Origin of the sequence: Ensifer sp. ENS11 (assembly GCF_014851895.1) — a bacterium.
Lineage (GTDB): Bacteria > Pseudomonadota > Alphaproteobacteria > Rhizobiales > Rhizobiaceae > Ensifer > Ensifer canadensis.
Map to the genome: position 1 here is coordinate 283,501 of NZ_JACVAN010000002.1, position 56,020 is coordinate 339,520.

General features: G+C 62.4%; 57 protein-coding genes (2 of these 57 running past the window's edge). 23 read left to right on the plus strand and 34 right to left on the minus strand.

Going from position 1 to position 56,020, the window contains the following annotated elements:
• Positions 1 to 311: the end of a replicative DNA helicase gene (locus IB264_RS05435; RefSeq protein ID WP_025426442.1), read on the plus strand. It extends 1,192 nt beyond the left edge of the window; only the last 311 of its 1,503 coding nucleotides appear in the window; its start codon lies beyond the left edge, outside the window; it ends in the stop codon at positions 309 to 311.
• Between the two features lie 18 nt (positions 312 to 329).
• On the opposite strand, the gene IB264_RS05440 is transcribed toward IB264_RS05435, so the two are convergent.
• The 3 genes from IB264_RS05440 to IB264_RS05450 form a co-directional block, all read right to left on the minus strand.
• A complete protein-coding gene (locus IB264_RS05440; protein WP_025426441.1) occupies positions 330 to 635 on the minus strand; it encodes an AzlD family protein in 306 nt (101 codons plus the stop codon).
• Positions 632 to 1,285 (minus strand): AzlC family ABC transporter permease, encoded by a 654-nt coding sequence (locus IB264_RS05445; protein ID WP_051509157.1) that lies wholly within the window; start codon positions 1,283 to 1,285, stop codon positions 632 to 634. The genes IB264_RS05440 and IB264_RS05445 overlap by 4 nt, the downstream gene beginning before the upstream one ends.
• 123 nt (positions 1,286 to 1,408) lie before the next feature.
• A complete protein-coding gene (locus IB264_RS05450; RefSeq protein ID WP_025426439.1) occupies positions 1,409 to 2,266 on the minus strand; it encodes an AraC family transcriptional regulator in 858 nt (285 codons plus the stop codon).
• Between the two features lie 154 nt (positions 2,267 to 2,420).
• Between IB264_RS05450 and alr the strand changes: the two genes are divergently transcribed.
• From alr to IB264_RS05475, 5 genes are all read left to right on the plus strand, one after another.
• Positions 2,421 to 3,560, plus strand: a complete 1,140-nt coding sequence (gene alr, locus IB264_RS05455; RefSeq protein ID WP_025426438.1) for an alanine racemase — start codon at positions 2,421 to 2,423, stop codon at positions 3,558 to 3,560.
• 158 nt (positions 3,561 to 3,718) lie between these two features.
• Positions 3,719 to 5,122 (plus strand): DNA repair protein RadA, encoded by a 1,404-nt coding sequence (gene radA / locus IB264_RS05460; RefSeq protein ID WP_025426437.1) that lies wholly within the window; start codon positions 3,719 to 3,721, stop codon positions 5,120 to 5,122.
• 134 nt (positions 5,123 to 5,256) lie between these two features.
• The gene (locus IB264_RS05465; protein ID WP_025426436.1) at positions 5,257 to 5,880 is read left to right on the plus strand and encodes a CvpA family protein; all 624 of its coding nucleotides are present in this window, start codon (positions 5,257 to 5,259) and stop codon (positions 5,878 to 5,880) included.
• 144 nt (positions 5,881 to 6,024) lie between these two features.
• A complete protein-coding gene (purF, locus tag IB264_RS05470) occupies positions 6,025 to 7,515 on the plus strand; it encodes an amidophosphoribosyltransferase (protein WP_025426435.1) in 1,491 nt (496 codons plus the stop codon).
• 12 nt (positions 7,516 to 7,527) lie between these two features.
• Positions 7,528 to 8,268: an SDR family NAD(P)-dependent oxidoreductase gene (locus IB264_RS05475; protein WP_025426434.1), complete on the plus strand. Its 741-nt coding sequence runs from the start codon at positions 7,528 to 7,530 to the stop codon at positions 8,266 to 8,268.
• A gap of 240 nt (positions 8,269 to 8,508) precedes the next feature.
• Here the strand turns inward: IB264_RS05475 and pssA are convergent, their stop codons facing one another.
• The 4 genes from pssA to IB264_RS05495 form a co-directional block, all read right to left on the minus strand.
• A complete protein-coding gene (gene pssA / locus IB264_RS05480) occupies positions 8,509 to 9,387 on the minus strand; it encodes a CDP-diacylglycerol--serine O-phosphatidyltransferase (protein WP_025426433.1) in 879 nt (292 codons plus the stop codon).
• Positions 9,388 to 9,396: 9 nt separating this feature from the next.
• The gene (locus IB264_RS05485) at positions 9,397 to 10,095 is read right to left on the minus strand and encodes a phosphatidylserine decarboxylase (protein WP_025426432.1); all 699 of its coding nucleotides are present in this window, start codon (positions 10,093 to 10,095) and stop codon (positions 9,397 to 9,399) included.
• A gap of 114 nt (positions 10,096 to 10,209) precedes the next feature.
• Entirely contained in the window at positions 10,210 to 12,102 is a 1,893-nt protein-coding gene (locus IB264_RS05490; RefSeq protein WP_025426431.1) for an ABC transporter ATP-binding protein/permease, read from the minus strand.
• A 219-nt stretch (positions 12,103 to 12,321) separates the two neighbouring features.
• Positions 12,322 to 14,088, minus strand: coding sequence for a LysM peptidoglycan-binding domain-containing protein (locus tag IB264_RS05495; RefSeq protein ID WP_025426430.1), 1,767 nt, complete (start codon positions 14,086 to 14,088; stop codon positions 12,322 to 12,324).
• 243 nt (positions 14,089 to 14,331) lie between these two features.
• Here IB264_RS05495 and IB264_RS05500 point away from each other — a divergent pair, with 243 nt between their 5' ends.
• Positions 14,332 to 14,952, plus strand: coding sequence for a TIGR00730 family Rossman fold protein (locus IB264_RS05500; protein ID WP_025426429.1), 621 nt, complete (start codon positions 14,332 to 14,334; stop codon positions 14,950 to 14,952).
• A 176-nt stretch (positions 14,953 to 15,128) separates the two neighbouring features.
• On the opposite strand, the gene rarD is transcribed toward IB264_RS05500, so the two are convergent.
• From rarD to cysS, 8 genes are all read right to left on the minus strand, one after another.
• Entirely contained in the window at positions 15,129 to 16,067 is a 939-nt protein-coding gene (gene rarD / locus IB264_RS05505; RefSeq protein ID WP_025426428.1) for an EamA family transporter RarD, read from the minus strand.
• 234 nt (positions 16,068 to 16,301) lie between these two features.
• Positions 16,302 to 17,918 carry a citramalate synthase gene (gene cimA / locus IB264_RS05510; protein WP_025426427.1) on the minus strand — a complete coding sequence of 539 codons (1,617 nt, stop codon included), beginning with the start codon at positions 17,916 to 17,918 and terminating at the stop codon, positions 16,302 to 16,304.
• A 26-nt stretch (positions 17,919 to 17,944) separates the two neighbouring features.
• Complete coding sequence (pip, locus tag IB264_RS05515; protein WP_025426426.1) at positions 17,945 to 18,907, minus strand: prolyl aminopeptidase; 963 nt, start codon at positions 18,905 to 18,907, stop codon at positions 17,945 to 17,947.
• 2 nt (positions 18,908 to 18,909) lie between these two features.
• Complete coding sequence (locus IB264_RS05520; protein WP_025426425.1) at positions 18,910 to 19,407, minus strand: GFA family protein; 498 nt, start codon at positions 19,405 to 19,407, stop codon at positions 18,910 to 18,912.
• Positions 19,404 to 19,880, minus strand: a complete 477-nt coding sequence (locus IB264_RS05525; RefSeq protein ID WP_025426424.1) for a GFA family protein — start codon at positions 19,878 to 19,880, stop codon at positions 19,404 to 19,406. The genes IB264_RS05520 and IB264_RS05525 overlap by 4 nt, the downstream gene beginning before the upstream one ends.
• Complete coding sequence (locus IB264_RS05530) at positions 19,877 to 20,368, minus strand: GFA family protein (protein ID WP_025426423.1); 492 nt, start codon at positions 20,366 to 20,368, stop codon at positions 19,877 to 19,879. The genes IB264_RS05525 and IB264_RS05530 overlap by 4 nt, the downstream gene beginning before the upstream one ends.
• Before the next feature lie 12 nt (positions 20,369 to 20,380).
• Entirely contained in the window at positions 20,381 to 20,761 is a 381-nt protein-coding gene (locus IB264_RS05535; protein ID WP_025426422.1) for a VOC family protein, read from the minus strand.
• 110 nt (positions 20,762 to 20,871) lie between these two features.
• Positions 20,872 to 22,263 (minus strand): cysteine--tRNA ligase, encoded by a 1,392-nt coding sequence (cysS, locus tag IB264_RS05540; protein ID WP_025426421.1) that lies wholly within the window; start codon positions 22,261 to 22,263, stop codon positions 20,872 to 20,874.
• Between the two features lie 522 nt (positions 22,264 to 22,785).
• Here cysS and IB264_RS05545 point away from each other — a divergent pair.
• The gene (locus IB264_RS05545) at positions 22,786 to 22,932 is read left to right on the plus strand and encodes a hypothetical protein (protein ID WP_162174732.1); all 147 of its coding nucleotides are present in this window, start codon (positions 22,786 to 22,788) and stop codon (positions 22,930 to 22,932) included.
• A gap of 13 nt (positions 22,933 to 22,945) precedes the next feature.
• Here the strand turns inward: IB264_RS05545 and IB264_RS05550 are convergent, their stop codons facing one another.
• Entirely contained in the window at positions 22,946 to 23,785 is an 840-nt protein-coding gene (locus IB264_RS05550) for an SOS response-associated peptidase family protein (protein WP_025426420.1), read from the minus strand.
• Between IB264_RS05550 and IB264_RS05555 the strand changes: the two genes are divergently transcribed.
• From IB264_RS05555 to IB264_RS05595, 9 genes are all read left to right on the plus strand, one after another.
• Complete coding sequence (locus IB264_RS05555) at positions 23,784 to 24,254, plus strand: NUDIX hydrolase (protein WP_025426419.1); 471 nt, start codon at positions 23,784 to 23,786, stop codon at positions 24,252 to 24,254. The genes IB264_RS05550 and IB264_RS05555 overlap by 2 nt on opposite strands.
• Positions 24,254 to 24,706 (plus strand): TIGR02301 family protein, encoded by a 453-nt coding sequence (locus IB264_RS05560; RefSeq protein WP_025426418.1) that lies wholly within the window; start codon positions 24,254 to 24,256, stop codon positions 24,704 to 24,706. Before IB264_RS05555 ends, IB264_RS05560 begins: the two co-directional genes overlap by 1 nt.
• Before the next feature lie 159 nt (positions 24,707 to 24,865).
• Entirely contained in the window at positions 24,866 to 25,135 is a 270-nt protein-coding gene (locus IB264_RS05565) for a hypothetical protein (protein ID WP_025426417.1), read from the plus strand.
• A gap of 16 nt (positions 25,136 to 25,151) precedes the next feature.
• Complete coding sequence (locus tag IB264_RS05570; RefSeq protein WP_025426416.1) at positions 25,152 to 25,922, plus strand: hypothetical protein; 771 nt, start codon at positions 25,152 to 25,154, stop codon at positions 25,920 to 25,922.
• Between the two features lie 341 nt (positions 25,923 to 26,263).
• Complete coding sequence (locus IB264_RS05575; RefSeq protein ID WP_025426415.1) at positions 26,264 to 27,109, plus strand: folate-binding protein YgfZ; 846 nt, start codon at positions 26,264 to 26,266, stop codon at positions 27,107 to 27,109.
• A complete protein-coding gene (locus tag IB264_RS05580) occupies positions 27,106 to 27,714 on the plus strand; it encodes a YfbR-like 5'-deoxynucleotidase (protein WP_025426414.1) in 609 nt (202 codons plus the stop codon). Before IB264_RS05575 ends, IB264_RS05580 begins: the two co-directional genes overlap by 4 nt.
• Position 27,715: 1 nt before the next feature.
• The gene (locus IB264_RS05585) at positions 27,716 to 28,255 is read left to right on the plus strand and encodes a tyrosine phosphatase family protein (protein ID WP_025426413.1); all 540 of its coding nucleotides are present in this window, start codon (positions 27,716 to 27,718) and stop codon (positions 28,253 to 28,255) included.
• 1 nt (position 28,256) lies between these two features.
• Entirely contained in the window at positions 28,257 to 29,237 is a 981-nt protein-coding gene (locus IB264_RS05590; protein WP_107028447.1) for an NAD regulator, read from the plus strand.
• Between the two features lie 256 nt (positions 29,238 to 29,493).
• On the plus strand, positions 29,494 to 29,736 hold the full coding sequence (locus IB264_RS05595) for a hypothetical protein (protein ID WP_025426411.1): 243 nt from the start codon (positions 29,494 to 29,496) through the stop codon (positions 29,734 to 29,736).
• A gap of 113 nt (positions 29,737 to 29,849) precedes the next feature.
• Here IB264_RS05595 and nadC read toward each other — a convergent pair whose 3' ends face one another.
• The 5 genes from nadC to IB264_RS05620 all read right to left on the minus strand — a co-directional run bounded on the left by nadC (position 29,850) and on the right by IB264_RS05620 (position 35,922).
• Positions 29,850 to 30,758, minus strand: coding sequence for a carboxylating nicotinate-nucleotide diphosphorylase (gene nadC, locus IB264_RS05600; protein ID WP_025426410.1), 909 nt, complete (start codon positions 30,756 to 30,758; stop codon positions 29,850 to 29,852).
• 49 nt (positions 30,759 to 30,807) lie between these two features.
• Entirely contained in the window at positions 30,808 to 32,406 is a 1,599-nt protein-coding gene (locus IB264_RS05605) for an L-aspartate oxidase (protein WP_025426409.1), read from the minus strand.
• 55 nt (positions 32,407 to 32,461) lie between these two features.
• Positions 32,462 to 33,541, minus strand: coding sequence for a quinolinate synthase NadA (gene nadA, locus IB264_RS05610; RefSeq protein ID WP_025426408.1), 1,080 nt, complete (start codon positions 33,539 to 33,541; stop codon positions 32,462 to 32,464).
• A gap of 169 nt (positions 33,542 to 33,710) precedes the next feature.
• A complete protein-coding gene (locus IB264_RS05615; protein ID WP_025426407.1) occupies positions 33,711 to 34,949 on the minus strand; it encodes an MFS transporter in 1,239 nt (412 codons plus the stop codon).
• Between the two features lie 106 nt (positions 34,950 to 35,055).
• A complete protein-coding gene (locus IB264_RS05620; RefSeq protein WP_025426406.1) occupies positions 35,056 to 35,922 on the minus strand; it encodes an AraC family transcriptional regulator in 867 nt (288 codons plus the stop codon).
• Between the two features lie 129 nt (positions 35,923 to 36,051).
• On the opposite strand from IB264_RS05620, the gene IB264_RS05625 reads away from it, so the two are divergent.
• Positions 36,052 to 36,975, plus strand: coding sequence for a phytanoyl-CoA dioxygenase family protein (locus tag IB264_RS05625; RefSeq protein WP_038576814.1), 924 nt, complete (start codon positions 36,052 to 36,054; stop codon positions 36,973 to 36,975).
• A 29-nt stretch (positions 36,976 to 37,004) separates the two neighbouring features.
• Here IB264_RS05625 and IB264_RS05630 read toward each other — a convergent pair whose 3' ends face one another.
• The 5 genes from IB264_RS05630 to recO form a co-directional block, all read right to left on the minus strand.
• Positions 37,005 to 37,853, minus strand: a complete 849-nt coding sequence (locus IB264_RS05630; RefSeq protein ID WP_025426404.1) for an MOSC domain-containing protein — start codon at positions 37,851 to 37,853, stop codon at positions 37,005 to 37,007.
• A 79-nt stretch (positions 37,854 to 37,932) separates the two neighbouring features.
• Positions 37,933 to 38,589, minus strand: a complete 657-nt coding sequence (locus IB264_RS05635) for an HD domain-containing protein (protein ID WP_025426403.1) — start codon at positions 38,587 to 38,589, stop codon at positions 37,933 to 37,935.
• 9 nt (positions 38,590 to 38,598) lie between these two features.
• The gene (locus IB264_RS05640) at positions 38,599 to 41,427 is read right to left on the minus strand and encodes a DUF2339 domain-containing protein (RefSeq protein WP_025426402.1); all 2,829 of its coding nucleotides are present in this window, start codon (positions 41,425 to 41,427) and stop codon (positions 38,599 to 38,601) included.
• A gap of 253 nt (positions 41,428 to 41,680) precedes the next feature.
• A complete protein-coding gene (locus IB264_RS05645; RefSeq protein WP_025426401.1) occupies positions 41,681 to 42,190 on the minus strand; it encodes a PaaI family thioesterase in 510 nt (169 codons plus the stop codon).
• A gap of 63 nt (positions 42,191 to 42,253) precedes the next feature.
• Complete coding sequence (recO, locus tag IB264_RS05650) at positions 42,254 to 43,000, minus strand: DNA repair protein RecO (protein WP_038576811.1); 747 nt, start codon at positions 42,998 to 43,000, stop codon at positions 42,254 to 42,256.
• A 236-nt stretch (positions 43,001 to 43,236) separates the two neighbouring features.
• Here recO and IB264_RS05655 point away from each other — a divergent pair, with 236 nt between their 5' ends.
• Entirely contained in the window at positions 43,237 to 43,974 is a 738-nt protein-coding gene (locus IB264_RS05655) for a L,D-transpeptidase (RefSeq protein ID WP_025426399.1), read from the plus strand.
• A gap of 16 nt (positions 43,975 to 43,990) precedes the next feature.
• Here IB264_RS05655 and IB264_RS05660 read toward each other — a convergent pair whose 3' ends face one another.
• Both IB264_RS05660 and IB264_RS05665 read right to left on the minus strand, forming a co-directional pair.
• Entirely contained in the window at positions 43,991 to 44,347 is a 357-nt protein-coding gene (locus tag IB264_RS05660) for a glyoxalase/bleomycin resistance/dioxygenase family protein (protein ID WP_025426398.1), read from the minus strand.
• A gap of 13 nt (positions 44,348 to 44,360) precedes the next feature.
• The gene (locus IB264_RS05665; RefSeq protein ID WP_025426397.1) at positions 44,361 to 44,843 is read right to left on the minus strand and encodes an SRPBCC domain-containing protein; all 483 of its coding nucleotides are present in this window, start codon (positions 44,841 to 44,843) and stop codon (positions 44,361 to 44,363) included.
• Between the two features lie 49 nt (positions 44,844 to 44,892).
• Between IB264_RS05665 and IB264_RS05670 the strand changes: the two genes are divergently transcribed.
• The 3 genes from IB264_RS05670 to rkpK all read left to right on the plus strand — a co-directional run bounded on the left by IB264_RS05670 (position 44,893) and on the right by rkpK (position 47,724).
• Positions 44,893 to 45,225, plus strand: coding sequence for a helix-turn-helix transcriptional regulator (locus IB264_RS05670; RefSeq protein ID WP_025426396.1), 333 nt, complete (start codon positions 44,893 to 44,895; stop codon positions 45,223 to 45,225).
• Between the two features lie 69 nt (positions 45,226 to 45,294).
• Positions 45,295 to 46,338 carry an NAD-dependent epimerase gene (locus tag IB264_RS05675; protein ID WP_057211454.1) on the plus strand — a complete coding sequence of 348 codons (1,044 nt, stop codon included), beginning with the start codon at positions 45,295 to 45,297 and terminating at the stop codon, positions 46,336 to 46,338.
• Positions 46,339 to 46,410: 72 nt separating this feature from the next.
• The gene (gene rkpK, locus IB264_RS05680) at positions 46,411 to 47,724 is read left to right on the plus strand and encodes a UDP-glucose 6-dehydrogenase (protein ID WP_025426394.1); all 1,314 of its coding nucleotides are present in this window, start codon (positions 46,411 to 46,413) and stop codon (positions 47,722 to 47,724) included.
• Positions 47,725 to 47,860: 136 nt separating this feature from the next.
• Here rkpK and IB264_RS05685 read toward each other — a convergent pair whose 3' ends face one another.
• From IB264_RS05685 to IB264_RS05700, 4 genes are all read right to left on the minus strand, one after another.
• Positions 47,861 to 48,178: a hypothetical protein gene (locus IB264_RS05685; protein WP_025426393.1), complete on the minus strand. Its 318-nt coding sequence runs from the start codon at positions 48,176 to 48,178 to the stop codon at positions 47,861 to 47,863.
• 209 nt (positions 48,179 to 48,387) lie between these two features.
• Positions 48,388 to 50,694 carry a Tex family protein gene (locus IB264_RS05690; RefSeq protein WP_025426392.1) on the minus strand — a complete coding sequence of 769 codons (2,307 nt, stop codon included), beginning with the start codon at positions 50,692 to 50,694 and terminating at the stop codon, positions 48,388 to 48,390.
• A gap of 172 nt (positions 50,695 to 50,866) precedes the next feature.
• The gene (locus IB264_RS05695; RefSeq protein ID WP_025426391.1) at positions 50,867 to 52,123 is read right to left on the minus strand and encodes a cyclopropane-fatty-acyl-phospholipid synthase family protein; all 1,257 of its coding nucleotides are present in this window, start codon (positions 52,121 to 52,123) and stop codon (positions 50,867 to 50,869) included.
• 332 nt (positions 52,124 to 52,455) lie between these two features.
• Positions 52,456 to 53,475 (minus strand): glutathione S-transferase family protein, encoded by a 1,020-nt coding sequence (locus tag IB264_RS05700; RefSeq protein ID WP_025426390.1) that lies wholly within the window; start codon positions 53,473 to 53,475, stop codon positions 52,456 to 52,458.
• A gap of 174 nt (positions 53,476 to 53,649) precedes the next feature.
• Between IB264_RS05700 and IB264_RS05705 the strand changes: the two genes are divergently transcribed.
• Positions 53,650 to 54,675, plus strand: a complete 1,026-nt coding sequence (locus IB264_RS05705; RefSeq protein WP_025426389.1) for a glycerophosphodiester phosphodiesterase family protein — start codon at positions 53,650 to 53,652, stop codon at positions 54,673 to 54,675.
• A 240-nt stretch (positions 54,676 to 54,915) separates the two neighbouring features.
• Here IB264_RS05705 and era read toward each other — a convergent pair whose 3' ends face one another.
• Both era and rnc read right to left on the minus strand, forming a co-directional pair.
• Positions 54,916 to 55,845, minus strand: a complete 930-nt coding sequence (gene era / locus IB264_RS05710; RefSeq protein ID WP_025426388.1) for a GTPase Era — start codon at positions 55,843 to 55,845, stop codon at positions 54,916 to 54,918.
• An 8-nt stretch (positions 55,846 to 55,853) separates the two neighbouring features.
• On the minus strand, positions 55,854 to 56,020 hold the 3' portion of the coding sequence (gene rnc / locus IB264_RS05715) for a ribonuclease III (protein ID WP_107028450.1). It continues 550 nt past the right edge of the window; only the last 167 of its 717 coding nucleotides appear in the window; the start codon falls outside the window, past its right edge — the gene reads right to left on this strand; it ends in the stop codon at positions 55,854 to 55,856.

The following is a 56,020-nucleotide window of genomic DNA, read 5'->3' on the forward strand; positions in this document are numbered from 1 at the left end:
AAAGCCGCGAAGACAAGCGCCCCCAGCTCTCCGACCTTCGCGAATCGGGCTCGATCGAGCAGGACGCCGACGTCGTGCTCTTCGTGTTCCGTGAGGAATACTACGTGAAGAACCTCGAGCCTCGCGACGAATTCGATCCGAAGTACGACGAGTGGAAGATGAAGATGGAACAGGTGAAGGGCACGGCCGACGTGATCATCGCCAAGCAGCGTCACGGACCGACCGGCACCGTCAAGCTCGCCTTCCAGTCGGAATTCACCCGCTTTACCGATCTGGCCGATCCGTCCTTCACCCAATACGAAGAACACTGAGAAAGTCGGGGGGCGTCTTTACGCCCCCAGCAACATTCTGAAGATCGCCACGGTCACGACGCCGGCCGCGACAGCGGCGAGCAACGGCAACCGCATGGCGACGAGTGCCGTTACCACCGTAGCGATCGTTTCCGCCGGCCCGGTGACCAGCGCCGTCGGCGCGATCACCGCCATCAACACGGCCGGCGGGATCGCCTCCAGGGCCCGCTTCTGCGTTTCTCCGATCGTCACAAACCGAATGAGCACCAGGCCGCCGATGCGGGTGGCAATGGTTGCGATTGCCATGGCGACGATGGCCAGAAGCGTGTTCGGATCGACGGTCATGCGTGCACCTCCTGGCTACGGCCGGCAAGAAGCGCGACCGCAACCCCGGCAGCAGCACCAGCGGCGATGTACCAGACACCCGGCAGAAACTGATGCGTCAGCACCGCGGCAGCGGCGCTTGCGGCAAGCACAACCCCGGTCTCACGGCCTTTCCAGAAACCCATCACCAGCACGATGAAAACCGCGGGAAAGGCGAAGTCGAGCCCCGTCACCTTCGGATCGCCAAGGAAGGCCCCCAGCAACGCGCCGGCAAGGCTTGTCGTCACCCAGACGAAGTAGAACGGCACGGCGATTCCCGCGAACCAGGCGGGCGTCAGCCTGCCCTCTTTCGCGCGCATCTCCGCCATTGCCCATATCTCGTCGGCAAGCAGCAGCATCGAGGCGTATTTCGTCGGGCCTGAGAACCCCTGGAGCTTGGCGCCGAGCGACGCGCTCATCAGCACGTGCCTGACATTGACCAGCAAGGCGGAGAAAGCGAGTGCCGCCCAAGAGGCCGGATGCGTCCAGATGTCCATGGCCACGAATTGCGAGCCGCCGGCAAAAACCAGCGCGCTCATCAATGTCACCTCCGCGCCCGAAAGCCCCTTGCCGGCGGCAACTGCGCCGAAGACGAGCCCAATCGGCATGACCGCCACGATGAGCGGCGCCATCGCCATGGCTCCGGCTCGAAAGTCTGGACCGAATCCCGTGTCGCTCAATGTTCATGCCTCCCGATCGATAACGAACGGAGCACACCTAAACCGGCCCGAGCGGGGCGTATTGAACGAAAGTGATCAACCGGCGCGGAAGGCGCCGGGCGTGACGCCGGTTCGAGCCTTGAAGTGTCGGCTGAAATGCGCCTGATCGGCAAACCCGCACTGATAGGCGGTATCGACCGCCGACCAGCCGTGCCGCAGCAGTGTCTTTGCCGCCCGCACGCGCTTGTCAGTCAGGAAGGCATGCGGTGTGATGTGAAACTGGCGCCGGAAGGCGCGGATCAGATGCGCCCGGCTGAGGCCCGCGACCTTGGCCAGCTCCTCCAGGCCGATATCCTGCGCGTAGTTCTCGGTCAGATAGTCGCGCGCCCGCTGGACCGCGGACTGCTCCTTCGTTTCGACCGGCACGATGATCGTGCTGCCGTGCCGCTCGAACATGGTGGCGAGCACGCCGAACATGCGTTCCTCGGCTTCGAGCGCGCCAGTCGCGTGCTCCAGCGCCTTGTGGGCGTGATAGAAGGAGTGGGCCAGATCCGGATCGCACAGCATGCGCTTGGAAAAGGACGGCGTTCCCTTGAACGGCCGCCCGGTGACATCTTCCAGAATGTTCACCAGCAATTCGGTACTCGGATAGACCATGCGATAGCGGTAACCGCTACCACCTGGGTGACCGTCATGGATCTCGTCTGGATTGATGAGATAGAAGTCGCCGGGCCCCGCTTGCGATCGTTCGCCCCTGATCTTGCTGATCTGCGAGCCGGCCTCGATCGCGCCGATGCTGAAGGTGTCGTGCGCGTGCGGCGCAAATTCGTGCGTAATGAAAGTCGCGGTCAGGCATTCCATGCCATCGAACCGGAGGTCCCGCCAGAATCGGGTCCGCTCCGCGCCTTCCAGCGGCATGACATCGATGGCCTGTTCCTGCGAAATCGTGTGCATGTGGCGATCCTAACGTCCGCCACGACCAGCGTCTTGCATAAAAGTGCTCTTCGCCCTCGCCGCCCAACCGAATGCCGCCATCCGACAGGACGGCATTTGCGGGCAAGCGTGGTTGGCTGTATTGGTCCTTCATCGTCCACGCAGAGTGCCAGGCATGCTCAGTCCAGAATTCCTCTCCGCCTCCAACCGGCTCACGATCGACCTCAACGCATTGGCAGACAACTGGCGCTCGATGAATGCCCGCTCGGGCAAGGCCCGTGCCGCTGCGGTGCTGAAGGCGGATGCCTACGGCCTCGGCATCGACGAGGCGGCGCCAGCGCTTTACGCCGCCGGTGCCCGCGATTTCTTCGTCGCCAATGCGGAAGAAGGTGCTGACCTGCGGCCGCTGGTGCCGGAAGGCCGGATCTACATTCTGGCCGGCATGTGGCCCGGCAATGAGGTGCTGTTCTTCGACAATGATCTCGTGCCGGTGATCAACTCGGAGGAGCAGCTTGCCGTTTTCATGGCGGCGCTGTCCGAGCGCGGCGACCACCCTTGCGTGTTGCATGTCGATACCGGCATGAACCGCCTGGGGCTGTCGGTCGAAGAAGCCGTCGCTCTTGCCAACGATCCGGCCCGCCCGGCGAGCTTCTCGCCGGTCCTGATCATGAGCCACCTCGCCTGCGCCGACGATCCGGGCAACCCGCTCAATAGTTATCAGTTGCAACGCTTCCGCGAAGCCTCTGCTGCATTCGAAGGCGTTGATGCCAGCCTGGCAAACTCCGGCGGCGTGTTCCTGGGCGACGACTACCATTTCAACCTGACGCGCCCGGGCATCGCCGTCTATGGCGGCGAAGCGGTCAATGACGTCGCCAATCCGATGAAGCCGGTCGTGACGGCAGAAGCCCGCATCATTCAGGTACGCAACGTCGCCGCCGGCGGGCACGCAAGCTACGGAGCGTCTGCCCGCTTCAACCGCGACAGCCGCATCGCCACCGTCGCCGTCGGTTATGCCGATGGCTATCACCGCTCCGTCTCGGGCGGTGGCGTGACCTTGCGCCAGGCGACGCCTTCGGGCGCCTTCGGCTTTCTGCACGGCGAGAAGGTGCCGCATGTCGGCCGGGTGACGATGGACCTCAGCCTCTTCGACGTCACCGACCTGCCGGAAAACGCGGTGCGCGCCGGCGACTATATCGAGCTGTTCGGCCGGCATGTCGCACTGGACGACGTGGCGCGCGCCGGCGGCACGATCGGCTATGAGATGCTGACCAGCCTCGGCCATCGCTACGACCGCCACTATATCGGCGCGGTCTGAGCCGGCTTTCGCACCGATACTTTACAGTCCGTCGTCGAAAATCACCTTTTGTTCCGCGTTTCGCGGCATTATGTGAAGGCAAAAGTGATTCTCCGATCACCGGCAGTGCCGCCACAGACGGCACGTCGAAAGTCTCCGCACTGTGAAAGTCGTTGCCGATGGCGAAAGCCCGCACACAATTCGTCTGCCAGAACTGCGGCACCATCCATACCCGCTGGGCCGGTAAGTGCGAGGGCTGCGGCGAATGGAACACGATCATCGAGGACGACCCGACAGCCGGCATCGGCGGCGGCCCGTCCCGCGCGCCGAAGAAGGGGCGCCCGGTTGCGCTCACCACGCTATCGGGTGAAATCGAGGACGCCCCGCGCATCCAGACCGGGATATCCGAGCTCGACCGCGCCACCGGCGGCGGCTTCGTTCGCGGCTCTGCCCTCCTCATCGGCGGCGATCCCGGCATCGGTAAATCGACAGTGCTGATGCAGGCGGCAGCGGCCCTTGCGCGCCAGAAACACCGTGTCATCTATGTCTCGGGTGAAGAGGCCGTGGCCCAGGTGCGCCTTCGCGCCCAACGGCTGGGTGCTGCCGACAGCGACGTGCTGCTGGCAGCTGAAACCAACGTCGAGGACATTCTCGCGACGCTTGCCGAGGGCAAGCGCCCCGATCTCGTCATCATCGACTCGATCCAGACACTCTGGAGCGACATCGTCGATTCGGCGCCCGGCACGGTGACCCAGGTGCGGACCGGCGTGCAGGCGATGATCCGCTTTGCTAAGCAGACGGGAACCGCCGTCGTGCTCGTCGGCCACGTCACCAAGGAAGGCCAGATCGCCGGTCCCCGCGTGGTCGAGCACATGGTCGATGCCGTGCTCTATTTCGAAGGCGACCGCGGCCATCACTACCGCATCTTGAGAACAGTGAAGAACCGCTTCGGGCCGACGGACGAGATCGGCGTCTTCGAGATGTCGGACAAGGGTCTGCGCGAGGTCGCCAATCCATCGGAACTGTTCCTCGGCGAGCGCAACGAAAAATCGCCGGGGGCCGCCGTCTTTGCCGGCATGGAGGGAACACGGCCGATCCTGGTTGAGGTGCAGGCGCTGGTGGCGCCGACCTCGCTCGGCACGCCGCGCCGTGCCATCGTCGGCTGGGACTCCGCCCGCCTCTCGATGATCCTTGCGGTGCTTGAAGCCCATTGCGGCGTGCGGCTCGGGCAGCACGACGTCTACCTCAACATCGCCGGCGGCTACCGAATTTCCGAGCCTGCCGCCGACTTGGCTGTGGCTTCCGCACTGGTTTCGTCGCTTGCCGGGCTTGCCCTTCCGGCTGATTGCGTCTATTTCGGCGAAGTCAGCTTGTCGGGCGCCATCCGGCCGGTTGCGCATACCGCTCAACGCCTCAAGGAAGCCGAGAAGCTCGGTTTCTCGCAGGCTGTTCTGCCAGCTGCCTCGACCGAATTGCCGAAGAACGGCAATGGCCGGTGGAGCGAGTTGGAAAGCCTGCCGGATCTGGTGGCGCGCATCGCGGGATCGCGAAACGCCTTGAGACCGGCAGAGGATGCAGATTGAAGGTGCGGGTGCTGCAAGCGGCTCCACGGGACGCCTTCTGAGCAGGCTCATAACAATGCCCTGAACATCAGGCAGGGCCGACGGCGGATAGGCTTGAGGAGACCCGGACGAACCGGGTTCGGAGTAAGGACAAAATGCCCATTACAATTCTCGACGGTATCGTTCTCGGCGTCGCGCTGTTTTCAGCAATCCTGGCAATGGTCCGAGGCTTCTCACGCGAAGTCCTGTCGGTTGCCAGCTGGGTTGGCGCGGCGGCGGCGGCCTACTTCCTCTACCCGCACCTCCTGCCCTATGCCAAGCAGTATACCAGCAGCGACACGGTCGCGCTGATCGGCTCGGCGGCAGTGATCTTCCTGGTTGCGCTGATCATCATTTCCTTCATCACCATGCGCGTCGCCGATTTCATCATCGACAGCCGCATCGGCGCGCTCGACCGCACGCTGGGCTTTCTCTTCGGCGCCGCGCGCGGCATCCTGCTCGTGGTCGTCGCCATGCTGTTCTTCAACTGGCTGGTCGCTCCGCAGCAGCAGCCGGGTTGGGTCACGCAGGCGAAGTCCAAGCCGCTTCTCGACAATCTCGGCAACAAGCTGATCGCGCTTCTGCCCGAGGAAGCCGACGCCACCATCCTCGACCGCCTGCGCGGCAAGGACACGACCGGCGAAGGCGAAGGCGAGACCCCGGCCGGCACGCCCGGACAGGCACCGTCGGGTTCGCCCGACCAGGCGCCCGTTGACGACGCCCCGGCCACCAACGGCTGAGACATGGAAGAACTGCCGACAAAGCCCGCTGCGCGGGCTTTGTCCTTTTGGGAATAACGCTTGTGTCCGTTTTCAGCTAAGATCGCTTGAAGACGGCGGGCCTGATCACGATATGCGCACCGGCACGGAGCAAAGGCGACTGTGATGACCGATCTGAGATCCACGGAAATCCATGACGAACTCGATGGCGATACCCTGCACGAAGAGTGCGGCGTCTTCGGCATCCTGGGGCACCCGGATGCGGCGGCGCTGACGGCGCTCGGCCTGCATGCGCTCCAGCATCGCGGCCAGGAGGCCGCCGGTATCGTCACCTTCGACGGCAAGCAGTTCTGCACCGAAAAGCGCATGGGTCTCGTCGGCGATCACTACACCGATCCCGCAACGCTCGCGAAGCTCCCGGGCTTCATGTCCATCGGCCACACGCGCTACTCGACGACAGGCGAAGTGGCGCTGCGCAACGTCCAGCCGCTCTTTGCCGAGCTGCATGAAGGCGGCATCGCGATTGCCCATAACGGCAACTTCACCAACGGCCTGACGCTGCGCCGCCAGATCATCTCGGACGGCGCCATCTGTCAGTCGACCTCCGACACCGAAGTTGTCCTCCACCTCATCGCCCGCTCCAAGCACGCTTCGACCACCGACCGCTTCGCCGATGCGATCGCGCAGGTCGAGGGCGGCTACTCGATGCTGGCGCTGACACGCACCAAGCTGATCGCCGCCCGCGACCCGCACGGCATCCGCCCGCTCGTCATGGGCGACCTCGACGGCAAGCCGATCTTCTGCTCGGAAACCTGCGCACTCGACATCATCGGCGCCAAGTTCGTGCGCGACGTGGAGAATGGCGAAATCATCATCTGCGAGATCCAGCCCGACGGCTCGATCTCGATCGATTCGCGCAAGCCGCTGGCTCCGCAACCGGAGCGGCTCTGCCTGTTCGAATACGTCTATTTCGCCCGTCCGGATTCGGTCGTCGGCGGCCGCAACGTCTATGTGGCGCGCAAGAACATGGGCCAGAACCTGGCCAAGGAAGCCCCTGTCGAGGCCGATGTCGTCGTCCCGGTTCCCGATGGCGGTACGCCCGCCGCAATCGGCTACGCACAGCAGAGCGGCATTCCCTTCGAGCTCGGCATCATCCGCAACCATTATGTCGGCCGGACCTTCATCGAGCCGACGCAGCAGATCCGCGCCTTCGGCGTCAAGCTGAAGCACTCGGCGAACCGCGCGATGATCGAGGGCAAGCGCGTCGTGCTCGTCGACGATTCGATCGTTCGCGGCACCACCTCGGTCAAGATCGTGCAGATGATCCGCGATGCCGGTGCACGCGAAGTGCATGTGCGTGTTGCCAGCCCGATGATCTTCCATCCGGACTTCTACGGCATCGACACGCCGGACCGCGACAAGCTGCTCGCCAACCAGCATGCCGACCTTGCGTCCATGTGCCGCTTCATTGGCGCGGACTCGCTCGAGTTCCTGTCGATCGACGGCCTCTACGAGGCTGTGGGCGGCATCAAGCGCGATCTCAAGTCGCCGCAGTTCACCGATCACTATTTCACCGGGGACTATCCGACCCGCCTTCTCGACCAGGAAGGCGCCAGCAATGTCCGCAAACTCTCGGTTCTCGCCAGCAACGGATAATCAGACAATAAAATGACGATCAATTTGAAAGACCGGGTCGCCGTCGTCACCGGCGCATCGCGCGGTATCGGCTATTTCACGGCCCTCGAACTCGCCAAGGCTGGCGCCCACGTCGTCGCCTGCGCCCGCACCGTCGGTGGCCTCGAAGAGCTGGATGACGCGATCAAGGCGGTCGGCGGCTCGGCAACGCTCGTTCCGTTCGATCTCGCCGACATGGCTGCGATCGACAAGCTCGGCGGCGCGATCAACGAGCGCTGGGGCAAACTCGACATCATGGTCGCCAATGCCGGCGTGCTCGGCACCATCTCGCCGATCGGCCATGTCGAGGCCAAGGTGTTCGAGAAGGTGATGAACATCAACGTCAATGCCACCTGGCGCCTGATCCGCACGCTCGAGCCGTTGCTCATCAAGTCCGATGCCGGACGTGCGCTCATTCTCTCCTCTAGCGCTGCCCACAAGTGCAAGCCGTTCTGGGGCCCCTACTCTGCCTCCAAGGCCGCCGTCGAAGCGCTCGCCCGCACATGGGCCGGAGAGACACAGCGACTACCGCTGCGCATCCTCAGCGTCGATCCGGGCGCAACCCGCACCGCGATGCGCGCCCAGGCGATGCCCGGTGAAGATCCGGAGACCGTGCCGCACCCCTCCGAGGTCGCGGCGGAGCTTCTGCCACTGGTCGGCCCGGACCAGACCGAGACCGGCAAGCTTTACATCGTTCGCGAAAAGAAGATCGTCGACTACCGCCTGCCGGAGTGACGTCACCACAAAGCCGAGATCAAAAAGGCCACCGTGTTTCCACGGTGGCCTTTTTATTTTGCGCTGACATTCAGCGTTAATGCGCGCCGCGATCTCTACTGCATGTGCAGCAATTCAAAGCGCTACAGCGCCGCGCGTCTAATAAGATGCGCGGCGCTGTAGGATTCGCTTACCGCGCTTTAAGCTCTCGTTTTGCGCATGTTGTTATCGCAAAACCGCCGCGCACTTTTGCGACATGCTTCAGTCGACCTTGTCGCCCGGCAGGCCGTCGCCGCCATGGGCGGGATGGGCGGGCCAGTCGCCGCCATACTTGCGCTGCCACGAGCGCGCGCCGAACGGCAGCGTGATCAGGTAGCCAAGCGCCGTCACCGCCATTGTCTCCCAGGTGTAGGTCATCAGCGTCGCGACATAAAAGACGACGACGAGAATGACCGGCAGGACGAGATCGCGGCGAACGCGGCTGTTTTCCGACTTGCCCGACCAGACCGGCAGACGGCTGACCAGCAGGAAGGCAATCAGCACGGTGTAGCCCGATGCGATCAGCGCGAAGGTGCGCTCAGGTGCCAAGCCCAGCAGGCCGAGATAGACCGGCAGCAGCACCAGCATGGCACCCGCCGGCGCAGGCACGCCGACGAAATACTCCGACTGCCACGCTGCCTTGGACTGGCGCTCGGCCATGACGTTGAAGCGGGCCAATCGCAGGCCGCAGGCGATCGCGTAGATCAACGCCGCAATCCAGCCGATCGAGCGGGCCTGATCCAGGATGAAGACGTAGAGAACGAGCGCCGGCGCCACGCCGAAGTTGATGATATCGGCGAGGGAGTCCATCTGGCCGCCGAAGTTCGACGTCGCCTTCAGCAGGCGCGCGACGCGACCGTCGATACCGTCGAGAAAGGCCGCAAGCAACACCATGGCAACGGCGAGCTCGATGCGGTTTTCGAAGGCGAGCCGAATGCCGGAGAGACCTGCGCAGATCGCCAGCACGGTGATCATGTTCGGGATCATCAGGCGCAGCGGTATCTCGCGCAGTCGAGGGCCGCGACCGGTATCGCTTGAACCGTTCGCCTCGCCCGCGACTTTCGGCGGTTCGGCTGGGTTTTCCTGTTGAGGACCTTCCATAGGGGCTCCTTATGCGCGACGGCTGATGACCGGGCCCTTGGCCGAGCCGAATTCGGCAAGCACGGTTTCACCGGCAATCGCGGTCTGGCCGAGGCTGACGCGGGGCTCGACACCATCAGGCAGGAAAACGTCGAGGCGCGAGCCGAACCGGATGAGGCCGAAACGCTCACCGGCGTCGAGCGAGCCGTTTTCATACTTCCAGCAGATGATGCGGCGGGCAACCAGACCGGCGATCTGTACGACGCCGATTTCACCATGCTTCGTCTGGATGACGAGGCCGTTGCGTTCGTTCTCGTGGCTGGCCTTGTCGAGTTCGGCGTTGACGAACTTGCCGGCGCGGTAGGCGATGCGGCTGATGGTGCCGGTCATCGGCGCACGGTTCACGTGGCAGTTGAAGACGTTCATGAAGACCGAGATGCGCAGCATCGGTTCGGAACCAAGACCCAGCTCTTCCGGCGGCGTCACCATGGCAATCGACGAAACGCGGCCATCGGCCGGGCTGATCACCAGATCGTCGTCGATCGGCGTCATGCGCTCGGGGTCACGGAAGAAATAGGCGCACCAGGCGGTGAGCAGGAAGCCGATCCACATCAGCGGCTCCCACAGCAAGCCCAGCACCAGCGACGCGACGAAGAAGATCGCGATGAAGCGATAGCCTTCCTTGTGCACCGGGACCAGCGTGTTGCGCACCGTATTGACCAAGCTCATGAACTCTACTCCAAATTTGCTGTGGAACGTGACCTAGCGCGAAATGCCGCCCGCGGCAACGCTGCCCGCCCGACAGCGACAAAACGCGTCGCGATCAGCGACAAGACATGGCCGTCATAGGGCCGGCTCGCCACGCGTGACGATACCGAGGTCGTCGCTCTCGCGCACACGCTTCAATTGTTCTTCCGCCTGGGTCGCCTCGCGCTGGCGGCTCCACATGGAAGCATAAAGTCCGTCGCGATCGATCAGTTCCCCGTGCGTGCCGCGCTCGGCGATGACGCCATCCTTGAGCACGATGATCTCATCGGCATTGATGACCGTCGAAAGCCGGTGGGCGATAACCAGTGTCGTGCGGTTGCGGGAAACCACGTCGAGCGCCGACTGGATTTCCTGTTCCGTGCGCGTGTCGAGCGCGGAAGTTGCCTCATCGAGGATGAGGATCGGCGGTGCCTTCAGGATCGTACGGGCGATGGCGACACGCTGCTTCTCGCCGCCCGAAAGCTTGAGGCCGCGCTCGCCGACCATTGCCTGAAACCCTTCGGGAAGCGACTGGATGAAGGTCGCGATCTGTGCCGCCTCAGCCGCAGCGACAACCTCCTCCTCGGTTGCCGAAACGCGTCCGTAGCGGATGTTGTAGGCGATGGTATCGTTGAACAGCACGGTGTCCTGCGGCACCATGCCGATCACGGCGCGCAGGCTCTTCTGTGTCACACCGCGCACGTCCTGCCCGTCGATAGTGATCGTGCCCTGTTGCACGTCGTAGAAGCGATAAAGAAGCCGCGACAGCGTCGACTTGCCGGCCCCCGACGGGCCGACGACGGCAACGGTCTTGCCGGCAGGCACCTCGAAGCTGATGCCTTTCAGGATCGGTCGCGCTGCATCATAGGCAAAGTGCACGTCCTTGAAGGCGATGGCGCCGTTTGCAATGGCGAGCTGCCGCGCATCCGGGCGGTCGACCACTTCGGCTTCGACGTCGAGCAGATCGAACATGTGTTCGATGTCGGTCAGCCCCTGGCGGATTTCGCGATAGACGAAGCCGATGAAATTGAGCGGAATGGCCAGCTGGATCAGCATGGCGTTGATGAAGACGAAGTCCCCGAGCGTCTGCTCGCCGCGCTGCACCGCGAGCGCGGACATGACCATCATGACTGCCGTGCCAGCGCCAAAGATCATCGCCTGGCCGAAGTTGAGCCAGCCGAGCGAGGTCCAGACCTGGGTCGCCGCCTTCTCATAGCGCTCCATGGATCTGTCGAAGCGCTTGGCTTCCATTTCTTCGTTGCCGAAATACTTGACGGTCTCGAAGTTCAAGAGCGAGTCGATCGCCTTGGTGTTGGCGTCGGTGTCGCTGTCGTTCATGGAGCGGCGGATGGCGATGCGCCAGTCGCTCGCCTTGACCGTAAACCAGATATAGAGCCAGACGGTGATGGCCGTGACCAGCAGGTAGCTGAAACCGTAGCCCCACCAGAAGATCACGGCGGTCAGCAAAAATTCGATCAGCGTCGGTACACTGTTCAGAATGGTGAAGCGAACGATGGTCTCGATGCCCTTGGTGCCGCGCTCGATCACGCGCGACAGGCCGCCGGTGCGTCGCTCGAGATGAAAGCGCAGCGACAACTGGTGCATATGCACGAAGGTCTTGTAGGCGAGTTGCCGGACCGCATGCTGCCCGACGCTGGCAAACAGCGCGTCGCGCAACTGGTTGAGCCCCGCCTGCAGCAAACGCGCGAGGTTATAGGCAAGCACCAGCATGACTGCGCCGCCCAGGAACTGCGGCAGGAAGCCCAGTGCATCCGGCTTGTTGTTCAGCGCATCCGTCGCCCACTTGAAGAAATAAGGAACGAGGATGAGGACGACCTTGGCAATCACCAGGATGATCGTCGCCCAGACGACTCGAAGCTTCAGATCAGCCCGATCTGAAGGCCACATGTAGGGCCACAGGTTGACGATGGTTCGAAACGGGTTGCTCGTATCGGCGGAAATCGTCTTCGTCTGGTTCTGAGGTGCCACGTCTTGATCCGCCTTCACTCTTTCGCACGCCCGGGCGGACGGTCATGCCAATCCACCGGCGTCGCGCAGTTGCGGCTCCGCGCCTCGAACCTTTGGGCAAGGACATCGGGGCACATCATCGCCATCCAATGAAAAGCGGCGTCTCGTTGAAGACGCCGCCTTCTTTGACAAATAGGTCTCCGTCGACACTGCCGCAATGCGATGATGTCGATGAACAGCCTATTGCTCGTGTTTCATGTGCTTCTTGTGAATTTCGCGCGATTCTTCATCGGAAAGTGCCTGATCGGGAACGCCGAAGACCTGGCCAGGGCGGATGCGATCGGGGTTTTCGATCTGTGCCTGGTTGGCGAGGTAGATCGTGGTGTAGCGAACACCCGCGCCATAGACACGCCGTGAGATCTGCCAGAGCGTATCACCGCGACGGATGATCACGGAACTCTTGCTTTCCTTCAGCGGCGCCTGCTCCACCGTTGCCGGCTGAGCCTGGGTTTCAGTCGAGGCCATGGAAGGCTGCGCAGCGGCGACGTCATTGGTGATCGAGCTGCCGGCACCCTTGACCTTCGACGCGCCGGAAGCCTCGGCGATCTCGCCCGATGCGATGGTGTTGGCAACCGCCGGCGTGACACTGCCGCGTTCAGCAAGGATTGCACCGACCGAGGCTTCGACCTTGGTTAGGGCCGCAGCGACACTTGAGGCATCCTGCGGGGCCTCCTTCAGCACGGCCAGCGCATCGGCAGCAGCCTTTGCTGTCCGGGCGACCTCGCCTGCGAGCGCCTGATCGGAATTGTCGGCGAGCCTGAAATCGGCCAGCGACTTCAGTGCGAATTCGCTTGCTGAGCGTGCTGCCGCGAGTTGCTCGCCCGTCGGCACCTTGCCATTGGAGAAAAGCCCCTTCAGCAGCGCGAGCGCCTTGCCGGCTTCGGCACGCAGCCCGTCGAGGCCGGCTGTCGCGGCGGCCGAAACCGGGCCGGCAACAGCTGCGACCTGGCTACCGGCCGGGCGGTCGAACGGCACCGATGCGCGCATGACGACCTTGCTTGCGTCCTCGCTCAACATGTCTGCACGGATGATGTGGCTGCCGACCGCAAGGTCGATCTGACCGTCTACGACAAAGTGGCCCTTGTCATCCGCCTTCATTTCGCCGAGCAGCTTGTCGTCCGCGTAGATGCGAACGACGGCACCGGGCTTTGCGCTACCGGCGACGAACATCTTGGCGCCCTCGATCTCGACGGCGGTGACCTGCAGCCCTGCAGCGCCGTTTGGCTTTGCCGCCGTTGCGTCGCTCGTCGTCTGCGGCGTTGCAGACGCCACATCGGCGGATGTCGCCGCGGCCGGCTGCGAAGCAGGCGCGTCAGCCGTCTGCGCAACGCCCGCCAGCGCGTCAGGCGTGGTGAGCAGCCGGCTGGCAGTGCCGGGCTTAGAGACCATGGCAAGCAATTGGCCGGTCGGGTCCTTTGGAACGGAAACCGTTGCGACTTCTTGCGAATTCTTGGCAACGCCGTCTTCGCCGACCGCGCGCAGGGTCAGCTGGTAGTCCCCGGCCGGAAGCGGCTTGTCGAAGACGGCGGCGAAATCGCCGGTCACGCCGACATCAGCCGTTCCGACGATCGTCGCGCCGTTGAGGATTTCCAGCTTGGAACCGGGTGCGGCGTGGCCGGCAACAACGGTCGAACCATCGGGCTCGACGCGCAGCACGTCAAAACCGGGAATAGATGCATCCTCGACCGGTGATTTCGCGTCAGCGGCGCTTGCCGCCTGTTGCGGCTCCGCCATTTTGCTGGCGTCATCGGACTTCGCCGAGTCCGAAGTGGGCTGAGGCCCGCCGGTCGACGATGCCGCGTCACCGGTTTGGGCCGGAGCGTTTGCCGTGCCATCGGCCGAGGCTTCCTTGCCGTCACGCAAATTCGGTTGAACTACAAAAACCATCAACGCTGTTGCTGCCGCAAGGACAGTAAGGGCCACCCAGCCGGCCTTGTTCTTGATCATGCCACTCTCCACAGGAGCGGAGCGACGCTCCGCGCATGCCCTCTCATCGGCCTAAGGCGCGGGGCTTGCGCGGTCATTATAGCGCAACTGCGAGCTACCCGCCCAATTTCTTCAATCGATCCCTGAAATTGCTAGCGTTTCCTAGTGTAGCAGACAAGCAGCCGCCCCTGCTGCAGGCGCCGCGAACCAAGCTTTCCCCTCATTTTTCTTGACCCTTGCTGCGCTGCAATGCTTTTTGACCGGATGAGCACTGAAACCAGCACGATTCGATCCATCTGCGTCTACTGTGGTTCGCAGCCCGGGCGCGACCCGATTTACATGGAAGCCGGCCGCGCGCTCGGCCGCTCGATCGCCGACCATGGCCTGCGTCTGGTCTATGGCGGCGGCACGCGCGGCATCATGGGAGCGGTCGCCAGCGGCGTGCTTTCCAATGGCGGCGAGGTCACCGGCATCATCCCGGAATTCCTGATGGACAAGGAAGCGACGCGCCATTCGCTCGGCCAGCTCAACGAACTGATCGTCACCGCCGACATGCATGAGCGCAAGCACACCATGTTCGAGCGGGCGGACGCCTTTGTCGCCCTGCCGGGCGGCATCGGCACGCTGGAAGAGATCGTCGAGATCATGACCTGGGCGCAGCTCGGTCGTCACCGCAAGCCGATGGTCTTCGGCAACATGAACGATTTCTGGAAGCCGATGCTGGACCTGCTGCAGCACATGCGCGCTGAAGGCTTCGTTCACACGGCCCACCTCGTCCAGCCGCTTGTCGTCGACAAGGCCGAGGACATCGTGCCGGCGATCCTTGCGGCCGCTAGCGGCGCAAACGGCCGCGAAGGCGAAGCCGAGATCATCTCCCGCCTTTAGGCCTGTGTTACACCCCCAAAATCAGAAAAGGCGCGCCTGACGGACGCGCCTTTTTCCATTCTTGCCTACTGCATGTTTCCTTAAATCACATTCGATTTAAGGATAAAAACATGCAGCAATTCAAAGTGCTACAGCGGCCTTTGCGCGTCTAACACGACGCGCGGCGCTGTAGTGTCTTATTCGGCCGGGCTGACCTGTTCGGCGCGACGGGCGCGGCTCTGTGCCAGCATGGCGCCGGAATAAATAACCAATGCGGCCCAGATCAGTGCGAAGGCGATCAGCTTTGCGGTGCCGAAAGGCTCGTGGAAGACGAAGACGGCAATCAGGAAGATCATCGTCGGCGCGATATACTGCATGATGCCGATGGTCGACAGCCGCAGCAGCTTGGCGCCATTGGCATAGATCATCAGCGGGATCGCGGTGACAATGCCGCAGGACATCAGCCACAGCACGTCAGTCATGCCCGTGTCGCCGAAGTGCCCTTGGCCGGTCGCCTCGAGCCAGATGATGTAGCCGATCGCTGGAACGCTGAGCAGCAGCACTTCGAGGAAGAAGCCCTGGTTCGGCCCGATCGGCAGCGTCTTGCGGAAAAAGGCGTAGAAGCCCCAGGAGAGGCAGAGCCCGATCGACACCCAGGGCAGACCGCCGGCATCGAAGGCGAGTACGCCAACGGCGGCAGCGGCCAGCGCGATCGCCACCATCTGCGCCGGGCTTGGCTTTTCCTTCAGCAACAGAGCGCCGAGGAAAATCGAGAAAAGCGGATTGATGTAATAGCCGAGCGCCGTCTCGATCGCGCGACCAGCACCGATCGCCCAGACATAGATACCCCAGTTGATGGTGATGAGCACGGCAGTGAGAGCCGCCATGCGCAACATGCGCGGTGAACGAAGGGCGACCTTGACGTCTTCCGTGCGCCCAAGCCACACCAGCACGAGGCCCGCGAGCGGAACCGACCAGACGATGCGGTGCGCAACCACTTCCGGCGCCGGGATATGGGCGATCGCCTTCATGAAGAAAGGCAGGAATCCCCAGAGCAGATAGGCCGTGAGCGCAAAGGCGAAGCCCTTGGCGGAATCGGTGTTTTCTGCGGGTACTTTCGCGTTCGGCTCGGCCATGACATTTTTCCTGATGTAGTCGCCGGAGGCTGTCTTGGCGATGACGCCCGCTCCGGTCGCAATCGAAGGTGCAGCCTTACCGGCCGACGAACCCTTCCATGGGGCGTCGTACTCCAATGACCATCAATGCACCAATTCATTTCCGTGAACGGATGGTGAATTTTGCTCATACTTTAGGCAAGAGCAACGACGCCCAGCGGGGTGCCTATGCTCTCCCTCACCTGAAGCAGGCGCTTACTCGGCGGCGATCAGTCCGACATGGTCGCGATTCTTCAACAGCTTGAAAATGATACTGTCCATCAACGCCTGGAACGAGGCATCTATGATGTTGTCGGAGACGCCGACCGTCCACCAGCGCGCGCCCGTGCCATCGGTCGATTCGATCAGAACGCGCGTGATCGCCTCGGTCCCGCCGTTGAGGATACGGACCTTGTAGTCCGCAAGCTCCAGGTCTTCGATCTCCGACTGGTATTTGCCGAGGTCCTTGCGCAGGGCCAGATCGAGCGCATTGACCGGCCCGTGGCCTTCGGCCACCGACATCATGGTTTCGCCATCGACGACGACCCTGACGACCGCTTCCGACACGGTTTTCAGATGACCGTTGGCGTCGAACCGACGTTCGACCATCACCCGGAAGCTTTCGACGTGGAAGAAATCCGGCACCGTCCCGAGGATGCGGCTGGCCAGCAGCGCGAAACTCGCATCGGCGCCCTCATAGGCATAACCGGTCGCCTCGCGCTCCTTGACGATCGCGATCAGCTTGTCGAGCTTGGGATCGTCTTTGCCAACCACGATCCCCCGCCGCTTCAGCGCGTTGATGAAGTTCGCCTTGCCGCCCTGGTCGGACACCATGACCTTGCGCAGATTGCCGACACTTTCAGGGGCGATGTGCTCGTAGGTGCGTGGATCCTTCAGAAGCGCCGAGGCGTGAATGCCGGCCTTGGTGGCAAAGGCCGAGGCACCGACATAGGGCGCCTGCATGTCCGGCGAGCGGTTCAATAGTTCGTCGAAAGCATGCGAGAGCTTCGTCAGTTCCTGCAGGCGGTCGGAATCGATCGCCGTTTCGAACCTGCTGGAATAGATCTCTTTCAGCGCGAGGGTGGGGATAAGCGTCACCAGATTGGCGTTGCCGCACCGCTCGCCGATGCCGTTCAGCGTTCCCTGTATCTGGCGGACGCCGGCCTCGACGGCTGCAAGCGAATTGGCTATCGCCTGCCCCGTGTCGTTATGGGCGTGGATGCCGAGACTGGCGCCGGGCACACCGGCGGCGATAACAGCCGAAACGATCTCGCGCACCTCGTGCGGCTGGGTGCCGCCATTGGTATCACAAAGCACGATCCAGCGTGCGCCCGCTTCGAAGGCAGTCTGCGCACAGGCAAGCGCATAGGCGCGGTTCGCCTTGTAGCCGTCGAAGAAATGCTCGCAGTCGACCATGGCCTCGCGGCCGGCGCCGACAACGGCTGCGACGGAAGCCCGGATGTTGTCGAGGTTTTCCTCGTTGGAACAGCCGAGCGCCACCGCCACGTGGTAATCCCAGCTCTTGGCCACGAGACAGATCGCGTCGGTGTTTGCTTCGAGCAGGGCGGCAAGGCCCGGGTCGTTCGAGGCGGAAACGCCAGCGCGCTTGGTCATGCCGAAGGCGACGAAGGAGGCCTTCTTCGTGCGCTTGCGCTTGAAGAACTCCGTATCGGTCGGGTTTGCCCCGGGATAGCCGCCTTCGACATAGTCCATGCCGAAATCGTCGAGCAGGGTGGTAATCGCGATCTTGTCCTCGACGGAAAAGTCGATGCCGGGCGTCTGCTGCCCGTCCCGTAGCGTCGTGTCGAAGAGGTAGATGCGTTCCCTGGTCATGGCTCGTTTCCAATAATGCTCAGTCGTTATTCGGTCTTGCCGGCGAATTTGTCAGTGGCGCGGATCAACCGGTCGAGGATACCGGGTTCGGAATAGGCGTGCCCTGCCCCCTCGATCAGGTGGAACTCAGCCTCGGGCCAGGCCTTGTGCAACTGCCAGGCATATTTTGCCGGGCATGGCATGTCGTAGCGGCCCTGGACGATCACGCCGGGGATGCCATGCAGACGATGGGCATCCCGCAGCAATTGGCCGTCGTCCATCCAGCCGGCATTGACGAAGAAGTGGTTCTCGATGCGCGCGAAGGCATCGGCAAACTCGTCCTCCTCAAAACGGCCGCTGGTCGACAGTTCCGGAAGCAGCGTGATCGTCTCACCTTCCCATATGCTCCAGCTCCGGGCAGCTGCCAAACGCGTCGCCCTGTCGTCGCTGGTCAGGCGCCGGTGATAGGCACGCATCATCTCGTGCCGCTCATTCTCCGGGATCGGCGCGATGAACCGCTCCCATTTGTCCGGAAACATCTCCGAGACGCCGAACTGATAGTACCAGTCGAGCTCGGCCTTGGTCAGGGTATAGATGCCGCGCAGCACCAGTTCCGTCACCCGACCCGGGTGCTTTTCCGCATAGGCGAGTGCCAGGGTCGATCCCCAGGAGCCGCCGAACACCAGCCATTTCTCGACCCCTGCCATCTCGCGCAGACGTTCGATATCGGCGACGAGGTGCCAGGTGGTGTTGGCTTCGATCTCCGCATGCGGCTTCGACATGCCGCAACCGCGCTGGTCGAACAGCGTCACGTCGTAAAGCTTGGGATCGAACAGCCGGCGATGGTTGGGCGAGATCGTGCCGCCCGGCCCGCCATGCAGGAACACCGCCGGTTTTGCGCCTGGCGTTCCTACCCGTTCCCAATAGACCGAATGACCGTCGCCGACGTCGACGTGACCCGACGCATGGGGTTCGATTTCCGGGTAGAGCGTACGCAATTGAGCAGTCATCTTCAGTCTCTCATCGGTGGCCAGTGCACCGTATCGTAATCGGGATGCTGGCGGTTCGTTTCGAGCACGAGCAGGTGCCGGGTGGCGGAAAGCTCGGTGCCGTCGTCGGTCTGCCTTTCGGGAAGCTTCGCAAGCCGCGAGAACCAAACCATGCGCGATTCTACCCCAGACTGATAAACCGGTGGCAGATCGTCTGGATCATCGAGCGAGCCGAGCACGATGTTGAGGAAATCCTCGTCCGGCATGTCATAGAAGAGCGGCGTTCCGCAATCGTGGCAGAAGGCGCGGCGCACCAGATGCGAGGAGCGAAACCATGAGGGTTGCCCGCGGGTGATGTCGAAATTGTCGCGCGCGATGTTGGCGAGCGGCATGAAATAATTGCCGGCGGCCTTCTGGCACATGCGACAGTGACAGATATGCGCATCCGCCAGCACGCCTTCGGCGCGGTAGCGGATCGCTCCGCACTGGCAGCCGCCGGTAAAGATGCGCGAAATCGTCATCGGAACACTCCCGGTTGGTGCCACTGCTCGGTGTCGTGATCGGGATGCTGGAAGGAAATGACACTCTCCTGCCTGCTATAGAAATCCGGATCCGTCAGCACCGGCTGGTCGAAGATGGTCTCGACCCAGGGGAGCCGCGAGGCATAATTAACCTGTATCTGCGGGGCCAGATCGCTGCGATCATCGAACGTGCCGATGGCGATTTCCATGCCGCCGGGATGGCGGTAGATCATCGGCGTGCCGCATTTCGGGCAGAAACCACGATCGATATTGACCGAGGATTGGAAGTAGCTCGGCTCGTCGCGCGTCCACTCGACGCCATCCTTCGGCGCTGTCACCAGCGCCGAGAAGAAGGCGCCGAACTGCTTCTGGCACATGCGGCAATGGCAGATCGACGGACGGCCGAGTTGTCCCCGAATGCGGAAACGGACCGCGCCGCACTGGCATCCGCCTGTTCGCACTGTATCGGTCATTTCTCGTCCTCCGGGGGCCAGGTTTCGGTGTCATGATCAGGATGCTGGTAGGAAACGAGATCGGCAAGGAATGCCACGGCGTCGGCATCGGCCAACGTCTCCTCCCCCGGCAATTCAGGCACTTGATCGACATAGGGCAGCTTAGCCTCGATGCCCCACTGGATTGTCGGCACGATCCCCTGAGGTTCGTCGAAGGCAGCAATCGCCAGCGCCATGCCATCGGGCGCCTCATAGGTTAGAGGCGTGCCGCAATCACCGCAAAATCCACGCCAGCCAAAATTGGACGACTGGAAGCGTTTGCGCTCGCCACGCGTCCAGTTGACGGTAGCGCCACGCACCGACACCAACGGCAGATAGAAGTTTCCGCTCGCCTTCTGGCACATGCGGCAATGGCAGACGGAAGCGTCGCCGAGAACGCCCTCGACGCGGAAACGCACGGCACCACATTGGCAGCCGCCGGTATGATACGGCCTGTTGTCGAGACTCATCGCAACGTCTCCTCAAGTCGACACATGACAGACCGCCTCGATGTTGTTGCCGTCGGGATCGAAGACGAAGGCGGCATAATAATCCGGGTGGTAGTGCGGGCGCAGTCCCGGCTTGCCATTGTCGCGGCCGCCGGCAGAAAGAGCTGCGTCGTAGAAGGCATCGACTTCGCTGCGGCTGCGTGCGGTAAAAGCATAGTGCCTGCCCGGACCTGCGGCCGCCTCATGCAACCAAAAGACCGGACGTTCGCGACCGTAACCGCCGACCTTAACGCCGCCGGTGTGCTCGGCCGGCACCATCATCAGGAGGGAGGCGCCAAGCGGCGCAAACGCCCCGTCGTAGAACGACTTCGCCTTGTCGAAATCCGCAACCGAGATACCAGTATGATCGATCATTGCACGAACTCCTCCTTCATGCGCCTCTCCTCATGCCGTCAAGCTGCGACCGCCGTCCCCTGCCCGGACACCGTCGGCATCCAAGGGCAATAGGGGATGGCAGGCCGTCTTCATCGCTTCACTTCCCAGGTCGTCAGGCGCTCGCCAGTCGCCGGGTCCTTGCCGTCTTTCAACTGGATGCCCTGGGCGAGCAGATCGTCACGGATTCTGTCGGCCGCAGCGAAATCCTTGGCCTTCAGCAATTCGAGACGTGCCCTGACGCGGCCATCGACTTCGTGCACGACGGCCTCGTCGAGTTCGACCGCCTGCGGCACGATGCCGAGCAGCGACGCGCTGGCGGCAAAGCTGCCCCTCAGGCTTGGATCGCTGGCGGTCTTCTGCGCCAGCGCATGCAGCGCCTGAACCGCCGCCACCGTGTTCAGGTCGTCGGACAGCGCCGTAACGATGGCCGGATCGACCTCGCCCTTGGCGTCGCCCGGCACCGGCCATTTCGACAGCAGATGCTCGGCCTCCTCCAGGCGCTTGATCGAGAAATCGATCGGCTCGCGGTAGTGGGTCATCAGCATGGCAAGGCGCAGCACGTCGCCCGGCCACTTCCGGCCGCCGAATTTTTCGGTGTGCAGCAATTCGTAGATGGTGACGAAGTTGCCTTCGGACTTCGACATCTTGCGGCCTTCGACCTGCAGGAAGCCGTTGTGCATCCAGACATTCGCCATCACATCCGTGCCGTGAGCGCAACGCGACTGGGCAATCTCGTTCTCGTGGTGCGGGAAGATGAGATCGAGCCCGCCGCCGTGGATATCGAAGACCTCGCCCAGATAACGCCCGCTCATGGCCGAGCACTCGATGTGCCAGCCCGGACGCCCCCTGCCCCATGGGCTTTCCCAGCCCGGTTCGTTGTCGGCCGAGAGTTTCCAGAGCACGAAATCGCCCGGGTGTTTCTTGTGCACCTCGACGGCGACGCGGGCACCGGCCTGCTGCTCGTCGAGATTGCGCTTGGAAAGCTGCCCGTAATCCGGCATCGATCTGGTATCGAACAGCACCTCGCCACCGGCCTTGTAGGCATGGCCCTTGGCAATCAGCTTGTCGATGATGTCGATCATCTGCGGAATATTGTCGGTGGCGCGCGGCTCGACATCAGGATCAAGGCAGCCGAGCGACTTGGCGTCTTCGAGGAACTGCGTCTCGGTCTTCTCGGTCACATGCCGGATCGCCTCGTTCAGCGGCAGGCCGGGATAGTCGCGCAGGGCCCGCGCGTTGATCTTGTCGTCGACGTCGGTGATGTTGCGAACATAGGTCACCCTCTGCGGCCCATAGACATGGCGCAGCAGCCGGAACAGGATATCGAAAACGATGACCGGACGCGCATTGCCGATATGGGCATAGTCGTAGACGGTCGGGCCGCAGACATACATGCGGACATTGTCAGGATCGATCGGCCGGAAATCGACCTTCTCCCGCGTCAGCGTGTTGTACAGCTTAAGTGTCGGCACTCCGCCCATTCCAAATCTCCAATACGCATGCGACCGTCAGAAATACGGCGCCCGGGAGGCCCGCACGTTTGTCATCTTGGATTTCGGGAGACGAAAACGGCCAGGCCAGCGAAGCGCTAGCGAATAATCTTCCGGCAGATAATGCAGGTAACCGTTTTCATGGCCACACTTATCGCGCGTCGCATGGCGCCGGTCAAGTGGTGAGCCGCATGCGAAGCACAGCCAACTATCCAAGCTGAGGCATGGTCATGGATTTGTCACGATTTGGCTTATCTGGGATCGCCACGCGGGAAAGAGATTCGCGGTGCAGCTTGGCCCTGCGCCACGGTTCCTGTCTCCGGAGAAAATGAGGAGGAGCGTCGTTGTCGCCTACTGCGCCGCGCGTCTTATCGGACGCGCCAAGGTCGCTGTAGCCCTTTGAATTGCTGCATGTTCTTATCCTTGAATCGGATACGATTTAAGGAAACATGCAGTAGGCAAGCGAGAACGAGGCGTTTCCGGTCCAGGAAAAGCATCAAGGAGTGCATGCACGTGAAGACTGCCAAGACCACCGACATCGCCAAGACACCCGCCGATCTGGTTCAACAGTACCGTCCGCTTGGTCTCAAGGCCGTGCTGGCCGCTGCCCTGCAGGTGAAGGCAAAGCCCACCGCCAAGCTGAAGAAGCAGACGGCCTAAGTACCCATGAGATTCAGAATAGGGACATCTGCCCGTCGTCGGGCTTGTCCCCGTTCTTGTCGTCCTTCACGGGCGCTTTCGGCACCAGTTGCGGGATGACCGCCTCCTGGATATCGGCCCCCGCATTCGCCACCTTGTTGACCTTGTCGGATACAGGGATCGCTTCGAAATAATCCTCCGACGCCGGCACCATCAGATCGAGGACGTCGCGCGGCTCCTGCGTCTTGCAATCCAGCCAGCGGGCGAAATCTTCCGGCTGGATCACCACCGGCATGCGGTCATGTATGGGGGCAATCGCGGGATTGGCGCTGGTGGTGAGCACTGCAGCAGTGTCGACTTCGGAGCCATCGGCGGAAGACCAGGTCTCCATCAGGCCGGCAAAGGCGACGATGCCCCCTTTTCGAGGACGGATCCAATAGGCCTGCGACGCCTCGCCGCTGCCCTTTGCGGGGCGATGCCATTCATAGAAGCCGGATGCCGGGACGAGAACGCGCCGATGGCGCATCGCGGCGCGAAACGATGCCTTTTCGATCGCCGTCTCGGCACGGGCATTGATCAGCAGCGGAAAGTCCCTGGGGTCCTTGACCCAGCCGGGCGTGAAGCCCCAGCGAACGAGAAGGGCCTTGCGCTCCGGCAGATTGCTGCCCGGCCCGGCGCGATCCGCGGCGACCACGACGATGATCGGCTGCGTCGGCGCAATATTGAAGCGCACCGGAAAGTCGTCGCTTTCCAGCAGGCCGAACAGCTCCATCAATTCTTCCGGGGTCGCCGTCAGCGCAAAACGTCCGCACATGACATGGATGTGGCACTTCACGTAGGATGGGTCAACGATACCGATCGAAATTGATTCCATCATGCCGAAACAGCCCGAACTCGCCTCCTCCGTCATTCTCGAACGCGATGGCCGCTACTTGCTTGTGCGGCGCGCCAATCCGCCGTCGGCCGACATGTACGCTTTTCCCGGCGGCCGGGCCGAGCCGGGAGAGACGCCGGAGCAGACGGCCCTGCGCGAATTGCAGGAAGAGACCGGCATTTGTGCCGACAACCCCGTGCTGTTTGAAACCTACGATCTGCCGGGCAAAGAATCCGAGGGTCGGCATTTCTTCCTCTCCGTCTTCAAGGCGCAGGCGGACGCGAAGGCTGTCGCTGTTGCCAGCGACGACGCAGCCGGCCTCGGATGGTTCACGCCGGACAAGATCTTTGCGCTTCCCATTCCCGACAGCGTTCGCGAATGCGTGGAAAAACTGGCCGCCCAGGCTGCAGCCAACGCAAAGACGGGCGGATGCCTTGAAACAGCCGTCGATTCGGACTTGAAGGGATGATGACATTCGGCCCGACCATCATCCGCCTGACTGTGACAACACTGCTGCTTGCCACGGCGACGGCCGCTGCGTCGCAGAAGACGGCTGCACCTCCGCAGGACAAGACGCAGACGCAAGCGCCCGCACCTGCTGTCGTCGAGGAGAAGCCGACACCCTATGACCAACGGCTGATTCGCCTCGCCGAGGTGCTTGGATCGGTCCATTATCTGCGCAATCTCTGCGTAAAAGAGCCCGAGGATGTCTGGCGGCGCTCGATGCAGCAGCTGATCGACAAGGAAACGGCCAACGAGGAAAAAAGGCGCGAGCGGATGACCGCCGCCTTCAACCGGGGGTATCGCACCTTTGCCTCTGTCTACACGACCTGCACGCAGCCGGCGATCGTCGCGGAACAGCGATATCGTGCCGAAGGAGCAACACTTGCGTCAGAAATCGTCGCTCGCTTTGGAAATTAGCAATAAATTAACCTCTTTTCTCACGACCCCGTGTCGTTTCGGGAAAAGGCTGCTAAGTTCGTTAAGAGAGTGGTAAGAAGTGACAACCGGGTCACAGTCGTTCAGTTGGGGTTCAGCCGGACGACGTTAAAGTGAGCCACTTGCAGCAATGGAAGTCGCATGGAACGAATGATGGAACCAAGCCTGACCGACATCGATGACATGATCGTCCACGAGAAAATGCAGGCAGCGCTGGAACACCAGAACGAGGCCTGGGCGGACGGCATGGCTGATGGCATCGAGCCAGAAATCATCGCCGATGCGGCCATCGCTCTAGCCATGCGGGAAACCGTTCGGCTTCATGGTGAAGAAGGTGCGGAAGCGATGCTCAATTCGCTTCGCGAGCGCATGCTCGCCGGTGAATTTTCGCCCCAACGCTCGCTTCAGTAATATCAGGACTGCCCTTATGAGCCGGAACCATGCCAACCGGACCTCTCCGGTTCGCCTTGTTACGCTGCTTCTGGCCGGTGTCGCTCTCTGCGTTCCGGTTATGATGTCGCCCGCATTCGCGCTCAGCGAATTGCAGGAAGCGCCCAACGCAGTCGCAAGCGACCAGAATACTCCTCCTCCGCCAGCCGAACCTGTGGACGACGAACCGGATCAGGAAGAAAAGCTCCCGCTCGAAATCCCGATGCCGGACCCGCTGATCAAAAAGACGGTTACCATAACGAAGGAAGATCAGGCCGCCGAAGAGCCGAAGACGGTCGAACCCGTAGAAGTGCTCAGCGACGTCTCCAAGATACCGGCGCCTGTGGCGCGCATGCGCGAGTTGATCGTCGAGGCGGCTGCCTCCGGCGATATCGAGCGGCTGCGGCCCCTGCTCGGCAAAGGCCCGACCCAGACCCAGGTCACTGGCGTCAGCGCCGATGAAGATCCGATCGCGATCCTGAAAAGCCTGTCGGGCGACCAGGATGGCGTCGAGATCCTGGCAATCCTGCTCGACGTTCTTTCGACCAGCTTCGTCCAGGTCGACAAAGGTACGCCACAGGAAGCCTATGTCTGGCCCTATTTCGCCGAAAAGCCGCTGGCCTCGCTGACCGCCCCTGAGAAAGTCGACCTCTTCCGGCTGGTGACGGCAGGCGATTTCGCGGACATGGAAGAATTCGGCAGTTACAACTTCTATCGTGTCGGCATCATGCCCGACGGGAAGTGGAAATTTTTCATCGCCGGCGACTAGAGCACTTCATCTTTAAACAGAAGCATTCTGCCGGAAGGAATTTCGGCCAGGACCAAGGCGGCTGGCAAAGAGCGCAGCAGAAGCTGCGGTCGAGACGGCCGCCGCCGGTAATGGCCGAAATTCATCCGGCCCTTAGGGTTGGCTGAAAACGGCCGCCCACTGTGTCGGATGGCTTGCCCGATGGATCCGCATCGCTCAGCGCCATCCTTCGTGTGGAACGGCCGTTTTGAGCCAACAGAATTGCTTCCGTTTAAAGATGAAGTGCTCTAAGCGCCGGCGATACGCTTGCCGTTCATCCCTGAACATCCTACCTGTTCGGCAATGTGAACAGGAATCGAGCCATGCCCAGAGTTCGCCTCGACGACCGCGCGATCGTCTCCGTTTCCGGCAAGGATGCGGAAGATCTTCTCCAGGGGTTGATCACCACCGATCTCGATGCCCTCGCCCCTGACGAGGCGAGGCCAGGCGCGCTGCTGACGCCGCAGGGCAAGATCCTGTTCGATTTCATGATTTCCCGCGACGGCGACGGCTTCAGGCTGGAAACGACTGCGGATCAGGCCGAAGCGCTTCTGAAGCGGCTGACCATGTACAAGCTGCGCTCGGCGGTGACCCTGTCGCTCGACACCTCCACACCCACTGTCATTGCCTTCGACGAGCCGCTGGCCGAGGGATTTCGCGACCACCGCTTCGAGAAGGCCGGCGCCACCGTTTTCCGCTTCTATGGTGAGAGCGAAGCGGACTCAGCCTCTAATGCCGACCTCGACCAACTCCGGATCGTCTCCGGCATTGCCGTTTCCGGCCCCGATTATGCGCTGCAGGACGCCTTCCCGCATGATGTGCTAATGGACAAGAATGGTGCGCTCTCCTTCCGCAAGGGCTGCTATGTCGGTCAGGAAGTGGTTTCGCGCATGCAGCACCGCGGCACGCAGCGCCGTCGCGTCGTAATCGTCGCCGGTGCATCGGCGCTCCCGCCGACCGGCACAGCGATAACGGCAGACGGCAAGTCGATCGGCACGCTCGGCACAGTGCGTGGCACTTCGGCCCTCGCGATCGTGCGCATCGATAAGGCCGGCGAAGCGATGGCCAACGGCGTCGACCTGCTCGCGGGCGACGTGACTGTGACGTTGACCCTGCCGGAATGGACCGGGCTTGCCTTCCCAACCACCGCCGACGAGGCAAGCGCGTGACCTCGGCACGCGCCTGGCAGCGCATGCTCTCCGGCCGGCGGCTCGACCTGCTCGACCCGTCACCGCTCGATGTCGAGATCACCGACATCGCCCACGGTCTTGCCCGCGTTGCCCGGTGGAACGGCCAGACGGCCGGGGACCACGCCTTCTCCGTCGCCCAGCACAGCCTCATCGTCGAGGACATCTTTCGCCGGAGCTACAAGTGCAACGCCGACGACTGCCTGATGGCGCTGCTGCATGACGCCCCGGAGTATGTGATCGGCGATATGATCTCCCCCTTCAAGGCCGTGGTCGGCGGCGGCTACAAGCTGGTCGAAAAGAGGCTGGAAAGCGCCATTCACCTGCGCTTCGGTCTGCCTGCCCATTGCGCCAAGGATCTGAAGGACCGGATCAAGAAGGCAGATCATATTGCCGCCTATTTCGAGGCGACTGCGCTTGCCGGCTTTTCGACCGAGGAGGCGCGAAAGTTCTTCGGGCAGCCGCGCGGCATCACCCGCGACAGCCTGCTGATCGCCCCCCTGCCGGCCATAGAGGCCCAGCGTCTGTTTACCGAGCGTTTTGCCACGCTCGAGGCGGAACGCGCCGCTGCGAAGGTGGATGCCTGAGATGCCCCAGATCGTCGTATCGCCGCTTGCCCGCATCGCCGAGATGGCTGTGCGCCACGGCTGCACCGAGATGCTGAGCCTGGTCGCCAAGGGCCAGGACTTCCACCGTCCGGCCGTCATTGCCAAGGCGCGGCACCTGACGCTGGGAATGAACGATATCAGCTTCGCCGGTACCGGTGGGCTCATCGCTCCGCAGGAAGAGCACGTCCAGCAGATCGTCGCCTTCGCCAAGGGCTGGGACCGTTCGCGGCCGATGCTCGTTCATTGCTGGATGGGCGTTTCGAGGTCGCCGGCCGCTGCCCTTATCGCCGCCCTTGCGGTGGAGCCTGAGCAGGACGACCGAGAACTGGTCGAGCGGCTGCGGTTCGCCTCTCCCTATGCGACGCCGAATACGCGGCTTGTCGAAATCGGCGACACTGTCTTGTCGCGCGGCGGGCGGCTGGTCGCTGCCGTACGCTCGATCGGCCGCGGTGCGGACACGGACGGCAATGTTCCCTTCGTGCTGCCGCTTGTAGCCGAGGGAGCCAATGTTGGCGACTGAGATGCGGGCCGTCACCGTCGAAATCGGTCTCAACGCGGCCATCGTTGCCGTCGTCAGCCGCAGCCCGCGCATCCTGGCCGTCAACGAGGCGGATGGCGACGCGAGGGACAGCCTGCCCTTCGGCCCCTTCGACCCTGCTCTTCACCGCACCTTCGAGACCAGTCTGCGCGACCGCGTGGAAAAACGCACGGCGCTCAAGCTCGGCTATATCGAGCAGCTCTACACCTTCGGCGACCGCGGACGGCAGCGCCTGCCGGGCGAAGAAGGCAAGCACATGGTCTCGGTCGGCTATCTCGCCCTGACGCGAACCGATACCGAGAACACCGAGCGGTTGGCCGAGGCCGGCGCGCACTGGCGCGACTGGTACGGCTACCTGCCGTGGGAGGATTGGCGGCAGGGCCGCCCTGCCATCCTCGACCAGCTGATTTTGCCCGCGCTCTCGCGGTGGGAGCTTGCCACATCAGACGACGAGCGCATGGCGCCAAGCGCGCAGCGGCGCGCACGCATCCGGCTTGCCTTCGGCCTCGACGATTTCCCCTGGGACGAGGAACGGGTGCTGGAGCGTTACGAGTTGCTCTACGAGGCCGGTCTCGTGCGCGAAGCGGTGATTGACGGCCGCAGCCGGGAGCAGGACAACGCTGCCGCCGGGCAGGCCATGCGCCACGACCACCGCCGCATCGTCGCAACGGCGATCGCCCGCCTGCGCGGCAAGATCAAATATCGGCCGGTCATTTTCGAACTGATGCCGCCCGAATTCACCCTCACCGATCTGCAGGCAACGGTAGAGGCCATTTCCGGCCGCCACCTGCACAAGCAGAATTTTCGGCGTCTGGTCGAAGGTGCGGAGCTGGTCGAGCCGACCGGCATGACGCTGGCGTCGACCGGCGGCAGGCCTGCGGCGCTGTTCCGCTTCCGCCGGCAAATCCTCGACGAACGGCCCGCACCCGGCCTCAAGGTGGGCGGCCGCTCATCCTCCGCATGAAACGCGCAGGCAGAAACGACTGGGGATTTATGCTGGCGATGACATCGTTGCGGCGGGTTTAATGTGCGGACTGCATCTAACACTTCGGCCAATGCGCGCTACATTCGTTCAATTGGATATGGTGCCGGCTCTGTGGCCGGCTAGAGCGCTTCCGGTTGAAACGGAGTCAAAGAAGCACTCTACCTCTTTGTTTTAACGCATTTCCGAACGGAAAATCGCTCCGCACTTTTTCTGGAAATGCTTTAGGGAAGAACACATGCTGCTTGCGCTTGCGCTGCTCACCAGCCTCCTGACGGACCAGCCTCTCCTGCCGAACCCGCAGGGGAACAAGGCGATCCCCGACTATTTCAAGAACAACCAGATGGGCCGCGGCCAGGTGACGATCTGCAACCTCAACGGCCAGGACATGCGAGGGCAGTTCAAGATCTGTCGCTATGACTGCGGCACGGAGATCACCATCGACAAACGCGTCGTCTGCCCCTTCATCATGCAGCGCTAGCGTCGGCCTCAACTGCGCCGACGGCCACTAAACAACTCCTTAAACCGGAATCGATTCAGGGCCCTATGCGGCGCGCTTCAAGCATTATCGCGGCGCTTACGCGTCGGAGCGCCTCAGTGCTTGATCGCTACGTCCAGACCGATGTCGAGCGTCGGAGCGGCCATGGTGATCTTGGAGGTCGAGATATAGTCGACGCCGGTCTCGGCGATGGCACGTACCGTGTCGATCCTGACGTTGCCGGAAGCTTCCAGGCGCGTGCGCCGCGGGTCTGCGGCATAGGCCTCGTCGCCAAGCTGCCAATGGGCGGCGTTGATGGCGACGGCTTCGCGCAGGCGCACCGGTCCCATATTGTCGAGCAGGATGACGTCCGGTGCCGCAGTCAGCGCCTCGCGCATCTGGTCGAGGCCATCGACCTCGATCTCGATCTTGACCAGATGACCGCAATAGGCGCGCGCCGCATGGACGGCGCCGGCAACGCCGCCGGAGACGGCGATGTGATTGTCCTTGATCAGCACGGCGTCGTCGAGGCCATAGCGATGATTGGAGCCACCGCCGAGACGCACGGCGTATTTCTCCAGCGCGCGCAGGCCAGGGATCGTCTTGCGGGTGCAGCAGACCTTTGCGCGCGTGTGGGCAATCTCGTCGGCAAATTTCGCGGTGTAGGTGGCAATGCCCGAGAGATGCATGAGGAAGTTCAGGCCAACGCGCTCGGCCGACAGAAGCCCGCGGGCGCGACCAGAGATGCGGGCAATCGCCGTTCCCGGTGTCACACGATCTCCGTCCGAAACCAGAGCCTCGAAGACGATGGACGGATCGACGAAGCGGAACGCTGTCCGCGCCAGCTCAAGCCCGGCAATCACCCCGGGATCGCGGGCGTTCATGCCAGCCGTTGCCGACAGTTCCGGCCCGATCGTCGACAGGGTGGTGATGTCGCCGGCGCGACCGAGATCTTCGAGCAAGGCGGCACGCACCTGATCCTCGACCATGAGGGCGGGCAGTTCGGGGCGAAGGGCTGCAGTCATCTGGTCGTTGGTCCTGTCTCTATTCTCAAGTGACTATTGCGCGCCATGCTCAGGCCGTTTCGGCTTCCGCGACGTCGGCCGCCAGACGGTTCGCTTCCGCAAGCGTCAGGTAGGTTCTGCGCCGCCATTCCGGCTGTTCCGTCGGGCAATCGGCGCGGTAGTGGCCACCACGGCTCTCGGTGCGGCGAAGGGCGCCGACGGCGATCAGCTTGGCGGTGGTGATGATGTTGGTGAAGCGCATGCGGGTGTTGTCGCGCTCGAGCGCCGAAATTTCGCGGATCGCCCGCAACAGGCTTTCGCGCGTGCGCACCACGCCGACGCAGTCGCTCATCAGGCTGCGCAGGATCGTGAGCTGCGGGCTGTCTTCGACCGTGACCGGGTCGTCGTTTTCGCCGGCATTGTCGCCCCATTGGGTAAGCTGCGGCGTCGGCAGGGTGCCCTTGATGTTTTCGGCGATGCGGGCGGCAAAAACCACCGCTTCCAGCAGCGAATTGGAGGCCAGCCGATTGGCGCCGTGCACGCCGGTCGACGTCACTTCGCCGGCTGCCCAAAGACCGTCGATCGAGGTGCGGCCCTCAGCATCCGTCAGCACGCCGCCCATGTGGTAGTGCACCGCCGGTACGACCGGGATCGGCTGCGTCACCGGATCGATGCCGGCACCGATGCACGAGGCATAGACTGTCGGGAACATGTCCGGGAAATGCTTGCCGACCGCCTTGGTGCAATCGAGAAAGGCGCCGCGACCGGCCTGGACCTCGGCGAACACGCCGCGCGAGACGATGTCGCGTGGGGCAAGCTCGCCGTCCGGGTGAATGTCAAGCATGAAGCGATGCCCGGCCGAGTTGATAAGCTGGGCGCCGTCGCCACGCAACGCCTCGGTCGCAAGCGGCGCCGGGTCTTTGCCAATGTTGATCGCCGTCGGGTGAAACTGGACGAATTCCGGATCGGCGATGATCGCCCCTGCCCGCGCCGCCATGCCGAGACCCTGGCCGCAAGCTTCCCAAGGGTTGGTTGTCACCGCATAGAGGTGGCCGATGCCACCGGAACACAGAACCACGGCCCGCGCCGGAAACGAAACGCGCTTCTTCGCCTGGCCGGCATCCGGCCGGGCGATGACGCCGGAGATGAAGCGGCCTTCGCGCACCAGCTCTTCGACCACATAGCCTTCGATGATGCGGATCGACGGGGTGTTGCGCACAGCCGTGATCAGCGCTTCCATGATCGCCTTGCCGGCCATGTCGCCCTTGACGCGCACGATGCGGCGTTCGGAGTGGGCAGCTTCGCGCGACAGGATCAACTTGCCTTCGAGATCGCGGTCGAAGGGTACGCCATATTCCAGCAGATCGTGAATGCGCGCGGGACCTTCGGCCACCATCATGCGCGTCATCTTCTCGTCGACGATGCCGGCCCCCGCCGTCAACGTGTCGGCGACGTGTTTCTCGAAAGTGTCGCCCGGGCTCATCGCCGCAGCGATCCCCCCTTGCGCCCAGGCCGACGAGGCGCCGTGGCCGATCGGTGCGGCGGCGAGAATGGTTACCGGCCGGGGGCTGAGCTTCAGCGCGCAGAAGAGGCCGGCAAGGCCGCCGCCGACGATGACGATATCGTCAATCCCGTTGAAGGATTGCGGACGGAAATGATCTCTCAGCATGGTGCGGCTCTCCTCCAGCGCATGCTTGTATGCCGGGCCCTTCGCCCGGCAGGTGTTATTGCTTGAGGTTGACCATGCGTTCGACTGCAAGGCGCGCCCGATCGGCGATCGCCGGATCGACCAGAACCTCTTCCGTCATGGTGAGCAGGCTGTCGAGAATCTTCGGCAGCGTGATGCGCTTCATGTGCGGACAGAGATTGCAGGGCTTGATGAACTCGACGCCTTCGATCTCGGCCTGGATGTTCGATGCCATCGAGCATTCGGTGACGAGCAGGACCTTCGACGGCCGGTGGTCTTTGACGTAGTTGATCATGCCCGATGTCGAGCCGGCGAAATCGCAAACGGCAATCACATCCGGATGGCATTCGGGATGGCCGATGATCTCGATGCCCGGATTGGCTTCCTTGTAGGCCAGCAGTTCGGCGGCGGTGAAGCGCTCATGCACCTCGCAGTGGCCCTTCCAGGTCAGGATCTTCTTGTTGGTCTGGCGTGCGACGTTCATGGCCAGATATTCGTCCGGGATGCACAGCACCGTGTCCGATGCGAAGCTCTCAACGACCGCAAGCACGTTCGACGAGGTGCAGCAGATATCCGTCTCGGCCTTCACGTCGGCGGAGGTGTTGACGTAGGTGACGACGGGAACGCCGGGGTAACGCTGCTTCAGCAACCGTACATCCGCGCCGGTAATCGATTCCGACAGCGAGCAGCCGGCCTTTCCATCAGGGATCAGCACGGTCTTTTCCGGGCTCAACAGTTTGGAGGTCTCCGCCATGAAGTGAACGCCGCATTGGATGATGATCTCGGCATCGACCTTGCTGGCGTCGCGCGCCAACTGCAGCGAGTCCCCGACGATATCGGCGACGCAATGGAAGATATCGGGCGTCTGGTAGTTATGCGCGAGGATGACGGCGTTGCGCTCTTTCTTCAGCCGGTTGATGGCGTGAACGTAAGGCGCATAGACCGGCCACTCGATCGCCGGAATGAAATCCTTCACCTTCTCGTAAAGATGCTCCGTCTCGCGCGCGACTGCGGGTGTGAAAGCAAGCTCGGGTCTTTCGATGACGCCGAAGCGCTGGGCGGCGCTTACAAGAACCGGGTTCGCCACGGCCTGCGTGCGGGTGTCAAGGCGCGTCATCGAGATCTCCTCTCCGCCCCTCTCCTGGGCGGCTCTTCAATTATGCTCAAAATGAGCATAATTGAACCAAAACAAAAGCGGCAAAGCCGCATGGATTGATTTAGAAAGTTTTGTGACAGAATTCAAGAACGGAACGTCGCATTTTGCGACGCCCCGTTCACGGATTTCTTCAGGCCATGGCAGGCCGGGGAACGGCTTTCTCCTCGATCGGCCAATGAACGACGGCCGCAAACAGGCCGAGCGCCACGCCTAGCCACCATACCGGATCATAGGAGCCGAAGCGGTCATAGAGGTATCCGCCCATCCACACGCCCAGGAACGAACCCACCTGGTGCGAGAGAAAGACGATGCCGCCGAGCAGGCCGAGATGGCGTGTCCCGAACATGATGGCAACGAGCGCGTTTGTCGGCGGCACGGTCGAAAGCCAGAGCAAGCCCATGACGATTGCAAAGACAATGACCGAGGTCGGCGATTGCGGCAGCAGCAGGAAGGCGGTGACCGCGACCGACCGGGCAATGTAGATCAGCGCCAGGAAATAGGGCTTGGAATAATGTTGGCCGATGAAGCCGGCCGACAGCGAGCCGATGATGTTGAAGAACCCGATCAGCGCCAGCGCGATTACCGCATAGCGGGCGTCGATGCCGATGTCGCCGATATAAGCAGGGAAATGCGCGGTGATGAAGGCCACCTGGTAGCCGCAGACGAAGAAACCGGAGACCAGTAGCAGGTAGCTCTTGTGGCCGAGCGCTTCCTTCAGCGCCTGACCGATCGACTGCTTGTACTGCGCTTCCGTCTGCCGGCCGGAGGAAGCGTTTCCACGCAACGGAATGGCGAACAACGGCACCAGCAACATCAACACCCCGAGATAGACAAGGCTGTCCGACCAGCCATAGGCGGAGATCAGCCCCTGGCTCAGAGGCGCGAACAGAAACATGCCGGCGGACCCTGCCGCCGTGCAGATGCCGAAGGCCATGGAGCGCTGGTGCGGCGTGACGTTGCGGGCGAATGCGGAGAGCAGAATGCCGAACGAACCGGAGCCGACAGCCATGCCGATCAAGACGCCGCCACCGATGTGCAACCAGATCGCCGCATTGGCGTGGGCCATGATGAACAGGCCGGAGGCGTAGAGAAGCCCCGACATGGTCAGCACGCGCCAGGTGCCGAACTTGTCGGCGATCGCGCCGAAGAAGGGCTGGCTCAGCCCCCAGCAGAGGTTCTGCAACGCCATTGCCAGACCGAAGGTCGTGCGGTCCCAACCGGTCTCGGCAAGCATCGGCAGTTGGAAGAAGCCCATCGCCGAGCGAGGACCGAAGGTGAGCATCGCAACGAGCGAGCCGGCGACAATAATCAGCCAAGGCATTTCCTGGCGAACGCTCGACGGCGCGGATGCTCCCGAAATGGCGGACATGGGTTTTCTCCTGATGACGAAGCGCGACCCTACGCGGACGCTAAAATAGATAAAAGCCAATTAAATTGACGACGCGATCACCGGAATTGATGAGGCCGGAAGCCACTCATCGGACATGCTGAAACCGCTGGCGAAACAGTCGTGGCGTCATACCCTTCTGGACCCTGAACTGCCGGTTGAAATTGGCGATCGAGCGATAGCCGACCGCCTCGGCCACATGAGCGATGGATTTTCCGGAGCCGGATAGAAGCGCGCAGGCCTCGCCGATCCTCAGCCGCATCAGATACTCCGAGATCGGCATGTCGAGATGGCGCAGGAACAGGCGGTGCAGGCCCGAGAGACTGAGGGCGGCAATATCCGCAAGCTCGTCCATCGAAGGGCTTTCGGCATAGGTGAGGTGGATGTGATCGAGCACGCGGTCGAGGCGACCACGATCGACGGCCCTGCCCGAGGGCGCGACGACCCGGTTAGACAATGGCGTTACATGCTCGTCCCGCGCAAGGATCGTCAGCAGCGCAAGGACATCCGGCAACCGCTCTTCAGGCTCGAGCGTACGCAGGCGCTCGAACAGCGGCCGAACGCGACGGGCTGCTCCTTGCGAGAATTGCAGGCCGGGCGCGGAGCGATCGAACATTGCCCGCACGCCACCGAGCTCGACAAAGCCGTCCTGCATCCGCTCCACCCATTCCGGGTGGAACCAGAGTACCAGCGCCACATGGGGCGCCCCCTCATCGACCTTGGACGCGGAATGCCATGTGTGCGGCAGGTTCGACCCGACCAGCACGAGATCGCCATCATCATAGGTGCCGATGTGGTCGCCGACGAAACGCTGGCCGCGCGAGTTCAGCGTAAGGGTCAGCTCGAATTCCGGATGGTGATGCCACTGAAACGGGATGCAATCGTCAAGCCGTCGGTCGAGAAGGATGGAGGATGCTTCCGTGGGCCTTGGGATCTTCTGCAGAACGGCCTTCATATTGCGCTCATCTGGATCATGACGCCAGATTAGTACCAATCTTTGCCGTACGAAGGCAACATGCCAGCCACGGAACGCCTAATCTGCCTGCATCGACAGAAAGACGCAGATGCACAGGAGGCCTTGCGCATGCTCAGAGACAGCCACCCCACAGCCGCCGCCGAAACCCAACTGAAGGACATCAAGAAGCGCCTTCCGTTGCGCGTGCTCTCGGAGGAGGACTGGCAGCACTGGATCACCAAGGGTTACGTGATCGTCCGGCAGGCCGTGCCGGCAGCCAATGTCGAGCGGCTCGTCGAACTGCTCTGGCGCTTCGACGAGAAGGATCCAGCCGACCCTTCGACCTGGTACGCGCCGCAGCGCCGCGAACACAAGATGAAGGAACTCAACAACACCGGCATGCTGGAGATCTACAATCACCAATATCTCTGGGACAATCGCCAGGAACCGCGCATCTATGGTGCCTTCGTCGATATCTGGGACCGAGAGGATCTTTGGGTGACGATCGACCGCGCCAACCTCAACCCGCCGAAAAGGGTCAAGGGAAATCCCAACGGTTTCATTCATTGGGACGTCGACACCTCGATCCGTCCGCTGCCGATCGGCGTCCAGGGCGTGCTCAGCCTGCAGAAGCAGGATGGCGATGTCGGCGGCTTTCAGTGTGTTCCTGAGCTGTTTGAAAACTTCGCCACCTGGGAAAAGACCCAACCGGCGGACAGAGACCCCATGCACCCCGACATGTCAGGCCTTTCGACCGTCAATATCGAGATGGAGGCAGGTGACCTGATGATTTTCAACAGCCTGCTTGCCCACGGCGTCCGGCCCAACCATTCCGATGGCAGGGTTCGCATGGCACAGTACATCTCCATGCATCCAGCCAAGTGGAACAACAGAGCCGAACGCGAAGAACGCGTGCGGCTCTGGCGGGAGCTCGACCATCCGAAGCGCGACGCCTTTCCGGGCGATCCGCGCGAATGGGAAAAGCACAACGCCACGCCCGCCAACCTCTCGGACCTCGGGGCAAAGCTGCTCGGCGTAACGCCCTGGTTCTGAGGCGGAGATCGTAGGTGGCTTCCGCCGGTTCAGGAAGCGCGCACCTTCATCGGCCAGCGCTCCCGGCGCCGGTCGACAATCCGCGCCTCGTCGCCGAGCTTCAAGGTTCCTTCGCCGCGCGGCACGACGTTCCAACCGAACAGCACGCCCGCCACGCGGCGGTCGGCCGACATGCGCTTTTCGGCGAGGCCCTGGATCGGATTGCCGCCGATGCGTTCGCCGGTGATCTGGTCCTGGGTGGTCATGATGCAGCGGGCGCAGGGTTTGACGAAATCGAAGCGGATGCCGCCGATCTCCAGGCTCTCCCAGAAATCCTCGTCCCAGGCCTCATCGCAATCGAGCAGGATGTTGGTGCGGAACCGGTCCATGCCGACGGGCTCCTGCCCCTTCTCCGCAAGTGTACGGTTCAGATCGGCAAGCGAGCCTGTGGTGGTGATCAGCACCGGAAAGCCATCAGCAAAACCGACGGGTGCTGCCGTGCCGGCCCACTCGGCACCGACGAAACGCTCCGCCGAAGCATCCATATGGGCAAGCTTGACGGGCCGGCCGAACCAGCCCGACAGCGTCTCGTTTGTTGCATCGTCGGCCACTGCCGCATCGACGTCGCTTGCCCAGACGCGCACGTCGAGCCGCTGGTCAGGATCGAAGCGCACGATGAGTGCCTTGTCGCCCATCTTCAGCTGCACGCCGCCATCAATGTGGTTTGCCTCGACCTGTGCCAGCGTCTGCAGCTCGCGCTGGGTGATGAAACGCCCATCCGGCTCCACCAGCATGAAACGGCGGTCGCCCTCGAAACCATCGAGATTGACGGTGACCGTCTCAAGCGGGATCGCCCGGCCGCTCTTCAGCGGATGAATGTTCAGTCCGGTCACCTTCATCGAAAACGCTCCACGTTGAGAAACAGATTCAGGCCGTTCGCGATCTGATTCACAGGACGGCGGTAATGGATTGAAAGGCTTAGATTTCATCCAGCATCATGGCAAGCACATCGCGCAGCCGTTGCTGGCGTTCGAGCGCCAGCCTGCGACCGGTAGCCGTCTGAAATCCATCGGCCAGCTTGAACAGCTTGGTCTCGAAATGGTCAATGGCAAAGGCCTTGTCGTCGAGCTCTCGATCCTCTGCCAGCGGATCGAGCGGATCGTAAAGGCCGCTGCCCATGCGCCCGGCGATGTAGAAGCAGCGGGCAGCGCCGACCATGCCGATCGCATCCAGTCGGTCTGCATCCTGCAGGATCTTCGCCTCGATCGTCTCGGGCGTGATGCTGGCCGAAAAGCTGTGGGTGAGAATTGCATGGGCGACGGACGATATGGCTTCAGCCGACCAGCCGAGATCGCGCAGGATGTCGGCGGCTTTTTCAGCCGCAAGCCTTGAGGCCTGCGTGCGATGCGGCGAGTTCTTTTCGACAGAAACGCAATCGTGCAGCAACACGGCTGCGGAGAGCACGCGTTCGTCACCACCCTCTTCGGCATGGATGCGGGCGGCGTTCTTCCAGACCCGGATCAGGTGGGATGCATCATGCGAACCGTCATCTGCCGCAAAAGCATGCGGCAGGAGAACGGCGGCGAGATCAGCATGCGGCGCGAATGCCGCCGCCAATGCAAAATTACGAGTCATGGCATCAACCTATTGCGGCTGTGTCGGCGCAGCAGACGACTGCCGCGTCACGCCGACGCCCGAAAGGATCTTCTGGTAGAACAGCCCGATGCCGATCAAAACGCCGCCGAGCCCGATGAAGGAGAGCGCGCGCAGGAAGCCCTCGAGATTGGACATGTCGATCAGGAAGACCTTCAGAACGGCAATGAAGACCAGCACGGCCGAGGCGATGCGAATGCTCTTGGCATTGAAGCGCGAGCCGAACACCAAAAGCAGCACGCCGAGCACCAGCCAGACGACCGAATAGGTGTAGGTCTCACCCTGCAGGAAGCCTTTCCAGTCCACGATGTTCTCCCCCTGCCAGAGGCGCCGGACGGAAAGCGTTGCCCATGCAAAAGCGAGGATCGCGCCACTGACGGCGAGCGCCATGACGTAGGGCAATGGTCGTTTGCCGCGCGCATACCAGGCAAGGCCCGCATAACCGATGCCCGGCAGGAGATAGCCGATCAAAAGCAGATCGAAGAACGGGATGGCCCCCAAGAGTTCGCCGCTGAAATACGGATTGAGCCCGAAGAGATGCGCTGAGAGAACCGAGAGCATCGAGAACACGCCAAGCCCCATGCCGCCGTAGCGGAAGACAGGGCTTGGTGACTTCATGTCCAGCGTCATGAACACACCCGAGGCACCGATCGCCAGCAACGTGTAGATCGACTGCTCGCCAAGCGTCGGTACGGCGCTGTCGAGCACGCCACCGTTCATGGCATGGCGAACGAGGATCGCCAGCGTCAACAGCACGAAGAGGCTCGCCAGGGCCTGCAGCAGGTTGCGCACACGCACATCCGGCCAGGATCGGACGAGATAGGCAGAGGCGACAAGCAAGAGCGCGGGAATGCCGTAGCCCGGCAACAGCGCATTGAACACCGGCGTGGTGCCGAGGTTTTCAGCGCCGACGATCGTCGGCTCCCAGGCGATACGGCCAAGAACGACGATCGCCGCTGCGCCGGTCATCCAGGGCAGGATTGGCCAGGTCCGAACACGGGTCGCGCCGGCATAGGCAGTCCCAAGCAGCGCAATCGCCAGGGTGGTGACGAGGCCATCGGTCCAGGCATGCAAGGCGATCACGAAGAGCGCAAAGGAGCCGGTAACCAGAAGGCTCGAGGCGATATCCACGCCCTCTGCTTCGCCGTCACGGCGATAGAGCCAATCGGCAAGCGCCAGCAGACCACCACCGACAACGAGCGCGAAAAGGCCGTGCGGCAGATCGAAGGTGTAGTTGCCGGTCATCAGGAATGACATCGTGGTCAGAGCAACCGGAACGACGGCGGCAATGCCGGCCCACAGGATAGCGAACTGCGGGTGTTCGCGCAGGCGGCGGGTGAGCACGAATGCGCCGAACAGCACGAACAGCGTTGCCAGCAGCAAGGCCGTCAGCGTCGCGGTTCGGCTGGGCAGAACGATCTCCGGCGCAACACCGGCAAGCGAAGAGTCGAGATAGGCAAGGACGCCGCTCAGCGCCGTCAGGCTGCCGATGCCGACGATCGCGCCGAGGGCAGACAGCAGGGCCGGATAGACGGCATTCGTCCGCCATGCGCCGAGTGCGGCCAGGGCCGCGACCACGACGAAGAACTCCTTGACGGGATATTCCACGGCGCTGACGGCCGGGCTGATGAAGATCAGAGCGAGCACGGTCGCGGCAATGGCCGCGGAAACGCTGATGGCGGCATAGGCCGGCGTGAAGAGCTTCTCCCACGGGCCGGCAACCGCAATCGGGCGGTTCGTCGGCTCAGGCAACGGCTCACTGGGCGCATCGGTGTCCATCGCACCCGGCCAGACCAGCCCGACACCCAGGATCATCACCAGCAGCGCAAAGGCGACCGGCAGCGCGTCGAAGGGCGATACCGCGGTGACATAGGCAAGCCCCCAGAGCCCGATGCCGACATTGGCGAGCGTCGGCACGACCATCCAGCGCCGCAACCGCGACGCCAATAAGGTCGCGAGCCACACGACCGACAGGAAGCCGAAGAGAACCCAGGGGCGCGGCTCATCGCTCGATACCAGCAACGGTGTGATCAGCGAGGCAAGCAAGCCGAGGCCGGCCAGCGCCTGCCCATGCAGCAACGACAGGCCGACGGTTGCGAGCGAAATCATCGCCAGCAGCACGAAGGCCGTCGCCGTGCCGATGAAGCCATAGATGTCATAAGCCGCATAGGCGACCCCGAACAACGTGACGGCACCGGCGGCAGTGAGGATGCCGGGGATCATCGCATTCTGGAATTCGTTGGCGATAACGGGCACGGCGCGACGGCGAATGACCTCGCCAGCCGCAGCCAGCAGCAAACCGAAGAGTGCGGCCAGCGTCAGCCGGACGGCAGGGCTCAGAAGACCGGCGTCGATCGAATACTTGACCATGAAGACGCCACCGAGCGCCAGTGCGATGCCGCCGACCCAGACGGCCCAGCGGGCACCGAGACGGCTTTCCAGGCTTTCCACCTGCCGGGATGGCGCTGCATCGACGGAGGTCGCCTCGACGCTCGCGGCCACGGCTTCGTCGGATGCGGTTTCGGGCTCGGTCGGTTCGGCATTGCCGAAGATCCTTGCGCCTTCGCGAGCGCTCGCCGAGAGCCCATCGACGCCTTCATCATCGTCGGTCACCGCATCGGCGGAGCGTTCAGAAAGCGCTGCCGCCTGCTCCGACGCGATATCGCCTTCCGGCGCTGCGAGCCCGGCCGCAGCCGTCAATCGCGCGATCTCCTTCTTGAGCGCGGCGACTTCGCTGTCCAACCGTTCTGCTGTCTTCCTGCCGCCGAAAAAGGCGGAGAGCGCCAGAACAAAAGCGACTAAGGCAATAACTTCAATCATGTTTTCCCCTGGCGGCAATATTCGCAGGCCGATCGCGACCATACAGAGTTTTGCACGACCGCCAAAGGCATAGACGGTTGAGAGCCCCAATCTCTTCGCGGAAATGTATAAGTTTCATTCACGTGATGCGCCGGCGTCGCGACAGCCGAGCAGCTATGAGGCACAGCCAACGGCATCCCACTCACGTATGCGACTTCCGCCGGCGCCCATGTGAGCGCCGACGATCGTTGCAGCGTCGGGGAAAGGGCGACTGCTATCGGCGCAGATTGTCGATCGGGAAGATCACGCAGGTTTCCGTCCCGTGCGCCAGAAGCTTGCCACCAGCATCACGCAGCCAGGCCTCCGACGTGGCGATGGTGCGGCCACGGTGGACGATCTTGCCTTCGCAGAAGACTTCGCCCATGCCGGGCAGCAAGGGCCGCACCAGGTTTACCTTGAATTCGACAGTGGTGTAGGCCTCGCCGGGCTTCATCATCGTGAACACTGCGCATCCCAGCGCCGAATCCATCACCGTCGCCGTCCAGCCGCCATGCACGGTTCCAAGCGGGTTCAGATGCTCCTCGGTCGGCAGCCCCTTGAAGACCACCCGCCCCTCCTCGACCTCGGTCAGGCCAAACTTGAGCGTTGCCGACATCGGCGGCGCCGGCAGGTCGCCCTTCAAAAGATCCTGCATGACCTTGAGGCCGCCGTCGCGCGCAACGCGATCCAGCGGAAGCACGCCGATGCCGGATACAGGCATGCCGGGGAAAAGTTCTTGAAACATGCAAACTCCCTTGAGGTGTGACAGCCTCTTTCACACGCCCGATCGGACGCGCGGCGCTGTCGATCACGCGGCTGAAGAAGAAGGCCTCAATGCCTTGAGCGCCGCATTGACGAAACCATCGCGCGCGGACGAAACCTTGAGGCCGCGTGGCTCATAGACATGGCGGTTGAGAAAGAAGGCCGTCAGGCGGAAGGCGGCGGCAAGGCTGTCATAGTCGGCCGCACTTCGCGCTTCGACGGCGAGAAACTCCGGCAGCGCGAGCATGCGGTCGGCATAGGGCATGCCGGCTGCGCGGCAGACGGCCCGGCCCGACTTCGGCGACACGAAGGCCAGGTCTTCGCGCGTTCCGGTCGCCACGCATTCGGTCAGATCAAGCCCGAAACCAAGATCGTTCAAAACGGCAAGTTCGAAGCGCACGAACAGTTCACCGGCATCGGCCGGATCCTCGAGGTGATCGACGATGACGGCCAGCGCCTCATAGAGATGCGGATGCGGATCGCGCTCCGGCAGCAGGCGTAAAAGCGCGCCCAGCGCCTGGATGCCATAGACTGACGTGGCCGCCTCCATCAGCCGCGCCGCCCGGAGTTCGAGCGGCTCGATGCGGAACTCGCCCATATGCTCATCGAGCCGCGCGCGCCAGGTCAATTCGACGGTATTTCCCGGCTGAAGGACGGGCTGCATGGTGCGCGAACGGCCGGACCGCACCATGCCAAGATGCCGGCCCCGCGACGCAGTCATGACTTCGGCGATGGCCGAGCTTTCGCCGTGCCGCCTGATCCCGAGAATGATGGCCTGATCGCTCCATTGCATGAAAAAGGCATACACCCGCGATGGAAAGCGGATCAAGCGATGATGCCAGTCTGGCATCGCGATCTAGCGCTTTCACGCAGACCTCCGCACTGTCGCCTTTCGGTGACACTCACCAATTGCCTCAATTCCGTCGCGCTCTTGCCTCCCCGAGGCCATGTTTGGCATTAGAACGGCCGTACACGGCGGCAACGTCCGCTCCCTCCCGAAATGCAATCAGCAGGAATATTGACCCGATTATGTGTGTGTCCCGGAACAGCGCCGGCCGCTTGGCGCAGCTCTTCGCCCTCCTTCTTGCCACGTCCACGCTCGCAGGCTGCGTGACCAGCGGCGGACCGGCGAAGCCGAAGGGACCCGATCCCTACTATGTCGCGATGTATGGACCGAAGCCGGACGAAAAGTTTCCGCTCGACGCCATCGATATCAGGAAGGTCGATACGCGCTATCTGCGCCAGCAGGTTGCCTATGCGACCCATGAGCCGCCCGGCACCATCGTGATCGACACGCAGAATCGCTTCCTCTACCTGGTCCAGGACGGCGGCATGGCGATGCGCTACGGTATCGGGGTCGGCAAGGCCGGCCTGGAATTCGAAGGCGAAGCCCGTATCGGCCGCAAGGCCGAATGGCCGCGCTGGACGCCCACCTCCAGCATGGTCGCGCGCGAACCCGAACGCTACGGCCCGCTTGCCGGCGGCATGGAACCGGGCGTGCGCAACCCGCTTGGGCCGCGCGCGCTCTACCTTTTCCAGGGCGACCGCGACACGCTGTTCCGCATCCACGGAACCACCGAGGCCTGGTCGATCGGCAAGGCGGTATCGAGCGGCTGCATCCGGCTCTTCAACCCTGATATCATCGATCTCTACAGCCGCGTGCCGAAGGATTCGCGCGTCGTCGTGCTGCAGGCGGAAGCGCCGATGAATGAGACGCTCGCGCCAATGTCGACGCCGGCAAACGCCGGCGAGCCGTTCGCCTACTAATCCCGCTGCCGGGCGCCTACCAGGCGTCCGGCGTGCGCAGCATGTGCACAATGTTGGCCGGGTTCATGATCCAGCCGCCGCGAAAGCCTTCGCCGAGATCCTCGACCGCATCGCAGCGCACCACGCCTTTTTCGGCAAGCCCGCCGAGTGCGGCCTCATGGTCGTCGGTGAAGAGTTCGAGCCACACCTCCGCCTGGCTGTAATTCGGCGCCTCGTCGATCCAAAGCCTGTTAGGACCGAGGATAAAACCCTTGGCCGGCGCCTTCTCGTCGAAAGGCTCGAGACCGACCGTGTCGCGGTAGAAGGCGACGACCGCCTCATATTGGTGCGACGGCACCTTCATAGCGATGTTGATACCACCCGTAATCGTCATCGTGTGATCTCCCTTAAAGCGGCGGCTCGGTTGCGGGCTGCCCGGACAATTCGCTGACGTAGTAGCCCTGGCGCAGGTTGATGCCGTATTCGAGCCAGGCCTTCATGCAGGCCAGCATTTGCGACCAACCCTCGCAGTTCATGTAGGAACTCTTCTGTCCGCGCGCGTTTTCGCGCCAGCCGGTTTCGGCGATCGTCACCATGGTGGCGCCGTCCTCGAGTGGCTGGAAGCGCATCTCGACCTTGGTGCGATAAGGCTCCTCCTCCTTCTCCACCATCGCATCCCAGCGAAGGACGATGCGCTCGTGGGGTTCCACGGCCTCGACCTCTATCGGCACGTTGCCCCACCAGGTAACCGTTGTTCCGGCGACCAAGGGCCCACTGACCCCGCCAAGGGTGACGAAGTACTTGCTGATCTGATCAGGATTGACCACGGCATCGAATACCTCGGCGACAGGCCGGTCGATGCGTCCATTCACACGAAATTCGAAAGACATGACCTCTTCTCCCATTGTGCTGACACAGCATATGTTATAAAAATATAACATGTCAACCGATTCGAAAGATGACCTTGTTTTCAAGGCACTCGCCAACGGCCTGCGCCGACAGATCCTCGACGCCCTGAAGGATGAGCCGCAGACGACCGGCATGCTCTGCGAGCAGTTTGACAGCCTTGATCGCTGCACCGTCATGCAGCATTTAAGAGTTCTCGAAGACGCCGATCTGGTGATCGTTCAGCGTGAGGGCCGCGAGCGCTGGAACCACCTCAACGCCATGCCGATCCAGGCCATCCACAATCGTTGGATCAGCCAGTATGCCGGCCAGGCGATGTCGATCCTTTCCGCCCTTCAGCAAGGGCTCGACCGCCCCTCGGAATGACGGTTTCGGCTTTCCATTGCCCTGCTTTCTTCGTATGAACGCGCGACAACGCAATCTGGGGATATCGTCTTGCGCTACCTCATCACCGGCACGGCCGGCTTCATCGGCTTTCATCTTGCAAAGCGACTGATCGACGAAGGGCATTTCGTCGTCGGCTTCGACGGAATGACGCCCTACTACGACGTCACGCTCAAGGAACAGCGCCACGCGATCCTCGCCCGCTCGAACGGCTTCAAGGCGGTCGTCGGCATGCTGGAAGACCGGGATGCGCTGAACCACGCCGCAGAGCTTGCCGAGCCGGAGGTCATCATCCATCTGGCTGCCCAGGCCGGCGTCCGCTACAGCCTGGAAAACCCCAAGGCCTATGTCGATTCCAACCTCATCGGCTCCTGGAACATGTTGGAGTTGGCGCGCGAAATCGGCCCCAAGCACCTGATGCTGGCCTCGACCTCATCGATCTACGGCGCCAACGAAAAGATCCCTTTCGCCGAGACAGACCGGGCCGACGAGCCGATGACGATCTACGCGGCGACGAAGAAATCGATGGAACTGATGGCGCACAGCTATGCCCATCTCTACAAGGTGCCGACGACGGCCTTCCGTTTCTTCACGGTCTATGGCCCCTGGGGTCGGCCCGACATGGCGCTGTTCAAGTTCATCGACGCCATCCACAACGACCGGCCGATCGACATTTACGGCGAAGGCCGCATGAGCCGCGACTTCACCTATATCGACGATCTCGTCGAAGGCATCCTCAGGCTTTCGCATGTCCTCCCCTCGGAGGAAAACCGGGTGCCATCCGAAAAGGCGCAGGACACGCTGTCGCGGCAGGCGCCATTCCGCGTCGTCAATATCGGCGGCGGCCAGCCGGTCGAACTGATGACCTTCATCGAGACGATCGAAAAGGCAGTCGGTCGCCCGGCGCTTCGCAACATGCTGCCGATGCAGCAGGGCGATGTGCCACGCACCTATGCGTCTCCGGATCTGCTTGAGGCGCTCACCGATTTCAAGCCGTCGATTTCGGTGGAAGACGGTGTCGCGCGCTTTGCAGCCTGGTATGACGAATATTACGGTCGCTCCGAGAAGGCTGGCTCGCCGGCCCGGCAGGCCTGAGGCAACCATCGGCGACGACTGCCGTCGCCACACTTTGCATAAGCGAAGCTCTCGCAACAAAAGGAAGAGCAGATGAAAGTCACGATGATCGGCGCCGGCTATGTCGGCCTTGTTTCGGGTGTGTGTTTTGCCGATTTCGGCCATGACGTGGTTTGCCTCGACAAGGACGAAAGCAAGATCGATGCCCTGATGCAGGGGCGCATTCCGATCTTTGAACCCGGCCTCGACCATCTCGTCGCGAGCAATGTCCAGTCCGGCCGCCTGTCGTTCACCACGGATCTCGTTTCGGCGGTCGCGGACAGCGACGTGATCTTCATCGCCGTCGGCACGCCGTCGCGTCGCGGCGACGGCCATGCCGATCTCTCCTATGTCTACGCCGCAGCGCGCGAGATCGCCGTCAACCTCAAGGGTTTCACCGTCATCGTGACGAAGTCGACGGTTCCGGTCGGCACCGGCGACGAGGTCGAGCGCATCATCCGCGAAACCAACCCGGACGCCGATTTCGCCGTGGTTTCCAATCCGGAATTCCTGCGCGAAGGTGCCGCCATCGAGGACTTCAAGCGCCCCGACCGCATCGTCATCGGCCTTGCCGACGATGATGCGCGCGCCCGCGACGTCATGACCGAGGTCTACCGTCCGCTCTACCTCAACCAGGCGCCGCTGGTCTTCACCTCGCGCCGCACCTCCGAACTAATCAAATACGCCGGCAACGCTTTCCTGGCGATGAAGATCACCTTCATCAACGAGATGGCCGATCTCTGCGAGAAGGTCGACGCCAACGTGCAGGACGTTGCCCGCGGCATCGGCCTCGACGGCCGTATCGGTGGAAAATTCCTGCATGCCGGCCCGGGTTACGGCGGCTCCTGCTTCCCGAAGGACACGCTGGCGCTGGTCAAGACCGCCCAGGACTTCGACAGCCCCGTGCGCCTGGTCGAGACCACCGTCGCCATCAATGACAACCGCAAGCGCGCCATGGGCCGCAAGGTTATCGCGGCTGCCGGCGGCGATGTACGCGGACGCAAGGTCGCCGTCCTCGGCCTCACCTTCAAGCCGAACACCGACGACATGCGCGACAGCCCGGCCATCACCGTGGTTCAGACGCTGCAGGACGCCGGCGCCCATGTCGTCGGCTATGATCCGGAAGGCATGGAAAACGCCAAGAAACTGATGGACGGTCTCGATTTCGCCAAGGATCCGTACGAGGCAGCCGCAGAGGCCGACGTGCTGGTGATCGTGACCGAATGGAACGAGTTCCGCGCGCTCGACTTCCGCCGGTTGAAAGCCGTGATGAAGGCGCCGGTACTGGTCGACCTCAGAAACATCTATCGCCCCGACGAAGTTGCAAAGCACGGCTTTGCCTATGCCAGCGTCGGCCGGCCGCAGTGAGGGCTGCAAGACACGGAATCTAACGCCGGGCGCCCTGCCCGGCGATCGTCTGCGACAGGCGGCGACAGACTTAAAGTTTCCTGTTATGCCGCATGTCGTTATCGCAAAACCGCTGCACACTTTTGCGCGACATGCTCTATGCCTTCGGTATCGGCTGGGGCGGCAGTGCCTCCCAGCTTTTGCCGGCAAGGATGACACAGCTTCGGCCGGTGACATCCGTGACGATCAGGGTCCAGGTGCCGCTATCGGCGGCATAGATTTCCATCACCGCATGCGGGTTGATCAATCCGATCCCCGCAGGCTTTTCCTGATACTGTCGCATGAGAAATTCGATCACTTCGGATCGCGCGGCACAGTTCGCCATCACCTGCGAACTTGCCGGGTTTGGAAGTGCCGTCACCGCGGCCGCCAATATGACGGCTCGAGCGAGGCCACGGATCATATTGCGTCCCATGACGCACCTCCTTTCGCCGGGAAACCCGGCGGAAAAGGAGTTTCCGCTGACCTCATCCGCCGTTGACCGGCATTGTTATGATCGGCACTTGCTCGCGACACGATACAAGTGCCGCCACGAGATCAGTATGGCGGAGCAATCCGTATATTACAATTGACTAATTTACGGAGAGTAACCCGGGAACCGATACGACTTCTGCGCGACCCGTATTACTTGCGCTTCATCGCTTCCATGAGCGCGGCACCAAAGGCGCCCTGCGACGGCTGCTGCGGCTTCTGCGGACGCGCTGGCGCGCTGCGATTGCCGTTGTTCGATGCCGGCGCCCTCGCCTCGCGGCCCGTATCGGCACCGATGTCCTTGCGCATGGTCAAGCCAATGCGCTTGCGCGGTACATCCACCTCGGTCACCCGCACCTGAACCACGTCGCCGGCCTTGACCACTTCATGGGGGTCCTTCACGAACCGGTCCGCAAGCTGCGAAACATGAACGAGGCCATCCTGATGGACGCCGATGTCGACGAAGGCGCCAAAGGCGGCAACATTTGTCACGGTGCCTTCGAGCTGCATGCCGACCTTCAGATCCTTGATGTCGTCGATGCCCTCGGCGAAGGTCGCGGTCTTGAAGCTCGGGCGCGGGTCGCGGCCCGGTTTTTCCAGTTCGGCCAGAATGTCCTTCACCGTCGGCAGGCCAAAACGCTCATCGACGAAGACACGCGGATCGAGCTGCTTCAACGCCGCGCTGTCGCCCATCAATGCGCGCACATCGCGCCCGCAGGCCGCGACGATCTTCTTGGCGACACCATAGGCTTCCGGGTGGACCGACGACGCATCGAGCGGCTCCTTGCCATCAGGAATGCGCAGGAAGCCGGCGCACTGTTCAAAGGTGCGGGCGCCGAGACGCGCGACGTTCAAGAGTTCCTTGCGGCTGGCGAACGGTCCGGCGGCATCGCGGTGTGCGACGATCGCTTCTGCCGAAGACTTGCCGAGACCGGAGACGCGCGCAAGCAGCGGTGCGGATGCCGTATTCACATCGACACCGACGGCGTTCACCGCGTCTTCCACGACCGCATCCAGCGAGCGGTTGAGCTTCGACTGGTCGACATCGTGCTGATACTGGCCGACGCCGATCGACTTCGGCTCGATCTTGACGAGCTCAGCCAGCGGGTCCTGCAGGCGCCGGGCGATGGAGACGGCGCCACGCAGGGAGACGTCTAGACCGGGGAACTCAAGTGCGGCCGTCTCCGAGGCGGAATAGACCGAAGCACCGGCTTCGGACACGATGACCTTGGTGGGCTTTGGCGCCGGCAGTTGGGCAAGCATGTCGGCGACAAGCTTCTCCGTCTCGCGGCTGCCGGTGCCATTGCCGATCGCGATCAGCTCGACCTTGTGCTTGCGGACCAGCGATGCCAGCTCGGCCTGCGTGCCGCGGACATCGTTCTTCGGCGGGAACGGATAAACGGTCGTTGTCTCCAAAAGCTTGCCGGTACCATCGACAATGGCGACCTTGACGCCGGTGCGAATGCCCGGATCCAGCCCCATCGTCGCGCGCGAGCCGGCCGGAGCGGCCAGCAGCAGGTCCTTCAGGTTGCGGGCGAAAACGTGGATTGCTTCCTCTTCCGCCCGTTCGCGCAGCTCGCGCATCAGGTCGAGAGACAGCGACATCGACAGCTTCACGCGCCAGGTCCAACCGATAACCTCGGAAAGCCATTTGTCGCCCGGCAGCTGTCCGCCGACATTGTAGGCGGCCGCAATCATGCGCTCGACCGGTTTGACGGGAGACGTATCGTCCTGATCGACGACGATATCGACTGACAACACCTCCTCGTTCCAGCCGCGCAGCATGGCAAGCGCCCGGTGACCCGGTGTGGTCGCCCAGCGTTCGGAATGATCGAAATAGTCCGAGAACTTGGCACCCGCCGCCTGCTTGCCGTCGACGACCTTGGCCCGCAGGAACGCCGCGCCCTTCATGTGATTGCGCAGGCGGCCGAGCAGGTCGGCATTCTCCGCCATGCCTTCGGCGATAATGTCGCGCGCGCCGTCAAGCGCCGTCTTCACATCGGGCACATCTGCCGTCAGAAACTTTGCGGCGCGGTCAGCCGGTGCGACCGTCCGGTCGGCGAGAATAGCTTCGGCAAGCGGCCCAAGGCCCCGCTCCTTGGCGATCTCCGCCTTGGTGCGCCGCTTCGGCTTGTAGGGCAGATAGATATCTTCGAGTTCGGCCTTGGTTTCCACCGCGGCGATCTTGGCTTCGAGTTCGTCGGTCAGCTTGCCCTGTCCGCGGATCGATTCGATGATCGAACCCCGCCTTGCCTCCAGTTCGCGCAGATAGGTCAGACGCTCAGCCAGCGTGCGCAGCTGCGTGTCGTCGAGCCCGCCGGTCACTTCCTTGCGGTAACGCGCGATGAACGGCACCGTCGCGCCCTCATCGAGCAGCTCCACCGCGGCGATTACCTGGGAGGTCGACGCCTTGATCTCGCTGGCAATGATGGCGGCGATGGGTTTTGCTGGGCTGGCCATGGTGGGATCCGTCTTTCCTGTTTTCAGTCGGCGACCATAAAGGCGCAGGTCTTCAAGGCCAAGTGAAGGCTTGCGTGGCGAAACCGGAACTCCACAGGAGAGGTGCGCTCGACCTGTGTTTTCTAAGGATGTCGTTGCACCGAAACCGCGGCGCACTTTCGGGCGACATGCGTTAAATATCCACCAGCTCAAGCGGCGGGCGGGTCATTTCGAATTCCATCAGTTCCCGTTCCTTCGCCTCGATGTAACCGCGTGCGAAAGGCACCGTATCGAGCGACGGCGACAGCTGCAGCTGGAAGATGAAGTGCTTGTCATGCAGGAAGGCCGTCTCCGACGCGGCGAGATAGAACTCCCACATCCGGAAGAAGCGCTCGTCGAACAGCTTTACCGCCTCTTCGCGCCGCGCGAGGAAACGCTCCCGCCACGCCCTTAATGTCCAGGCATAGTGCATCGACAGGATCTCGATATCCTTGACGAGAAGCTGGGTCTTTTCAACGGAAGGCAGAACCTCCGAAAGCGCCGGGATGTAACCGCCGGGGAAGATGTATTTCTCGATCCATGGATTGGTCGCCCAGGGTTTGTAGACCTGCCCGATCGAGTGCAACAGCATCACGCCCTCAGGCTTCAACAATTCCCTGATCTTGCGAAAGAATCGGCCGTAATTGCCGATGCCGACATGTTCGAACATACCGACCGACACGATGCGGTCGAACTGCCGCCCCTGCATCGTCCTATAGTCCTGAAGCTCGAAGCGGACACGATCGGACAAGCCTCGCTTGGCCGCCCGCTCGCGCGAGATCTTCAGCTGCTCTTCGCTGAGTGTGATGCCCGTCACCTCGACGCCGGAGGATTCCGCAAGATACATCGCCATCCCGCCCCAGCCGGAGCCGACCTCAAGCACCTTCTGCCCGGGTTCAAGCAGCAGCTTGGCGGCGATATGGCGCTTCTTGGCGAGTTGCGCCTCATCGAGCGAGATGCCCGGCGGCTCGAAATAGGCGCAGGAATATTGCCAGTCCTGATCGAGGAACAGATTGAAGAGCTTGCGATCGAGATCATAGTGATGGGCGACATTGTGCCGGTTGCGATTGACCGGCATGCGGCTCTTCACCTGCTGGCGCAACACATGCTGAAGAGCAACCAGCGTGTTGGGAACAGTCGCGGCGTTCTCCAGACCGTTTTCCTTTACTATCGAGAGCACATCGAAAATGTCGCCGTCCTCGATGACGACGCGGCCATCCATATAAAGCTCGCCGAAACGAAGCCCCGGGTCGATAGCGATCGCTTTTTCAGCTTCCGCATCGACAATGCGGATCGTTGCCGGCTTTCCCGAGCCGTCACCCAGAATGACCTGCTCACCCGCAGAAAAAAACACCGTCAGATTGCCCTTGCGCACCAGACGGCGAAGCAAATTCAACAATGCCGCATTCATATCCAACCCCTGCCAGACACATCCTGTGTCCTGCTGCGTAGGAGCGGCGACGGGGCCGGTTCTATCGGGGCTTCCGGGAAAGCGTTGCGGCGCGCATGAAGAATGATGCGGAACGCAGGGGCATGACGCGACCTAATTCCGGAAGCGGCGAAAACCGGCTCTGGCGTGGCCTCATGGTATCCGGAACAGATGCGGCGCTCCTCGTGCGCGCGCTGCCGGAAATTCGCCAGGCCAGCCGCCATCGGGCTCCTATCCATCAGAACTTACACTAACTTAGTAAGCTTCAAACGATTGGCAATGGGCTTTTTATGCCCCCTCAAAGATTTGTTTGCTTAGTAAATCGGCCGAATTGGCCTCAGCTCCGACGACCCCGCGACCCGTAGGGAATGCCGGTCATGCGGCCGGGTGAAATCGAGCATGGGACCAACAGGCACGATGCGGGTCGGATTGACGTGGGCGATGCCGTAATAGCCTCGCTTGATATGGTCGATGCGCACCGTCTCGGCGATGCCGGGCCACTGGTAGATTTCGCGCAGATAGTTGGAAAGCGCCGGATAATCTTCGATCCGGCGAAGATTGCACTTGAAGACGCCGTGGTAGGCCGCATCGAACCGGATCAATGTCACGAACAGACGGATATCGGCCTCCGTCAGGTACTCGCCGGCGATGTAACGATTGGCCGCCAGGTGGCGCTCGAGCTCGTCGAGCATCCCGAACAGGCTCGTGACGGCCTCGTCATAGGCGCTTTGAGACTTGGCGAACCCGGCGCGGTAGACGCCGTTGTTGACGCGCTCGTAAATCGGGTCGTTCCAGTGATCGATCTCCGCACGCAGCGCTTGAGGGTAAAAATCGAGGCGGTTGCCGGTCAGGTCGTCGAAAGCCGAATTCAGGATGCGGATGATGTCGGCGGATTCGTTGTTGACGATGCGCCCTTCCTTCATGTCCCAAAGGACGGGGACCGACACCTTGCCGGTGTAATGGCCATCACTCGCCGTATAGAGCTCGTGATGATAACGGATCAGACCAACACGCCCGCCAGCGTCCACAGGCTCGTCGTAGACCCAACCATCCTCGCCTAGCAGCGGGTCGGAGACGGTAAGCCCGATGACGTCCTGCAGTCCCTTGAGATTGCGAAAAGCGATCGTGCGCGACGCCCAGGGGCAGAGGTACGAAACGAACAGACGAAAGCGCCCGGCCTCCGCCGGAAGACCTGGCTGCCCCTGCGGGCCGGGGCCGCCATCGGCCGTGATCCAGCTGTGGAAACGGGTCGGCTCGCGGAAAAAGGCGCCACCCTTCATCTCGCTCGCAGCAACGTCACCCTTGACCCATTTTCCATCGACGAGCTGCGGCATGAATTCTCTCCTGAACCTACGGGGAATGCCAACTCACTCACACGCGGGCGCGTGCCGGTCAATTCGGCGGCCGGTTGACAGATCGTTCGCATTACACAGCCCACACGCCCAGCGCGTAGCATCACGGTAGCGCCACATTGTCGAGCAATCCCGGTCGCGAGAGGGAGAATCAGGATGAAAAGATTCGTCATTGTCGCCGTGCTTTTTGCTGCCGTCGTCTGGCTCCTCAACACGTCCCTGCTGGCAACGCCCCCCGAGGGCCCGCCTAAGATTCTCGCGCATCGCGGCATCCACCAGACCTATCCGAAAGCGGGCGTGGGGAACGATACCTGCACGGCCGAGATCATCGAAAAGCCACGGCACGATCACCTCGAAAATACCGTCGCCTCAATGCAGGCCGCCTTCGATTCCGGCGCTGCGGTCGTCGAACTCGACATCCACCTGACGCCCGATCGGCAGTTCGCGGTCTTCCACGACTGGACGTTCGACTGCCGCACTGAAGGCAAAGGGGTCACCGAGGAAACGCCAATGACGGTGCTGAAATCGCTCGACATCGGCTACGGCTATACCGCCGACGGCGGCAAGACCTTTCCGTTCCGCGGAAAAGGCACCGGCCACATGCCGACCTTGGAGGAGGTTTTCACCGCCCTGCCCGATCGCCAGTTTCTCGTCAATTTCAAGAGCCGCCGGGCCGAGGAAGGCGCAGCGCTCGCCGCCCTGCTCGAAACACATCCGGAATGGCGGCAAGCCGTCTTTGGGGTCTATGGCGGCGGCGAGCCGACGCGGGAAGCGCTGAAGCTGGTGAAGGGCCTGCGTGGTTACGACAGGAACTCTGTCGTCGGCTGCCTCGCCCGCTACATCGCCTATGGCTGGACCGGCGTCGTTCCGGCCGCCTGCCAGAACACGCTGGTGATCGTTCCGGGAAACTATGCGCCCTGGCTGTGGGGTTGGCCCGACCGTTTTGCACAGCGCATGAAATCAGCCGGCAGCGAGATCATCCTGCTCGGCCCCTATGCCGGCGGAGATTTCACCACGGGCATCGATAGCGCGGAAGATCTTGAACTGGTGCCGGAGAACTTCTCGGGCTACGTCTGGACTAACCGTGCCGAGATGATCGGGCCGATGCTGGCAAAAAGACAGCCGGCGTCCTACAGCGCCGCGCGTCTTATTAGACGCGCAAAGGTCGCTGCAGCACTTTGATTTGCTGCATGTTTTTATCCTTAAATCGAATAGGATTTAAGGAAACATGCAGTAGCGGTTCCTATCCAATCTCGTTTGTCACTGAGGGAGCGTACGGTTGGGGCACCGGCGCCTTGACCTGAGACAAGTCCCGCCTGTCGTTTCGGCAGATGCCCGGCAGCCCGAAGTTCACCCTCCGAGAGGAGCCGGCCGCCAGCAGGGCTGGCGAGCGGCGTTAGCGGTATTGAGAATACTGGCCGATCAGCGTGGGAACTCAAGACCCATTTCGCGGAAGCGCTCGGGATCATCGCCCCAGTTTTCACGCACCTTGACGAACAGGAAGAGGTGCACCGGCTGCTCAAGGATTTCGGAGATTTCCTTCCGCGACGCGGTGGAGATCGCCTTGATCGCATCGCCATTCTTGCCGAGTGCGATCTTCTTCTGGCTTTCGCGCTCGACGTAGATCACCTGTTCGATACGAACGGATCCGTCCTTGCGCTCTTCCCACTTCTCGGTTTCGACATGCGAGGCGTAGGGAAGTTCCTGATGCAGGCGCAGGAACAGTTTTTCGCGAGTGATTTCGGCCGCGAGCTGGCGCATCGGCAGGTCGGAGATCTGGTCTTCCGGATAATACCAGGGACCTTCCGGCAGCGTCTCGGCAAGATAATCCATCAGATCCTTGCAGCCCGAGCCGGTCAGCGCGGAGATCATGAAGGTGCGCTCGAACTTGATCGTCTCGTTGGCCGCCGCTGCAAGCTTCAGCAGATCCTCCGGTCGCACCTGGTCGATCTTGTTCAGAACCAGGATCTTCGGCTGGTGGACTTCCTTCATGCCCTGAAGGATCGTTTCCGCATCGCCCTTCAGGCCACGCTCGCTGTCGATCAGGAGCATGATCACATCGGCGTCCTTGGCGCCACCCCAGGCCGTCGTCACCATTGCCCGGTCGAGCCGGCGCCGTGGCTTGAAGATGCCCGGCGTGTCCATGAACACGATCTGTGCGTTGTCGTGGATGGCAATGCCACGCACGATCGCCCGGGTCGTCTGAACCTTGTGGCTGACGATCGAAACCTTGGCGCCGACGAGGCGGTTGACCAGCGTCGATTTTCCCGCGTTGGTGGCGCCGATCAGCGCCACGAAACCAGAGTGGGTCGGCGCGCTTTCGGCGGCCGTATCTTTTTCCATATCCGTCATGTTTTCCGTCAATTTCCGGCGGAGACTTTCCGCCACACGCCTTCGCGTTCCAACAATTTTGTCGCGGCCACCTGCTCGGCGCCGCGCTTGGATCGATCCGTCCCGGTCTCGGGCGCAACGCCGGCAACCTCCACGGTCACCGTGAAACGCGGGTCGTGGTCGGGGCCGGAGCGGT

Bases quoted from the DNA above. Each gene is read 5' to 3' on its own strand.
- IB264_RS05440 (WP_025426441.1), bottom strand. From the start codon at position 635: ATGACCGTCGATCCGAACACGCTTCTGGCCATCGTCGCCATGGCAATC.
- IB264_RS05445 (WP_051509157.1), bottom strand. From the start codon at position 1,285: ATGGCGCCGCTCATCGTGGCGGTCATGCCGATTGGGCTCGTCTTCGGC.
- IB264_RS05450 (WP_025426439.1), bottom strand. From the start codon at position 2,266: ATGCACACGATTTCGCAGGAACAGGCCATCGATGTCATGCCGCTGGAA.
- alr (WP_025426438.1), top strand. From the start codon at position 2,421: ATGCTCAGTCCAGAATTCCTCTCCGCCTCCAACCGGCTCACGATCGAC.
- radA (WP_025426437.1), top strand. From the start codon at position 3,719: ATGGCGAAAGCCCGCACACAATTCGTCTGCCAGAACTGCGGCACCATC.
- IB264_RS05465 (WP_025426436.1), top strand. From the start codon at position 5,257: ATGCCCATTACAATTCTCGACGGTATCGTTCTCGGCGTCGCGCTGTTT.
- purF (WP_025426435.1), top strand. From the start codon at position 6,025: ATGACCGATCTGAGATCCACGGAAATCCATGACGAACTCGATGGCGAT.
- IB264_RS05475 (WP_025426434.1), top strand. From the start codon at position 7,528: ATGACGATCAATTTGAAAGACCGGGTCGCCGTCGTCACCGGCGCATCG.
- pssA (WP_025426433.1), bottom strand. From the start codon at position 9,387: ATGGAAGGTCCTCAACAGGAAAACCCAGCCGAACCGCCGAAAGTCGCG.
- IB264_RS05485 (WP_025426432.1), bottom strand. From the start codon at position 10,095: ATGAGCTTGGTCAATACGGTGCGCAACACGCTGGTCCCGGTGCACAAG.
- IB264_RS05495 (WP_025426430.1), bottom strand. From the start codon at position 14,088: ATGATCAAGAACAAGGCCGGCTGGGTGGCCCTTACTGTCCTTGCGGCA.
- IB264_RS05500 (WP_025426429.1), top strand. From the start codon at position 14,332: ATGAGCACTGAAACCAGCACGATTCGATCCATCTGCGTCTACTGTGGT.
- rarD (WP_025426428.1), bottom strand. From the start codon at position 16,067: ATGGCCGAGCCGAACGCGAAAGTACCCGCAGAAAACACCGATTCCGCC.
- cimA (WP_025426427.1), bottom strand. From the start codon at position 17,918: ATGACCAGGGAACGCATCTACCTCTTCGACACGACGCTACGGGACGGG.
- pip (WP_025426426.1), bottom strand. From the start codon at position 18,907: ATGACTGCTCAATTGCGTACGCTCTACCCGGAAATCGAACCCCATGCG.
- IB264_RS05520 (WP_025426425.1), bottom strand. From the start codon at position 19,407: ATGACGATTTCGCGCATCTTTACCGGCGGCTGCCAGTGCGGAGCGATC.
- IB264_RS05525 (WP_025426424.1), bottom strand. From the start codon at position 19,880: ATGACCGATACAGTGCGAACAGGCGGATGCCAGTGCGGCGCGGTCCGT.
- IB264_RS05530 (WP_025426423.1), bottom strand. From the start codon at position 20,368: ATGAGTCTCGACAACAGGCCGTATCATACCGGCGGCTGCCAATGTGGT.
- IB264_RS05535 (WP_025426422.1), bottom strand. From the start codon at position 20,761: ATGATCGATCATACTGGTATCTCGGTTGCGGATTTCGACAAGGCGAAG.
- cysS (WP_025426421.1), bottom strand. From the start codon at position 22,263: ATGGGCGGAGTGCCGACACTTAAGCTGTACAACACGCTGACGCGGGAG.
- IB264_RS05550 (WP_025426420.1), bottom strand. From the start codon at position 23,785: ATGGAATCAATTTCGATCGGTATCGTTGACCCATCCTACGTGAAGTGC.
- IB264_RS05560 (WP_025426418.1), top strand. From the start codon at position 24,254: ATGACATTCGGCCCGACCATCATCCGCCTGACTGTGACAACACTGCTG.
- IB264_RS05565 (WP_025426417.1), top strand. From the start codon at position 24,866: ATGGAACGAATGATGGAACCAAGCCTGACCGACATCGATGACATGATC.
- IB264_RS05570 (WP_025426416.1), top strand. From the start codon at position 25,152: ATGAGCCGGAACCATGCCAACCGGACCTCTCCGGTTCGCCTTGTTACG.
- IB264_RS05575 (WP_025426415.1), top strand. From the start codon at position 26,264: ATGCCCAGAGTTCGCCTCGACGACCGCGCGATCGTCTCCGTTTCCGGC.
- IB264_RS05585 (WP_025426413.1), top strand. From the start codon at position 27,716: ATGCCCCAGATCGTCGTATCGCCGCTTGCCCGCATCGCCGAGATGGCT.
- IB264_RS05590 (WP_107028447.1), top strand. From the start codon at position 28,257: ATGCGGGCCGTCACCGTCGAAATCGGTCTCAACGCGGCCATCGTTGCC.
- IB264_RS05595 (WP_025426411.1), top strand. From the start codon at position 29,494: ATGCTGCTTGCGCTTGCGCTGCTCACCAGCCTCCTGACGGACCAGCCT.
- nadC (WP_025426410.1), bottom strand. From the start codon at position 30,758: ATGACTGCAGCCCTTCGCCCCGAACTGCCCGCCCTCATGGTCGAGGAT.
- IB264_RS05605 (WP_025426409.1), bottom strand. From the start codon at position 32,406: ATGCTGAGAGATCATTTCCGTCCGCAATCCTTCAACGGGATTGACGAT.
- nadA (WP_025426408.1), bottom strand. From the start codon at position 33,541: ATGACGCGCCTTGACACCCGCACGCAGGCCGTGGCGAACCCGGTTCTT.
- IB264_RS05615 (WP_025426407.1), bottom strand. From the start codon at position 34,949: ATGTCCGCCATTTCGGGAGCATCCGCGCCGTCGAGCGTTCGCCAGGAA.
- IB264_RS05620 (WP_025426406.1), bottom strand. From the start codon at position 35,922: ATGAAGGCCGTTCTGCAGAAGATCCCAAGGCCCACGGAAGCATCCTCC.
- IB264_RS05625 (WP_038576814.1), top strand. From the start codon at position 36,052: ATGCTCAGAGACAGCCACCCCACAGCCGCCGCCGAAACCCAACTGAAG.
- IB264_RS05630 (WP_025426404.1), bottom strand. From the start codon at position 37,853: ATGAAGGTGACCGGACTGAACATTCATCCGCTGAAGAGCGGCCGGGCG.
- IB264_RS05635 (WP_025426403.1), bottom strand. From the start codon at position 38,589: ATGACTCGTAATTTTGCATTGGCGGCGGCATTCGCGCCGCATGCTGAT.
- IB264_RS05640 (WP_025426402.1), bottom strand. From the start codon at position 41,427: ATGATTGAAGTTATTGCCTTAGTCGCTTTTGTTCTGGCGCTCTCCGCC.
- IB264_RS05645 (WP_025426401.1), bottom strand. From the start codon at position 42,190: ATGTTTCAAGAACTTTTCCCCGGCATGCCTGTATCCGGCATCGGCGTG.
- recO (WP_038576811.1), bottom strand. From the start codon at position 43,000: ATGCAATGGAGCGATCAGGCCATCATTCTCGGGATCAGGCGGCACGGC.
- IB264_RS05655 (WP_025426399.1), top strand. From the start codon at position 43,237: ATGTGTGTGTCCCGGAACAGCGCCGGCCGCTTGGCGCAGCTCTTCGCC.
- IB264_RS05660 (WP_025426398.1), bottom strand. From the start codon at position 44,347: ATGACGATTACGGGTGGTATCAACATCGCTATGAAGGTGCCGTCGCAC.
- IB264_RS05665 (WP_025426397.1), bottom strand. From the start codon at position 44,843: ATGTCTTTCGAATTTCGTGTGAATGGACGCATCGACCGGCCTGTCGCC.
- IB264_RS05670 (WP_025426396.1), top strand. From the start codon at position 44,893: ATGTCAACCGATTCGAAAGATGACCTTGTTTTCAAGGCACTCGCCAAC.
- rkpK (WP_025426394.1), top strand. From the start codon at position 46,411: ATGAAAGTCACGATGATCGGCGCCGGCTATGTCGGCCTTGTTTCGGGT.
- IB264_RS05685 (WP_025426393.1), bottom strand. From the start codon at position 48,178: ATGGGACGCAATATGATCCGTGGCCTCGCTCGAGCCGTCATATTGGCG.
- IB264_RS05690 (WP_025426392.1), bottom strand. From the start codon at position 50,694: ATGGCCAGCCCAGCAAAACCCATCGCCGCCATCATTGCCAGCGAGATC.
- IB264_RS05695 (WP_025426391.1), bottom strand. From the start codon at position 52,123: ATGAATGCGGCATTGTTGAATTTGCTTCGCCGTCTGGTGCGCAAGGGC.
- IB264_RS05700 (WP_025426390.1), bottom strand. From the start codon at position 53,475: ATGCCGCAGCTCGTCGATGGAAAATGGGTCAAGGGTGACGTTGCTGCG.
- IB264_RS05705 (WP_025426389.1), top strand. From the start codon at position 53,650: ATGAAAAGATTCGTCATTGTCGCCGTGCTTTTTGCTGCCGTCGTCTGG.
- era (WP_025426388.1), bottom strand. From the start codon at position 55,845: ATGACGGATATGGAAAAAGATACGGCCGCCGAAAGCGCGCCGACCCAC.